Consider the following 57,671-nt stretch of genomic DNA (forward strand, 5'->3'; position numbering starts at 1 on the left):
CGCCGGCCCCGCCGGCTCCGCGCCGGCGCGCCGTGCGCGGGGGGAGCGCTCGGGCGAGGTCGGCCGCGGCCGCGCCCCCCCGGCGCCGCCCCCCCCCCCCACGGGTCTTCAGGGCCGCCAGTACCCGAGGGCGTGGGTGCGGGGCCTGGGGACGCCGAGGTCCTTGCGGACGAACCGGGCGAGTTCACGCGTGGTGACGGTGTCGCAGGCGATCCACACGTACGCCTCGGCCGGGTCGCCGAGCAGGCCGGGCAGGGCCGTGCGGACCTGGGCCGCCAGTCGTCCCCCGGCGTCCTCCCGGGGGACGAACCGGAAGTCGTGGTGGTCACGGCCGCTTCGCGACACCGGCAGTCGTTCGTCGCTGTCGTGCTGGGTCTCCAGCCAGATCGTCGCCGGCACGCCCGGCAGTGCGCGCAGCAGGGAGCCGATCGCGGGGGCCGAGGCGCGGTCGCCGACGAGGAACATCCGGCGGGGCGTCGGCTCGGGGGCCGCGAACGCGGATCCCTGGACGGTCGCCTGGATGGAGTCGCCGGGCGCCGCCGCGCTCGCCCAGCGGCTGGCCGGGCCGTCGTGGAGTGCGAAGTCGATGCCGAACGTCCCCGCGGCGGGGTCCGGGTCGACCAGGGTGTAGGCGCGCTGGTGCGGGCGGCCCGCCTCCGGGAACCACAGCCGCACCCACATGGTGGGGTGCACGCCGGTGGCGTCCAGCATGCCGCCGTCCGCGAAGCGCACCCGGCGGCAGTCCGTGGTGACGTCCTCCGCGGCGGTCACCGTGAACGCGAAGTCCCGGCCCCGCATCACCTTGAGGGCCAGGCCCTCCCAACCTCGTCCCATGGCACTCCTCGATCCCGTGGATGGTGAAAGCGACCGGTGGGTCAGGCAGTCGCAGGCGTGGCCGGCCGGCGGGCCAGGGCGTCGGAGGCCTTCGCCGTCGCGTACAGGGAGACGGCCAGCGCGATGGTGAGGGCGGCGCCGCCGGCGAAGACGGTGCCGGAGGAGACGGCCTTCGGGCTGCCGGCCTCGGTGCGGGCCGAGCCGGAGATGAACGGCATCACGGCGAGCACGGCGACGCCGAGGACGACCTCGCCCCAGACGACCTTGGGGAAGTGCCGGAGCGTCAGGTGCAGCAGCGAGGTGGTGTCGTCGGCGGCACGCGCCCGGACGATCCGGGGCATCAGCCAGAACTGGTTGAAGGCGCCCGCGACGACCAGCCCGGCGACCAGGAGGATCTTGACGAGCAGGGCGATGCCGTAGCCGGTGGTCCACAGCTGCGAGATGCCGCCGACGTGCTTCCAGCTCAGCCACAGGCCGGAGACGGTGACGGCGCCGACGCAGACCATGGCGACGAGGCCGAAGCGCCGCCACATGTCGGCCCACAGCAGCCCGGCGCCGTCGCCGAGGCTCCTGCGGGTGCCGGCCAGGGCGACGAGCAGGGCCAGGCCGCCGAGCCAGACGGTGCCGGACACGATGTGGGCCTGGTCGAAGACCGGGTTCAGCCACCCGTCGAGGTCGGCGGGGGCGGTGGCCGGCACGGCGCCGATCAGGGTGACGGCGAGGGAGAGCGGCAGCGCGGCGAGGGCGATCCGGTCCACGTGGCGGCGGACGGCCGGTGCGAAGAGGGCGATCAGGGCGGCGGCGGTCACGACCAGGACGGTGTTCTGGACGAGGTAGACCGTGCCCTGGGCGATCCAGGCGCCCTTGGCCGCGGGCGCCTGCAGGTAGTCCCATACCCGGCCAGGGGCGAGCGCGTCGCCGAAGGGCATGCCCTTGCCGGCGCGGGCGACGCGGGCGGCGAGCTGGAAGTAGCCCGCGACCAGCAGGACCACTCCGGCCCAGGCGAGGTAGCCGGCGGACCGTCTGCGCAGGATCTCGGCGTCCCCGGTGCTCGTTTCCGGGGCGCGCAGGGCCGGGCGCACGGTGGCCGCATAGGTGACGGTGGCTCCGACGGCCCCGCTGAGGCCGAGGAAGTAGCCGGTCTTGGTGAGGACCCGCCAGAGCTGGGGCATGGCGTATCCGGCCGTGTTCGCGGCCAACGAAGCATAGTGCATAAGGTAAGGCTAACCTAAATCTTATTCGGGGTCATGACATGGGGGCGAAATTGCCGACCGTCACCGTCGTGTGGGCCGTGGGGCCGATCAGGGCTGGTCGTTGGCCCTGACCGGCCCCACGGCTCACACGACGGACCGGTGCGGTGACCGCGGCAGGTGCTCAGGTGCCGACCGCAGCGGATTCGGCGGTGGTGGTGCCGGCTCGCGCGGTCAGGGCGAGGCCGTAGCGGCGCAGCAGGAGGACGGCCGTGGTGGCCAGGCCGATGAGCAGGCCGAGCCACAGGCCGCGGGTCTCGCCACCGAGGGGGTAGGCGAGGAGCCAGGCGGCGGGCAGGCCGACGGCCCAGTAGCCGATGAGGGTGATGCGGAAGCCGCTCCTGGTGTCGTCGAGGCCGCGCAGGAGGCCGACGCCGATGTTCTGGGCGCAGTCGAAGAACTGCAGGACGGCGACGACAGCGAGGAGCCCGGTGGCGATGTGCAGGCCCTGCTGGTCGGCAGCCGTGCCGGGGTCGAAATAGGGCCGCAGGACGAGGCGGGGCACGGTGAGGTAGGCGATGCCGACCAGGGTGGTGACGACGGCACCGCAGGCCAGTGCGGTGTTCTTGATGCGGCGGGCGGCTGCGTATGCGCCGAGGGCGAGTTCGCGGCTGACGTTGATGGAGGCGGCGTGGGAGAGGCCGACGGCGACCTGGAAGACGATGTAGATCAACTGGTTGACGGCGGTGTGGGCGGCGAGCGCGGCGGCGCCGAAGCTGCCGGCGAGGAGGGCGGTGACGGAGAAGAACCCGGCCTCGGATCCGTAGGTGGCGGCGATCGGGGCCCCGAGACCGAGCAGGCGGCGCACCGTGCCGGGGTCTGCGCGCCAGAAGTCCGGGGTCAGCAGGGGCGCGAGCCGGGAGTCGCGGCGGGCGGAGGCGTAGAGGGCGAGGAAGGAGAGCAGGTGGACGCTGCTGGTGGCCACCCCGATGCCGGTGAGGCCGAGCTTGGGCAGGCCCCAGGTGCCGTGGATGAACGCCCAGTTGAGCGCGGCGTTGACGGCGACGGAGGCGATGGTGATCCGCAGCAGCGCCTGCGGGCGGCGCATGCCGACGGTGAACTGGCGGATCGCCTGGAACCAGAGGCAGGGCACCAGGCCGGGGGCGAGCGCGGCGAGCATGCCCTGGGCGCGGTGGGCGACATCCGCGTCCTGGCCGAGCCAGGTCGCGGCCTGGCCGATGAGGACCATGAGGACGGCGCCCGCGATGCCGGCGAGGGTGGCGACGGCCATCGCCGCCCGCACCAGGCCGCGCACCTCGTCGCCGTTCCCGGCCTCGGCGGCTGCGGCCTCGCTCCGTTCGGCGCGGGCGGCGGCGGCCGCGACCTGGTTGCCGACGGAGGTGACGAGTCCGACGCCCATGGTGCGCAACTGGTTGAAGACGACCAGGGCGAGGCCGCCGGCCGCGAGCGCCTCGGTGCCGAGGGCGCCCATCATAATGGTGTCGGTGGTGGTGAGGGCGACCTGGGCGAGCTGGGTGAGGACGAGCGGGACGGCGAGGGCGGCGAGGGCGCGGCCGTCGCGGGCGAGGGTGGTCAGCTGCTGCATTGTCTTCAGTTCCTGCGGAGCTTGGTCAGCTTCTCGTCGATCCCCGCTTCGACCGCCGGGTCGAGGAGGTCGCGGGCGGTCATCCAGTCGTCGTTGAAGACGGTGTCCATGTACTTCTCGCCGCCGTCGTTGACGAAGGCGACCATGACGGCGTCGGGGGCGAGGCGGGTCAGCCGGTCCAGGGCCTCGTGCACGACGCCGCCCGCGGAGCCGCCGATGAGCAGGCCGGTGCGGCGGGCGACGGTCCGGGCGGTGGCGAAGGCCTCGACGTCGCCGACCTTGACGCCTTCGTCGATGAGGTCGTAGTCGACGAGCAGGCCGATGGTGGCGCCTTCGGGGGTTCCGGTGCCGGACTGGTAGTAGTCGTGGGCGGGTGGGCCGAAGGCGACGGAGCCCTTGGGCTCGACGCCGACGACCGCGACGCCGGGCACGTGCCTCTTGAGCTCGCGGGCGGTGCCGCACAGGCCGCCGCCGGTGCCGACGGCACCGATCAGGACGTCGACCCGGTTGTCGAGCGCCTGGGCGATCTCGCGGCCGACCGCGTAGTAACCGACCGCGTTGCTGGGGTTGTTGTGCTGTTCGGTGAAGAAGGTGTTGTCCTTGCCGCGGGCCATGTCCTCGGCGAGTTCCTCGCGAGCGGCGGTGTGGAGTTCCTCGCCGTCGGTGTCGGCGTCGACGTGGACGAGCTCGGTGCCCATGGCCTTCATGCCGCGCAGCTTGTCGGCGGCGGCGTGGTTGTCGACGACGGCGGTGAAGCGGTAGCCGCGTTCGGCGGCGACGACGGCGAGTCCGAGGCCGGTGTTGCCGGAGGTGGACTCGATGATGTGGCCGCCCTCGCGCAGGTCGCCGCGCCGTTCGGCGTCGAGGACCATCTGGCGGGCCATGCGGATCTTCGCGCTGCCGGTGGGGTTGAACATCTCCAGTTTGAGGAGCAGGCGGGCGCCGTTGTCGGCGCGGGCGAGTTCGAACAGCGGGGTGTAGCCGATGAGGTCGGAGATCCGGCTGACCACCGGGGGGCGGGTCAGGGCGTCGGTCATGGCGTGAGGCTCCGTCGGGATGCGGTGTGCGGGGTGGTGGTCAGCGGTCGAGGCGCCAGCGGGGCCGGCTGCCCCCGTCGGGGTGGTCGATGACGACCTTCGGCGGCAGCGGCAGCTCGTGGAAGGGGGACTCGTTGGAGTCCATCTGGTAGCCCGCGGTGTTGGGGTAGACGAGCAGGTCGCCGACCCGGGGCCGGGCGGGGAAGGGGACTTTGCGCCAGGTGAGCAGGTCGGAGTCCAGGCAGCTCGCGCCGCCGACGCACGCCGGGAAGGGCCCGGGCGTCGTCTCCGCCGAGCGCGCGGGGAGCAGCTGCGGTTCGGGCAGGTACTCGCTGTCGAACCACTGCTCGGACAGGCTCAGGCTGGTGCCGTCGACGGTGACGATGCCGTACCCGGTGCGGTCCTTGACGCCCTGGACGCGGAAGACCGAGGCTCCGGCCCGGTCCAGCAGGGCGCGGCCGGGCTCCAGCAGCAGCATGACGCCGGCCTCGCGAAGTCGGGTCGCGAGGCTCGCACCCGTGCCGCCCGGCCGGGCGGCGAGGATCGCGCGCAGGGCGTCGGATCCGGCGACGGGGGAGTGGTAGGGGTAGAAGTCGCCTGCGGCGAAGGACTTCTGGCCGTGGTAGTGCGCGGGGCCCTGCTCGGTGAGGAAGGCGTCCCAGGTGTCGGCGGCGACGTAGTCGACGGGGAATCCGCCGCCGATGCTGATCCGGTCCGCCTGCAGGCCCGACATCCTCGCCTTGAGGCAGAGTTCGACGAGTTCTCCGGCGAGGTCGGCGCGGGCCTGGATCTCGTAGCCGGAGAGGTGGAAGCTGAACCCTTCCATGCGGACGGTGTCGCCGACCTGGGCACACCGGTCCAGCGCCTGCTGCAGCTGTGCGTCGTCGAGGCCGAAGCGGCTGCGGCGCTGCGAGGGCGGGTGGCGGCGCAACAGGACCCGGGCCGGGCGCTCGCCCGTGCGGGCGAGCAGCCGGTCGAGTTCGTCGAGGGCGTCGACGGCGATCAGCGCACCCTGCCGCACGGCCACGCTCAGCAGTTGCTCGGACTTGGCCGGCCCGGTGACGACGAGGTCCTCGCCGCGCACGCCGTGGCCCAGCGCCTCGCGCAGCTCGCCGAGGGAGGCGACGTCGACGCCCGCGCCCGCCGCGGCACAGCGGTCGATGAACGCGTCGGCCTTGTTGGCCTTCTTGGCGTAGTACACGCGGCCTTCGACCCCGGCATCGGTGAGTGCGGCGCGGAAGCCGGCCAGGTTGGTGGCGAAGCGTTCGGGCAGCAGGTAGTGGAAGGGGCCGCCGAGGCCGTGGGCGAGTTCGTGGAGCAGGCCGCTCGCGTGCAGACGCTCGGTCAGCGGGTCGGGGTGGGCGGGCAGGGTCAGCGCCACAGGGCCACCTCGGTGCCGAGGTCCTGGGCGGCGGCGAGCTGGGCGAAGCGGTGGCCGAGCGCGATGTCGGTGACGACGAGTCCGCTGTTGTAGGCGAAGATCCGCTGCCCGGGGGCGGTGCGGGCCTTGGAGACGCCGGAGATGACGACGGGCAGCTCCAGGTCGACGGCGGGCAGATTGCCGTCGGCATCGGCCATGTCGGTGCCGGTGACGCGCATCTGGGCCTCGCTGGTGGCGATCACCCGGTCCGCGCGGTGGAGGGTGGACGGCGCGAGGCCGTGACCGACGAGGATCGACACCGAGCCGGGCTTGAGCCAGTCGGCCTCGACGGCGGCCGGGGTGTGGCCGCCGGCGGTGGCGACGATGACGTCGGCGTCGCGGGCGGCGGCCTTGAGGTCGGTGACCAGTTCCAGCTCGCGGTCGGGGAAGTGGCGGGCGAGTTCGGCGCGGACGGCGGCGATGCCGTCGGGGTGGGTGCCGGACAGCAGCAGGCGCTCCAGCTTCGGCAGGGTGGTGAGCAGGAACGGCAGGGCGAGGCGGCCCTGGGTGCCGGTGCCGATGACCAGTGCGGTCGAGGCGTCGGGGCCGGCGCACTCGCGGGCCAGCAGCGCGGAGACGGCCGGGGTGCGCAGGGAGCCGATGCGCGAGCAGTCCATCATCGCGACGGGCAGGCCGGTGACGTCGTCGTAGACGGTCAGCGTCGTGTAGTAGTGCTGCTCGTCGCGGCCCTTGTCGAGGCCGTGCTTGTACGAGGTCTTGACGGCGACGACGTTGCGCACGCCGTCGCGTCCGAGCATGGCGTAGGACACCGAGTGGCCGTCGGCGGGCTTGACGGTGAGTTTGCGCGGGTTGTCGGACTGGCCGGCGGCCAGGGTGCGGTAGGCCTGTTCGACGGTGTCGACGACGTCGGCGAGGCCGATGTCCAGGCCGGCGAGGTCGCTGGTGGACAGTACGCGCAGGGTGGTGTCGTCCCGGTCCATGGATGTGCCCTTTCGAGGTGGTGGGGCGGCTTCGGTGATGGCGGTTCAGACGAGTCAGACGGGTCAGGCGGCCCAGGCGGTGAGGGCGGCCTGGCCGTAGCCGTGTTCGTCGTGCTCGGCGAGCGGGCGGGTGGGACGGTCCTCGACGCGGACGGAGGCGCGCTTGAGCCAGCGGTCGGTGCCGTCGTAGCGGGCCCGGAAGGGGACGCGGCCGTGGACGACGAGGTCGTTGTCGACGACCAGGACGTCCCCCGGCTCCAGGCTCACCGCGACCGAGACGCGGGCCAGCTCCTCACCGAGGCGCTCGTACGCCTCGCGCCACGCCCGGTCGGTCTTCTCCAGCGGGGTGTAGGCGGGGTCGTAGCGCATGGTCAGGCCGTCGGGACCGTCGAAGAGGGTGGGTACCGGGGCCGGCCGGCCGCCGAACTTCCGGGCCTGCTCGTAGGCGTCGTCGGGCAGGATCGGCGCGACGGGGCGCTTGAGCTGTTCCAGGTCGGCCTGCGCGAGTTCGGCCAGGCGCACACTGGCGGCGGTGGTGGCGATGCCGTCGTGGTTGCGCATGCAGCACAGCAGCAGCAGGTGGGCGCGGCCGGGGTGGAAGGCGTCCTCGGTGTGCGGGGTGAGCAGGACGGAGCTGGACGCGCCGGTCTGCTCGCTCTCGTGGCCCGGCGAGGGGACGATGTTGTGCACGAACCGGCCGTCCTGCTGGCCGTCCCAGGCGATCGGAGTGCCCATCAGGGCGGAGACGAGCAGCAGGGTCACGTCCCACAGCGCGCCGGCGTCCGCGACGGTCGACCAGTGGCCCGGGGTCGGGCCGAGCTCGGCGTCGTCGACGGTCAGGCCGCGCAGGACGAACAGGCCGTCAGCGGTGTCGACCGGGCGCAGCCGGTGGCGCAGCGCCTCGCTGAGCTGCGCGCACATGACGGGCAGGTCGGCCAGCAGGGAGGGGCTGGTCGCGGAGCCGTGGAAGGCCAGCAACTTGGCGGCGGTGGTGGTGAGTTCCGTGGCGGTGGCGGTGTCGAGACGGCGTACCGGGGCAGGGCAGGTGGGCACGGGGGGACCTTCCGGGGGCAGGGGAGGAGAGATGGCGCGGGCACGTGGCATCACCGCGCCGGTGCGGGACGGCGGCGGGAGCTGGGCGTGGGGGTGTGGTCCGGGGCGGCTCGAACGGCCGGACGACAGGAAACGTAACAACGACTCCGAAGTAAGGCAAGCCTTACCCGGTCCGGTGTCTACATGTGCGTAGTCTCGGTTTCGGGCGGCGGTGCAGGCGGCGCACGGGCTCAACTCCCCAGCTCATGGCCCGCCTTGTGGTTGAAGGGCGCACGGTCCGAGGTGTGGTGCGCCGCGCTCGGCGGCTTGCGCCCCGTCTCGAACTTAGGGTAGGTAAACCTAAGCAAATCGAGCGCGACCCGAATCGAGGAACGAACGTGGGCGTCACCAGACGACAGCTGCTGTGGGCCGGTGCCGGTATCGGGGCGGCCGGGGCACTCGCTGCCTGCAGCAGTGGCGCGGGCGGATCCACGAGCGCCGCTCCCTCTGACGGCGCCTCCCAACAGCCCCGCGCCGGCGGCACGTTGAAGGTCGGCGCGCTCGGCAAGGCCTCGGCGGTCACCCGCGACCCGCACGGGACCCAGGCCAACGAGAGCGACTACCTGATCATCAGCCTGATCTACGACACGCTCGCGATACCCGGGGACAGGACCAACACGGCCCCGCGCCTGGCCGCTTCGTGGAAGCCGTCCGAGGACCTGAAGACCTGGCGCTTCACCCTCGCCGACGGCGCCACCTTCCACGACGGCACCCCCGTCACCGCCGACGACGTGGTCTGGTCGCTCAAGCGCCTGCGCAACACCCCGGCCGGCAAGAGTCGCCTGCCCGGTATCCAGCCCGAGGGCATCACGGCCGAGGACGCCAGGACCGTCGTCCTGGTCTCCGACTACCCCAACGCCGACCTGCCGCTGCTGACCCGCCTGACCACCTTCGTCCTCAAGAAGGACACCAAGGACGACGCGATCGCCGGCGCCCCCGGCACCGGCCCGTTCAAGATCGACTGGTACCGCGACGGCAACGCGCGCCTGGTGCGCAACGACGCCTGGTACGGCGGCAAGGTCCTCCTCGACGCCGTCGAGGTGCGGCTGTTCGAGAGCCCCCAGGCCATGGCCAACGCCCTGCTCGCCGGGCAGATCGACGTCGCCTCCAACGTCGGCGCCGTCGCCGCCCGCACCGCCGAGGCCCGCAAGGACGTCCGGATCCTGCGCCGGCCCAACGACATGGCGATGCCGATCGTCATGCGCACCGCCGACGGCCCGTTCGCCGACGTGCGGGTGCGCGAGGCCCTGCGGCTCGCCGTCGACCGCGACGCCATGGTCAAGCAGGTCCTCTCCGGCTACGGCAGCGTCGCCAACGACATCCTCGGCACCGGCGACCCCGCCTTCGCCAAGGACATCCCGCAGCGCACCCGCGACCTCGCCAAGGCCAGGCAGCTGCTCGCCGACGCCGGCTTCGACACCTCCAAGACCTACGACCTGATCACCACCGAGGACATCGCCGGCCTCGCCGAGTCCGCGACCCTGTTCGCCACCCAGGCCCGCGAGGCCGGGGTGAAGATCAACGTCGTGAAGCAGGACTCCAAGGTGTTCTGGGACGCCACCTGGCTCAAGGGCACGCTCTACACCACCTACTGGGGCACCAACGACTCCGTCGTCTTCTTCGCCTCCAAGACGATGCTCTCCGACGCCGGCCAGAACGAGTCCGGCTGGAACGCGCCCGCCTTCGACGAGACCTACCGCAAGGCCATGGGCACCGCCGACGCCGCCGAGCGCGACAAGCTCCTCCACCGGCTCCAGGAGACCGAGTTCGCCGAGTCCGGCTACCTGCTGTGGGGCATGGCCGACGGCATCGACCTCGCCGGAGCGGCCGTGCGCGACCTGCCCAAGCTCCCCGGCTACGGCCGGGTGCAGCTCGAGAAGACCTGGCTGGCGCGTTGACCACCCTTCACCCCGCGGACGCGCGAGCGTCCCGGAGCCACCCGGCCCGCATCCTCCCCGGTGCGGGCCGGGTCGCCCGGCAGGCCCTGCGGCGCCTGGTCCTGCTCGTCGTCCTGCTCGCCGCCGTCTTCGCCGCCGTCGGACTCCTGCCGGGCGACGCCGCGGGCGCGACCTCGGACCGGGGTGTCACCGCCGCCGACCTCGCCGCCCGCCGCGCCGCCCTCGGGCTCGACCGCCCGGTAGCGCAGCGGTTCTTGGACTGGATGACCGGCCTGCCCACCGGCGACCTCGGCACCACCGCACGCGGCCGGCACGTCACCGACGTCCTGGCCGGCCCGTTCCCCAACACCCTCCTGCTCGGCGGCCTCGCGCTGGTCCTCAGCACCGTGGGCGCGCTCGCCCTCGGCGGTTGGTCCGCGCTGCGCCCGGGCGGGCGCACCGACCGGGCCGTCGACGCGCTGTCCACCGCCGCGTTCGCCCTGCCGGAGTTCGTCGTCTCGGTCGGCCTGCTCCTGCTGCTGTCCCAGTGGACCGGCTGGCTGCCCGCCGTCACGCTCACCGGCCCGGACGGCAGCCCCGAGTCCTGGACGATGACCGTCCTGCCGCTGCTCTCCCTGGCGGTCCCCCAGATCGGCTGGAACACCCGCATCGTGCGCGGAGCCCTCGCCGACCAGGCGGCCCTGCCGCACGTCCAGGCCGCGATCGTCGACGGCCTGCCGCGCCGACGCGTCCTCGGCCACCACATGCTCCCCGGCGCCCTGCCCGCGATCGCCGTGGGCATCGCCACCTCCGCCGGCATGCTGCTCGGCGGCACCGTCGTCGTCGAGACCCTCTTCAACTACCCCGGCATCGGCGCCGTCCTGGCCGGAGCCATCACCGACCGCGACACCCCGCTCGTCGCCGGAGTGGTGGCCGCCGCCGGCACCGCCGTCAGCCTGCTCCTGCTGCTCGCCGACCTCGTTCGCACCACCGCCCTCGGAGACGAGCGCCGATGACCTTCCCGACCACGACCACGACCCCGGCCACCGCGCCCATCCGCCGGAAGCGACGCGTCCTCGCGCGTGCCGTGCCCGCACTCGTTCTCGTCGTCCTCGCGCTCGCCGGGCCGCTCCTCGCCCCGCACCCGATCGACACCCCGGTCACCTTCCCCTACGCCGGAGCGGGCGGCGACGCACCGCTCGGCGGCGACGAGCTCGGCCGGGACGTCCTCAGCCGCCTCCTCACCGGCGGTGCACCCCTGATCGCCACCGCCCTGGCCATCGCCCTGGTCGTCACCGCGGCCGCCACCGCCATCGGCATCGCCGCCGCCCTGCGCCCCACCCTGGGCCGGTGGATCGAACGCGCCGCCGACCTGACGATCCTCCTCCCTTCCGTCCTGGCCATCATGCTCGTCGCCCTCGCCTGGCCGGCCGGCGGCCGCCTCGCCGTCGCGGCCGCCGCCACCCTGCTCGGCATCCCCTATGCCGTACGCATCGTCGCCGCCGCGGCCGCCCCGATCGCCACCACCGGCTACGTCGAAGCGGCAGCCGCAGGCGGCGAGAACCTGTGGCACCTGACCGTGCGCGAGGTCCTGCCCAACCTGCGCTCCACCGTCCTCGCCCTGTTCGGCCTGCGCTTCGTCGAAGGCGTCTACATCGTCTCCGTCGCCGCCTTCCTCCAACTCGGACCCCAACCCCCGGAAGCCGACTGGGCGTTGATGATCCGCGAGAACGCGGCCGGCCTCACCCTCAACCCCTGGGCCGTCGGCGCCCCCTGCCTGGCCATCGGCCTGCTCGCCATCAGCGTCAACCTCGCCGCCGAAGCCCTCGCCCCCGCCCGGCCCACCCGGGAGACCCCGCTGTGAGCACCACCGCCGCCCACGCTGCCGCGCTGTCCATCACCCTCGACGGCACTCCGCTGCTCACCGACGCCACCCTCACCCTCACCCCGGGACACGTCACCGCGATCACCGGACCGTCCGGCGCCGGCAAGACCACCCTCCTGCGCGCCCTCGCCGGAGCACTCCCACCAGGCGCCCACGTCGCCGCCGGAACCCTCACGGTCCTCGGCCACGACATCCTCGCCCTCCCGCCCGAGGACCTGCGACACCTCCGCCGCCACAAGCTCGCCTTCGTCGGCCAGGACCCGGGCTCCGCACTCAACCCCCGCATGCGCGTCGCACACCTCGTCACCGAGACCGCCACCGACCGCCGCGGCACCTCCGTGCCGGACCTGCTGCGCACGGTCCACCTGCCGGCCGGCGAAGGCCTCGAACACCGGCGAACCGGGAACCTCTCCGGCGGCCAGCAGCGACGCGTCGCCCTCGCCCGCGCGCTCGCCCGACAGCCCGCCGTCCTCCTCCTCGACGAACCCACCGCCGGCCTCGACGCCGCCCTGCGCGACGACATCGCCGACCTCCTGCGCGCCATCGCCGCCGGCGACGCCATCGCCATCGCCCTCACCAGCCACGACCCGGACTTCGTGGCCCGCTGCGCCGACGACGTCCTCGTCCTGCGGCCCGAACGTCCGGCAACGACCCCGAGGACACCGGCAACGCCGCCGGCGCCCGCACGGGCTCGCGCTTCCGCGGACACGGTGCCTGTCGTGGAGGTGACGGCGCTCGACGCCCACGTCGGCACCGGTCGCAGCCGCCGCCGGGTCCTCACCGGTCTCGACCTCACCCTGCGGACCGGCACGTTGACCGGGATCACCGGCCCGTCGGGGTGCGGCAAGACCACCCTGCTGCGCACCCTCGCAGGCCTCCACCGCCCCGAGGCAGGCCGAATCTCCCTCGGCGGTGAACACCTGGCCGCCACCTACCGGCGCCGCGGCCGGGACCAGCGCCGCCGCATCCAACTCGTCCCCCAGGACCCGCTCGGCGCCCTCAACCCCGTCCACACCGTCGGCGCCACCCTCGTGCGCCCGCTGAAGCTCCACTTCGCCGCGCCCGCCGACAGCCGCGGGGATCGCGTCGCCGCACTGCTCACCGCGGTGGGCCTCGCACCCGACCACGCCGCCCGGTACCCCCACGAACTCTCCGGCGGGCAGCGCCAGCGCGTCTCCATCGCCCGCGCGCTGGCCGCCGAACCCGACGTCCTGCTCTGTGACGAGATCACGTCCGCCCTCGACGCCGACACCGCCGACGGCATCATGGACCTCCTGCGCGACCTGCGCGACGGCCGGGGCCTCGCCGTCGTCCTCGTCAGCCACGACCTGCCGATGGTGGCGGCCCACGCCGACGCCGTCCTCACCCTCGGGGGCTCCGACGGAGCGTTGCTCACGGACCGGCCGGCCCCGAGCCCGGTGCGGAAGTGAACGCGCCCGGCCGCTGATGCCGGGGCTCACGAACCCCGCCGCGGCCGGCCCGGTGTCCTGGGCCGGATCTATCTGGGCCGGATCTAACCGGCCTCGGCGGCGTCCGGTTCGTCGGTGGCACCCGCGCCTTCACGCACCGGGGTCCAGGTCCGGCGGGGCCCCGGGGTCAGCGTCCATCCGCTCTCCCCCTGGGGGTCCGGCCGCCGGCCGGCGCCACGGGCGACAGTGGCGCGCACCCGCCGGAGCAGGGAGTTGAGCTCGACGCGCTGCCCCTTCGTCAGGGACGCCAGCAGGTCCTCCTGCACGGCCGACGCATCGGTGTGGAGCACGTCCAGTGCGGCCCGGCCCGACGCGGTGACCGTCAGCACCTCCTGCCGCCCGCCGACGTGGACGACCATCGACTGCAGCAGGTGTGCCGACAGGAGGTCCTCAAGTGCCTGGTCCACCTCGGGCGCGGGTGCCGTCACGCGGGCGGTGAGGTCATGGCGGCCGTGCGGCCCCAGCCGGGCCAGCGCCGACAGCAGCGCGTGGTGGACCGGGGACAACCCTCGTCGTGCCAGCCCCGCCGTCAGCAGGCGGTCGACGGCCTTGCCGGTCTCCGAGAGGAGGTAGACGGTCTGCTCGAACGGACTCGACGATTCGTTCCGCCCGTCGTACATACCATGTCCCCATCATCGGAAGAGCGCGACGCTCCGGGCGCCGAAGAGGTAAGTCGAGGCTCACCATACCCACGCTTCCGATGGTTGGTCTACATCGATGTCGTCACTGCCGCGATCGGCCGGTGACCATCTCCGCCACGTGCTCCACGTGCTCGTGCAGGTTGTAGGCGAGGCCCATCGCCGGCAGGGCCGAGACCAGCACCACGGTGACGAGCGCGGCGGCGACCGCGCGCGGCCCGCGCCCCTTCGGCCCGGCGGGCTCAGGGCCCAGGAGCGCTTCCACTCGCCGGGGCACCGGTCCCGTGCTCACGGAGAGGAAACCCTCGCCGTGCCGTCCGGGAGCGGCGGAGCCGGCCAGTGCGGCACGGGCGATGGCAGTCGCGGCGGTCCGCCGGTCGTCCACCACACGGGCGGCGGCCTCGTCCGCCCACCGCTCCAGCTGGAACTCCAGGGCGCTGCCCAGCCGCCCCAGGGCCGGATGCACGGCGGCGGCGAGGTCGGCGATGCCCGAGAGCAGATGGTGCCGCCCGCTGAGATGGGCCCGTTCGTGCGCGAGCAGCACCGCGCGCTCCGACGGTCGCAGGGCCCTGAGCATGCCCTCCGTCACGACGACGCGGCCGGCGTGCCCGCGGTGGCGGGGCAGGGCGAAGGCCTCCGCTTCCTCGCCCGGCAGGACGAGGAGGTCTCCGTCTGCCGTCCCCTCGCCGGTCAGCCTCCACGCGCGCGACAGCAGCGCGCGATGCCGACGCGCGGCCAGCGAAACCCGGACCACCTGCGCGGTGAGCAGCACCCCGGCGACGCAGGAGACCGGCACCACCGCAGGCCACTGCGCGACCACGCGGGCGAGCGGAAGTCGCTCCAGCCCCGCGAGGAACGGCACGTGGAAGAGGCTGATCAGCGCCGCGACCGTGCCACCCGCGAGCAGCACCGCCGTTCCGGTGAGTGCGAAGGAGGCCTCGCGGGGAGGGAGCAGCCCGGCCAGGCGGCGTGCCGCGGGTACCGCTGCCCACGGGAGGGCGACGGCGAGGGCGACGATCAGCAGGACAAGTGTCATGCCCCGCCCTCCGGTTCCACCGCGCCCTCCAGGGCCGGGGGCCGTTCGGTCTCCGCTTCGAGGAGGAAGCGACGCAGGGCGTCCCCGTCGTCGGCGGAGAGCGAGGACACGAACCGCTTCAGCACGAGGTCCCGGTGCGGCTCCTTCTCCAGCTCCCGGCGCATCCGGCCGGCCGCCAGACCGGCGGCGTCAGCGACGGGCGCGTAAGCGAAGGACCGCCCCGGCCGGGTGCGGGCCAGGGTTCCCTTCTCGTGCAGGCGGGTCAGGATCGTCGCCACCGTCGTACGGGCGAGGTCCTGCCGCAGGGCGCCCTTGACCTGCTGAGCGGTCAGCGGCTCGTCGGCCGCCCACAGCACCGCCATCACGTCCGCGACGAGCTCCCCGTGCGGGCGCCTGGCCTCCTGGCGGTCCCTCGCCATCTCTCCCCCTCTTCCGATGCGTCCGGTCGGCACATCCCGGGAGCCGACCGGCCCGCCCGAGCCCGGTGTGTGGAGAAGGGGGACGGCTTGCGTAGCTTAGGTGTGCCTCAGCTGACTTTACGGGGAGGGCGACTGCCCACCGCAGGGGGGCCTGGCCCTGTTCGCGGCGGATGCCGGCTTGGCGCTCCAGCGGCAGCTGTTCGGTGGGGGGCGTCGTTCTTCTCGGTGCCTGCTACGCGCCGGGGTTGAGGCTGAGGACCGTGAGGCTCGGGTAGGTGTGCCTGCCGATACCGCGTTGCGCGGGCGGGGGAGTCCGGGCCAGGATCGGGGGATGTTCGAGCTGCTGCCGGAGACCGGTCTCGTGTTGCCCCGCGGGGCGGGTGCGCTGCGGTTCGGCATGTCCGAGCGCGAGGCGCAGTGGGCCGTCGCGACCCTGGCGGATGTGCACGAGTACTGGGTCTGCCAGGCCGGTTGGGCCTTCTCGGCCCGCTACGAGGGCTTGGAGCTCCTCGCCTTCGGGGACGTCGTCGACCGGTCGGGCCGCACCGGGCGGGACGTCGACGGGCTGGCGTCCGTCTACGTCCAGCGGCACGACTCCGCGCCGACGGCGCCCTCCGCCGTGCCGGTGGTCCTCCAGGACGTCGACCTGTTCGGCTACCCGGCGGCCGAGGTGCTGGTCGCCCTGGAGCCGGACCTGCACCCCGCGGTGAGGCTCCGGCCGGCCCCGACCGGCTTCCTGCGGGAGGCGGGGCTCTCGGCGCTGTGAGGAGGCCCTGGGCGTCCATGTGGACGGCCGGCTATGGAGATCGCTTGGGTCACCGTCTTGCCAGCTTCCGTGTCTCCGACGGGCCGCGCCGGGCCCGAGCTCACTCCGCGCGCAGCCCCAGGGACAGCTGCCCTTCGGCGCAGCTATCCCGGAGCGCGTGCCGCTCCTCGGGGGACAGCCGTCCGGACGCGCCCCGGCGGCTGCCGTCGAGCATGCTCCGCGCGGTGGTCAGCCAGTCGGCGACCGGGTCCACGCCGATGAACTCGGCCAGGCGGGACAGCTCCTGGTCGGGGGCGTCCAGCAGGTCCTCGTAGACCAGGGTGGTCCGCATGGACGGGGGCACGGCCGCCAGGTGGGCGACGCCCTCCGTGACCAGGCGGGACCACAGCTCGCCGAACGCGGTGAGCGGGATGGCGCGGTCCCGCACCAGCGCCGGATCGAACCGTTCGCCGAGCAGCGGGGCGAGGTCGGGCGGCAGTGCCCGGACGTGTTCCTCGGTGAGCTCGAAGAACCCGGTGACACCGGAGCGTCGGAGGATCTCGCGCAGGAGCAGGATCGTCCGGTAGCCGGGGTGCCGGCTCATGGACAGGGCACAGTCGGGGCCGGAGCGGACCAGGTGGACGAACCGGGCCTCGGGGAAGAGCGTCCGCAGGCGGGGGATCCACCCCGTCGAGTACCCCGACCGTTCCACCACGGCCGTACGGCCGAAACGGTCGCCCAACTCGCCGAACAACGCCCGGTACTGGTCGGCCGCGGGGCGCGAGGGCCACCGCCGGACCGTTCGTCCGAGGTCGTCGAACAGGTCGTCCGGACGGTCCGACACGTGCGGCAGCACCATCAGCAGGATCGCCGGGATCCCCGGAGCCCCGGCCGAGTACCGCCCGGGCCGCCGCGTGTAGAGGAACTCCGGCAGCGGGATGCCCGAGCGGATCATCTTCTCGAAGACCGGGTTCGGGTCCGCGAGCACCTGCCAGAACTCCGTGCCCGACAGCGGCCGTTCCGGAATCCCCTCGGCGCCGACGGACGCGAGCAACTCGTTGAGGCTGAGCACGTCGGGGTGGACGTTGAGAACACGCGACAGCGCGGTCGACCCGCTGCGCCCTGTCCCAACGATGAAGGTCAACGGGCGCACGCTCTCCCCTTCCGGTGAAGTGGTCCAACCGTAGCGGTACTTGAGACGAAAGGGTGCCATCGGCTCGGGCGGTGGCCTCAGCGGTCCGTTCCGCTTGCCGTCGGGCCGGCCTCCAGCGAGCGCTTCAGCGCGGCGAGCGTCACCGTCATGTTCCGGCGGTTCCACTCCGCGCGGTCACCGGTGCGCAGCACGGTCTCCGTCGTCCAGGCGCTGACCCGGTTGCGGCGGTCCTGCCAGAACTGCTCCACCACCGTCACGCCGCCGTCCGCCTCGCTCCGGGTGAGCCGGAATCCCCAGCGGGCGACCGCGATCGGCCCGAAGTCGACGTCCCAGGCGAAGACGCGCCCCGGCTCGGCCTCGACGACCCGGCAGACGGTGTTCCAGCGGATGCCGCCCTTGCGGTTGTGCCCCTGGAAGCGCGCGCCCGGCACCGGAGCGGCCGGGCTGCCGCGCCACGCGGCACCGGTGCACTCGGGGCTCCACTCGCCCATGCGCGTCACATCGGCGACTGCGGCCCAGACGATGTCCGGCGTGGCGGCGATCTCCGTCCGGACGGAGACGGATTCGGGGCCGGCACTGGTCATGCGGAGTTCCTCCCATGGGTGTTCCGGGCATCGCACCGCGCGCGGGCTCCCCGCGTCAAGGTGCGCCGGGTCACAGCGCCGGCCGCGTGCCGTCGCTGTCGTCGACGGAACGGGCTTGGAGCCGCGTCGCCCGGGGGAGCAGATCCGGCCGGTCTCGCTAGTCGGCGTCCTGCGCCGGGTAGGCGTTCTCGGTGACGTCCAGGACCGCGGACGCGAACTCCGCGGTCAGCCGGTGCCATTCGCCTGCGCCGCGCAGCATCGTGTGACCGCCCCGGGCCATGGGGACGGCCTCGACGACGGCCCCCGCGTCGGCAGCCCGGCGGGCGAACTCCCATGCCAGGGCGGCCGAGGTGACGCGGTCGGACCGGTCGTGCAGGAGGAGCACCCGCCGGCCCTTCAGCTGGTCCACCGGATCTCCTGGCGGGCACCACGGGGCCAGCGCGACGACCCCGACGACCGGAGGACGGCCGGCCGCCGCCACGGCGGCCCTGGCTCCCATGGAGTGGCCGACCAGCAGCAGCGGAGCGTCCGGAGCGAGTGTTTCGAGCGCGTCCATCGCGGCCTGTGCGTCGGCCACGGGATCGGCGCGGGACCCGTTCCAGCCGCGGTGGCGGTAGCGGACGGACGCGACGACGGCACGGGGGAGGGGGCGGCGCAGGGCTCTGGCGAACAGGAGCATGCGCAGGGCCGGGAGGTTCGTGCGGCGAGGCGGCGCGAGGCCGTCCGAGCGGCCGCCCGGCAGCAGGAGCACCCCGGCGTCGGGCATGGCGGGCCGCTGGTGGATCCGCAGGTGCTCGCACGGGCGCGGCATGGGTCCTTCCGTTCGCTTCCGGGTGCGCGGTACACCGGGTATTCGTAGCGCCAGGCGGCGCGGATGGCTCTCGGGAAGCGATGGTGGTCGACGGGCTCGGGCTTGCGGCTACCGCCGGTCGGGCCCCGCGAAGGCACCGGTCTCGCCGGAGATCACCGGCCCGTTCAGGGGTGGGCCGGGCGCCTTCGGCTGGTGAGCGACGCGTCGGGGCCGTGGCTCGGCTGTTCCCCGTGCGTTGACGGGGAACAGCCGGAGCGCTCGTGGATCAGGGGGTTGCGGTGTCCTGGGCGTCCTTGGCGGCGTCCGATTCGGCAGCGGCGGCGGCGCTGTCGGCGGCGTCCACCTCCTGTCGCATCCGGCCGAGCTGGTCGCCGCTCGCCGCCGATCCGCCGGCGCCCGCGGACGGTGCGCCGGGGGCAGGTGCGCCGCCCTTCCCCGTGGTGCTCCCGTTCGCGCCGCACGCCGTCAGGGCGAGCGCGGCGAGCAGGGCGGCCGTCATTGCGGCGGCCCGCCGCGACAGCCGGCCGACCGGTACCGGTGCGGCCACCGACCTGCCGTCGACCGGGGCGGACGCCGTGCCGCGCACGGCCACTGTGCGCACGGCCACTGCGCGCACGGTCACTGCGCGTTCGGGGTGCCGAGGCCCTGCGAGGAGCACCAGCCGGCCACGGCGTTCAGGTCGCTCTGCCGCTGGGTCAGCGTGGGTACCAGGCTCTTGCGGTACGTCAGCCGGTCGTTGAGGTCGTTGTAGACCGCGGTGTGGCCGGCGGCCTTGGCGTTGTTCACCCGCTGTGTCAGGCGGGCGATCGAGCCGGCCTCGGTGACCGGGCCGTTCAGGCGGTCCAGCGCCTTCTCGACCCGCTGCTCGGCCTTCGGCAGCCGCTTGCAGACGCCCTTCGCACCGTCGCCCTCGGGCGTCGGGAGCACCTTCGGCGTCGAGGAGGCCACCGGGGTGGCGCCGGGGGCGTCGGCCTGGGCCGGTCCGGCGAGGGCGATGAGGGTGGTGCCGAGAGCGAGAGCGCCGATCGCTGCGGCCGCCTTACGGTGGGTGTGCATGGCGAAGTCCTCCAGTTGCCACGGGTGGCAGGTCCGGCCGGAGCGTCGGGCGCTCCGGCTGAGCAGGACGGTAGAGGGCCTCTTTGTGGATTCCTTGTGAGCCGGCCGACCGGTTCGGCGCCCCGAGGAGCCTCAGCGGCCCGCAGTGGTGGCGCGGATCCAGTCGCGGCGGGCCGGCAGGGGCAGCGTCGGGGCGTCCTGGCCGACCAGGGGCAGCCGGACCTCGACGCGGCAGCCGGTGCCGCCGGGCGGCTCGGTGACCGTGACGGTGCCCCGGTGCAAGGCCACCTGCTGGGCGACCAGGGTCAGCCCCAGCCCCGAACCGGGGCTGTTGCGTCCTCGGTGGAAGCGGTCGAAGACCGCCGCCCGGTCCTGCGCCGGGATGCCAGGACCGTCGTCGTCCACGGTCAGCACCGCCTGCCCGGCCTCCCGGCGCAGTCCGAGCGCGATCCGGGCCGGCTCCCCGGGCCGGTGTCCGTGCACGGCCGCGTTGGCCAGCAGGTTGTCGCAGACGATCCGCAGTCCGGCCTCCCACCCGTGCACCCGCAGTCCGCCGACGTCCGCTCCGGTGAGGCCGGGGCCGGTCGTGTCGACGGTCACCTCCGGCCGCCGCCGGCGCAGCTCGGCGACGGCGGCCGCGGCCGGTTCGGCCGGGTCGATCACCGCGAACGCCTCCTCCTCGACCAGGTCACCACGGGCCAGCGTGCGCAGGGCGGTGAGCAGGTCGAGCAGCCGCCGGTGGTCGTCGCGGAGGTCGGACAGGATGTCCGCGCGGTCCGCCGCCGGCAGGTCCGGGTGCGCGTCGAGCACGTCCAGATTGGTCTGCAGGCTCATCAGCGGTGTGCGCAGTTCGTGCGAGGCGGCGGCGGAGAACGAGCGGGCGGTTTCCAGGGCCTGGCCGGTCCGGGCGACCTGGTGGTCGTACCGGGCGAGCGCGCTCTCCAGCGCGAGTGCGAGCTCGTCCACCTCGCGGATCCCGCTGCGCCGGTGGGTGAACCCGCCGGCGCCGGCGCGCGGGTCGAGCGCGGCGGCCCGCCGGCCCAGGCGGCTGAGCGGCGCGGTGGCGCGCCGGGCGAGCGCGTAGGCGAGCAGGCCGGAGGTCGGCGCGGCCAGGACGGCGGCCCACAGGATCCGCCCGCGCACCACGTCCACCTGCGGGTTCGTCGCCGATACCGGTGCGGTGACCCAGAGCGTGCCGGGGTCGGCGCCGGTCACCGGACGGGCCAGCACCCGCCAGGCGCGGCCCTGCGCCCGCACGGTGACCAGGACGCCGGGGCTCGTGGGGGCGGGCTGCGGGAGCACCGCGGCCGGGCCCGGCACCGGGCCGCCCTCGGTGATCCGGTCTCCGTTCGCGTCCGCCACCCGGATGCCGACGTCCAGCGCGTCGTCGAGCAGGTTGCGGCGCTGGTTCTGCTCGACCCGGGGCCGGTCCTGCCGGGTGGCGCTCAGCAGTGCCCTGGTGGCGGGCAGCACGGCGGCGGCGCGGTCGCGCAGCCGGGTGTCCTGCTGGGAGCGCAGGTCGTGGGTGACCAGGCCGAGCAGCAGCGCGCCGGTGCCCAGCACGAGCAGCGGGACGAGCAGGGCCGCGCCGGTCGCGATCCGGGTGGCGAGGCTCATCGAGCGCCGGGCGGGGGCAGTGCCGGTCACGGGCTGCTCTCCGGTGCTCACGGGTGTGCCTCCGGCATCCGCAGCACGAAGCCGACGCCCCGCACCGTGTGGATCAGCCGGGGCCGGCCGCCGTCCTCCAGTTTGCGGCGCAGGTAGCTGACGAACGTGTCGACGGCATCGGTGCGGACCTCGAAGTCGTAGCCCCAGACCCGTTCGAGCAACTGGTCGCGGGTCAGCACCAGTCCGGCGTTGCGGGCCAGGTACTCCAGCAGCTCGAACTCGCGGCGGGTCAGCCGCAGCGGCTGTCCGTCCCGGCGGACCTCGCGAGCGGCGGGCTCGATCTCCAACGGCCCGAACCGGAGGACCTCTCCGCCCGGCACGGCGGGCCCGCCGTACGCGCCGGCCTGAGGCCGGCGGCGCAGCAGGGCGTGCAGGCGCAGCACCAGCTCCTCCAGCGCGAACGGCTTGACCAGGTAGTCGTCGGCGCCCGCCTGCAGGCCGGCCACCCGGTCGGCGAGCTCGTCCAGCGCGGAGAGCATCAGCACGGGCGTGTCGACGCCCTGGTCGCGCAGCCGGCGGCAGACCTCGGTGCCGTCCACGTCGGGCATCGAGACGTCGAGGACCAGCACGTCCGGCGGTTCGGTGGCCACCAGGCGCAGCGCCGCCCGTCCGCCGTCCGCGGTCCGCACCGTGAACCCGCCGAGCCGCAGGCCGCGTTCCAGCGACCTGCGGATCGTGTCGTCGTCGTCCACCACCAGCACCGTCCCGGTGCCGTCACCGACCGCCATCGGGTTCTCCTCGCTCCCTTCCGGCCGCCGCCGGGGCGTCCACAGTGCCACGGGCTGATGAGAGCTTTCTCATCGAAGTCCCGCGCCCTGCGGGGCCCACGGCGTCCCCGGTTCTCACGCTCCCGTGGCAGGGGGTGCAGGGATCGCCCCGTGAAGCTGCACCCGGCAACGCCCGGGGCGGTCTCGGCGCCGTCGCAGGGTTCGGTCCGTCGGTCCATCGGAAGCGCGGGCAGGTACTCGACCGGCCGGGAACGTCATCACGCACCGTCTTCGTGCCCGGGTGGCTGCGGGATGGGTCCCGGAGGGCTCAACTTCCCTTTTCACTCGGGCGGGTGAGCCGTTGGACGCCGGTCTGCGGCGCGGCTGCTCCGCCCGGGTGGGAAGCGGTCGGGTGCGCTCGCGTGCCGCCTTGACCCTGGCATTCCAGGACCACTTCACTTCCCGGTGACCGCCCGGGAGTGCCTGGGGCCATGGCCGTCACTTCCATCGTCCATTCCTACTCTGCGCGTCGCCGAGACCGGTTCCCCGACCGGGGTGGGCGGCAGATCAGGCCGAGCCGGCGGCCCTTCCTTCTCCGTCCACACCAACTCGCAGGAGAATCCATGTCCCTGGAAACCCCCGCGGCCGACACGCCGCCCGAGGGCCTGTCGCGCCGCCACCTGATGCGCCAGGCCGCGGCCGTCGGCGCGGCCGGCCTCGCCGCGACCCTGGTCACCGGCGCCGGCTCGGCCACCGCTGCCCCGGACGCCGCCGCCGACGCCGCACCCGCCGGGCAGCCGAGCGGCGCGACGGTGCCCGACCACGACGAGCCGATGATCGTGCACGTGCGCGACCTCCGCTCCGGACACCTCGACGTGTACCGGGGCGAACGCCACCAGCGCATCCAGGACCCGCAGTTGGCCGCGGCACTCGCCCGCGCCCTCGCCTGACCGACCCCTCGCCCGGCCGACCCCTCGGCGCCGGCCGGCCCCGGCAACCGCTCCCAGCAGGGCCGGCCGGCTATCTCCCCCCGCCCGCACACCCACCAGCAGCGAGGTTCCTGTGTCCTCCCACCGCGAAGCCCCCGAGATCTCCAAGGACCCGGTCGCCGACAGCACCGACGTCTACGCCTTCGTCAGCCCCGACAACTGCGACACCGTCACCCTGATCGCCAACTACCTCCCCCTCCAGGGACCGGCCGGCGGGCCCAACTTCTACGAGTTCGGCGACGACGTCCTCTACGCGATCCACATCGACAACGACAACGACGGCCGCCCCGACGTCACCTACGAGTTCCGCTTCGAGGTCGAGGTCCGCAACCCCGACTCCTTCCTCTACAACACCGGGCCGATCACCTCGCTCGACTCGCCGAACTGGAACCGCCGCCAGACCTACTCCGTCACCCGCGTCGAGGCCGGCGAGCGCAGGCGCGTCCTCGGCGAGAACCTCACCTGCCCGCCGTGCAACATCGGTCCGCTCTCCACCCCCGACTACGCCTCGCTCGCGGGGGCGGCCGCCCACCGGCTCGACGGCGGGCGCACGGTCTTCGCCGGCCAGCGCGCCGAGGGCTTCTACGTCGACCTCGGCTCGATCTTCGACCTCGGCACGCTGCGCCCCTTCCAGCAGCTGCACGTCATGCCCGCGTTCACCCAGGCCGCCCCGGGCGTGAACACGACCAAGGCGCTCAACGTCCACAGCATCGCCCTCCAGGTCCCGATCACCGACCTGACGCGGGGCGGACGCAAGCCCGCCGACGTGATGGACCCGCACGCCACCATCGGGGTCTGGACCACCGCGAGCCGCCGTCGGGCCCGCATCATCGACCCCGCCGGGCACGACACCGAGTCCGGCCCCTTCGTCCAGGTCTCCCGGCTGGGCAACCCGCTGTTCAACGAGGTCATCGTCCCCATGGGGAAGAAGGACCTCTGGAACTCCCAGCCGCCGGCCGACGACAAGAACTTCGCCCAGTACGTCGCCGCCCCCGAACTGGCCAGGCTCCTCCCGGTCCTGTACCCGGGCGTCTTCCCCCGCCTCGCCGCCTACACCAAGCCCCGCGCCGACCTGCTCGCCATCCTGCTCACCGGCATCCCCAGTGGGGTCGTCCCCGGCTTCCAGAACTACACCGGTGACACCCAGGCCGACATGCTGCGCCTGAACGTCGCCGTCCCTCCGGCCACCAGCCCCAACATCCTCGGTCTGGTCGGCGGCGACGCGGCCGGCTTCCCCAACGGTCGCCGCGTCTTCGACGACGTCGTCACCGTCGAACTGCGGGCCGTGGCCGGCCTGACCCTGCCGCTGGTCGACCCGTCCTTCACCCCCGACGCGGCCACCAGCGCGATCACCGACGGTCTCACCCCCGCCGACGTCAAGAACCCCTACCTCACCGCCTTCCCCTACCTGGGGCTGCCCTACGACGGCTACAGCAACCCGTCCAGCTGACCCGGCACGTGCCGCGGTGCGGGCGCCCCGGCGCACTGCGGCACGGTCGCGGCCCACACACCCGGACAGGCGAGGGAGAACGAGCCCATGACCCAGCAGCACACCCACGCGCCACTGCCCGCCCCTTCCCGCGAGGGCAGCGTCGTCCTGGAGATCGGCGGCCACCTCGGCGCCCTGATCATCCACACCGGCCCGGCCGAGGACGGCCTGGAGATCGAGGTCAGCCCCACCGGCGACGACACCGCCCGCACCCACGCGGCCGTCCGCCCGCGCCACCTCGCCGGGCACACCACCCACTGCGCCGTCATCTCACCGCTGCCCGAGGGCGACTACACGGTCTGGCGCACCGCGGACACTCCGGACACCACCCTGGCCGTCCGCGGCGGCGAAGTCACCGAGCACCACTGGTCGTAGGCCGTCGGCCGCCACCGGAGGCGGTCGAGAACATGCGACGGCGCGGTCGATGCGCTGCACAGCCGGCGCGGGCCCGCGCCCCGGACGGCGGCGGGCGGCCCGGGAGACCGACGTGGTCGGTTCCCGGGCCGCCCCGCTGGTGTTCCCCGAGGGGGTCAGCCGGCCGGGGTGCCGCCGTCCTCGACGAGGCTGTACATCACCGACCGCTGGTCCTTGCGGCGCTCGATGCGGCCCTTCGCGACGAGCGCGCCGAGGGCGTTGCGCACGACCTGCGGGGTGGGCTCGCGGTCCGGGTGCGCCACCAGGAACTCGTCGCGCAGTTCCTTGGCGGTGCGGGGCTCGCCGTGGCCGGCGAGCAGGTGCGTCAGGACGTCGCCCAGCAGCGGGCGCTGCGACGGGACCTTCGCGACGCGGCGGGACTTGGCGGCCGCCTTGACCGTGGGGGCGGCCGTGGAGCCGGCCCGCGGTGACGGGGTGCGCGGCGCCCTCTTGCGGCGCGGCGCCTTCGCGGCGGGCGCTTCGGCGGGTGCCTCGGTGGGTGTGTCGGCGGACGCGTCGGCGGGGGCCGGCTCGTCCTGGGTGCGGGCCGGCTCCGGGGCGGGCGTCGGCTCCTGGGCCTGCTCCTGGACGGGAGCGGGCCCGGTGTCGTCGCTGTAGCGCTCGGCCACCGACATGATGTCGACGAGGAGCGCCTCCTCCTGCTGGAGCTTGGTGAGTTCGTCGGCGAGCTCCTGCTGCCGGCGGCGGTTCCCCGCGAGATCCGACGCGGCCTGTACGGCGTACCGCGATCGGAGCGAGGCGGCTGATTGGCTGGTCACGACCGGTCACTCCTGCCTGTGGACGTTGTTGCGCATGGTACCCGTGTCGAGGGCCCGCGCACGGCGTCGAAGGTGAAATAACCCTTCAGCCAGGTGACGTTCGCGCACGTGGTAGCGCGCGGGAGAACACACGTGTCAGCCGCCGGGCTCCTTGACGGAACGTCAGATCACGGGAGGGCCCGTCTCCTCCAGGACCCCGTCCGCCAGCCGCAGCCAGCGGTCGACCCCGATCCCGGCGAGGAACCGCTCGTCGTGGCTCACCACGAGGAACGCCCCCTGGTAGGAGTCGAGCGCGCCTTCGAGCTGCCCGACGCTGATGAGGTCGAGGTTGTTGGTCGGTTCGTCGAGCAGCAGCAGGTGCGGCGCGGGCTCGGCGCACAACACGCAGGCCAGGGTGGCGCGCAGACGCTCGCCGCCGGAGAGCGCGCGCACCGGCAGGTGGGCCCGGGCGCCCCGGAAGAGGAAGCGGGCGAGGAGGTTCATCCGCTCGGCCTCCGGCCGCTCCGGGGCGGCCGCGGCGAAGTTCTGCGCGACGGTGAGGTCCGGGTCGAGGAGGTCCAGGCGCTGGGAGAGGTAGGCGACGCGGCCGTCGGCGCGCTTCACCCGGCCCTCGTCCGGGGCGAGGTCCCCGGCGAGCAGGCGCAGCAGGGTGGTCTTCCCGGCTCCGTTGGGGCCGAGGAGGGCGATCCGCTCCGGGCCCCGGACGCTCAGGCCGACGCCGCCGCCGGTGAACAAGGGCGTGCCGTCGCGCAGCACTTGCAGGTGTGCGCCGATGAAGAGGTCGCGCCCGGCGGGCACCCGGGTGCCGGTGAGGTCCAGGGTGAGGCGCTGGTCGTCGCGCATGGCGCGTTCCGCCTGGTCCAGACGGGACTTGGCCTCGTCGACGCGGGCCGCGTGCACCTGTCCGGAGCGGCCCGCGGACTCCTGGGCGCCGCGCTTCATGTTCCCGGCGAAGATGCGGGGCAGGCCGGCGCTCTTGAGGGTGCGGGCCGCGTTGCCGGCGCGGCGCTCGGCGCGTTCGCGGGCCTGCTGCAGTTCGCGCTTCTCGCGCTTGAGCTCCTGCTCGGCGCTGCGGACGTTCTTCTCCGCGACCTCGCGCTCGGCCTGCACGGCCTCCTCGTAGGCGGTGAAATCGCCGCCGTACAGCCGGAGTTCATGTGAGTCCAGTTCGGCGATGCGGTCCATCCGGTCGAGCAGGGCGCGGTCGTGGCTGACCAGCAGCAGGCAGCCGGAGAAGTCGTCCAGCGCGTCGTGGAGGTGCTGCCGGGCGCCGAGGTCGAGGTTGTTCGTCGGTTCGTCGAGCAGCAACACGTCCGGGCGGCGCAGCAGTTGGGCGGCGAGGCCGAGTCGCACGACCTGGCCGCCGCTGAGCGTGCCCAGCGGCCGGTCCAGGTGGAGGCCCGCGAGGCCGAGGCGGTCGAGCTGGGCGAGACTGCGCTCCTCGATGTCCCAGTCGTCGCCGATGGCCGTGAAGTGCTCCTCGGCGACGTCGCCGGACTCCACCGCGTCGATGGCGCGGATCACCGCGGCGACGCCGAGCACCTCGGCGACCGTGAGGCCCGCCGTCAGCGGCAGGTCCTGGGGGAGGTACGCGACCGTGTCGGCCGTCGCCACCGTGCCCCCGGCGGGCCGCAGTTGCCCGGCGACCAGCTTGAGCAGCGTGGACTTGCCCGAGCCGTTGGGGGCGACGAGGCCGGTGCGGCCGGTGCCGACGGCGAAGGAGAGGTCGCGGAAGACGGGGGTGTCGTCCGGCCAGGAGAAGGACAGGTGGGAGCAGACGATCGAGGCAGAGGACATGAAGGCGACCTGGGAGTGAGCGGGCGGAGGCACGTCCGGCCCGAAAAGACAGGGGGACAGGGGCGCTGGGCGCGACGCATCGGGCCGAAGCGCTGGGTGCCACGCACCCGCTACGGCCTTCTGGTCCGGGATTCACCCGGAGATGTCGTCGTCGCCTGCCATGTCTGCTCCACGCGTCGGTCACGAGGGTTCGTCGTTCGTCACCGTACCAGTTCGGGGTGGCGGCGGCCTCCGGATTTCGGACGGTGCGGTGCGGTCCGGGCGTCTTGACGGAGCGTCGGATACCCGCCAGCATAATAACCGTTCAGAACGGTTACTTTTCGGCCCGATGGGGCCACGGCTCACACCCAAGGACGGGAACACCCATGAACCGACGACTCCTGGCAGCCCTCGCGGCGGCCGTGCCCCTCGCCGCCGCGCTCTACGCGCCGAGCGCCATCGCGGACACCCGCACCCCGTACAGCTGCGTCGCCCCCGCCGTGCAGGCCCCGCCAGGGACCCGGGTGGAGGGCGTCACCGCCGTCGCCCATGCCGCCGGCACCGTCGACGTGCCCGCGGTGTTCCCGCTGTCCGACGCGCACATCCCCGACGTCCCGGCGTTCTGCGACGTCACCGTCACGCTCACCCACCCCGGCCAGGGCGACCACGCCAAGGTGCGGGTCTGGCTGCCCCAGCAGAACTGGAACGGCCGCTTGCAGACCGTCGGCGGACTCGCCTACGCCGCCGGCGACTACGGCGCCAACCTCGCGGCCGTCGTCAAGAGCGGCTACGCCGCCGCCACGACCGACGCCGGCGTCGGCTCGTACGTCGACACCAAGTGGGCGCTCGACGGCTCGGGGCAGGTCGACAAGGCGCTGCTGGAGAACTTCGCGTCCCGGTCCGAGCACGAGGCGGCGGTCGTCGCCAAGGCCGTCATCGCCGGCCACTACGGGCGCGCCGCCTCCTACGCGTACTTCAACGGCTGTTCCACCGGCGGCCGTCAGGGCTACGCGGAGGCCCAGAGGTATCCCGAGGACTACAACGGGATCCTCGCCAACGCGCCCGCCATCGACTGGACGCGGTTCGAAGTCGCCACGCTGTGGCCGCAGGTGGTGATGAACGAGGCGAAGACCTACCCGACGGCGTGCGAGTTCAAGGCGTTCACGGACGCCGCCGTCCGGGCCTGCGACGGGCTCGACGGGGCGGTGGACGGGCTCGTCGGCAAACCCGACGAGTGCGGGTTCAACCCGCGGCGGCTCATCGGCACCACCGTGGAGTGCGAGGGCAGGCAGGTGACCATCAGCGAGGCGGACGCCGAGGTGGTGCGGCGGATCTGGGACGGGCCGCGCACGCCGTCGGGCCGCAAACTCTGGCCGGGCGTCCCGGTCGGCGCCGACCTGAGCGGCCTCGCGGGCAGCACGGTCGACGCCGCGGGCAACCGCGTCGGCGCGCCGTTCCCGGTGCCGGCGGCGTGGGTGGGGACGTGGCTGAAGAAGGACTCGTCCTTCCAGGTCGCGTCCCTCGCCTCCGGCGACCTGGCGCGGCTGTTCCGGCAGTCGGTGGCCGAGTACGGCGATGTCATCGGGACGGCCGACCCGGACCTCTCCGCCTTCCGCGACGCCGGCGGCAAGCTGCTCACCTGGCACGGGCTCGCGGACGAGTTCATCCCGGCCGACGGCACGGTGCGCTACCGCGAGCAGGTCGAGCGGGAGATGGGCGGCCCGGAGGAGGTCGACGACTTCTACCGCCTCTTCCTCGCCCCCGGCACGGCCCACTGCGGCCTCACCGGGCGCACCGACGACCTCGGCGCCCTGACCGCCTGGGTCGAGCAGGGCAAGGCCCCGCAGACGCTCCCGGCGACCCTCGGGACGGCCTCCGGCCGGCAGGTGAAGCGCGACCTCTGCCCCTACCCGCAGGTCTCCCGCTACGACGGCCACGGCGACCCGGCCGCCCCGACCAGCTTCCGCTGCACCCCGGCGACCCGCGACTGACCCCGGCGCCGCGCGACGCACCCCGGCCCGCACCCACCGATGGGTGCGGGCCGGGGTGCGTGGTGCCCGGTCGTCAGAACCGGTCGACGTCGACGACGGCCTGGGCGAAGCGGGTGGGGGCTTCCTGGGGGAGGTTGTGGCCCACGTCCGTCAGGGTGCGGTGCTCGTAGGGCCCGGTGAACATGTCCCGGTACGTGGAGCCGTCGGCGGGGGTGGCGGTGAACGGGTCCAGGACCGGGTCCATGGTGATGGTCGGTACGGCGATGGCGGGCCTGCGGGCCAGCAGGTGTTCGTCGTGGTCGTAGCGGTGCTCGCCCTCGACGATGCTCAGCCGCCAGCGGTAGTTGTGGATGACGATCGCCGCGTAGTCGGGGTTGTCGAAGGCGGCCGCGGTGCGGTCGAAGGTGGCGTCGTCGAAGCGCCACGTCGGGGAGACCGTCTGCCAGACGAACCGGGTCAGGTCGCGCCGGTGGGTGCGGTCCTGCATGGCGGCCTTGCCGCGCTCGGTCGCGAAGTAGAACTGGTACCACCAGGTGCGCTCGGCGCCCGGCGCGAGCGGCTTCGTCTGGGCCTCGCGGTTGGTGATGAGGTAGCCGCTCACCGGCACCAGGGCCTTGACCCGCTCGGGCCACAGGGCCGCCATGACGGCGCCGGTGCGCGAGCCCCAGTCGAAGCCGGCGACGACCGCGCGGTCGATCCGGAGGGCGTCCATGAAGGCGATGGTGTCGCGGGCGATGGCCGCCTGCTGGCCGTTGCGGGGGGTGCGGGACGACAGGAAGCGCGTCGTGCCGTGGCCGCGGAGGTAGGGGACGAGCACGCGGTAGCCGAGGTCGGCGAGGAGCGGTGCCGCGTCGACGTAGCTGTGGATGTCGTACGGCCAGCCGTGCAGCAACAGGACCACCGGCCCGTCGGCGGGCCCGAGTTCGGCGTAGCCGACGTCGAGCACGCCGGCGGTGACCTGCTTCAGGACGGGGAAGGAGGTGTGCGTGCCGGGGACGACGTCCGGCACGACGGGGGCCGGGCCGGAGGCGGGCGCCGCACCGGCGATGCCCTGCAGGCCGGTGAGCGAGGCGGCGGCCGCCCCGGCGCCGAGGCCGACGGCCTTGGTGAAACTGCGCCTGTCGATCATGTGGTTCCTCTCGGGGAGATGCGGACGCGTCCCCTGGTGGGGAGGCGGCTGTCCGGAGCGCGGGTCACTCTTCCGCTCCGCTTTCGTGCGTCACATCGGTCACTTGACGGTCGGTGTCGAGGGGCCGTCGTACGTCGTGACCGGTCTGGCCAGTGATGAAGGTGCGGCCGGGGCAACGGCCGGGGCCGGGGCACGGGCATTGCGCATCCAGCGGTCACTGGTCAGTATGGTGACGTGATGCATGCCTTCCCCTGTGGGACCCTGCCCCTCGACTTCGTCGGCACCTACCGCGCGCGGCGCAACGAGGTGCCGGTGGAGAAGCTGGCCACGCCCGGTCAACTCGACGCCTGGTTCGTCGAGTCGGGGATGTTCGACACCGTGCCCGGCGCCGATGCCACGGACCTCGACATCGCCGTGGACCTGCGCGAGGCGGTCTACGCGCTCGTCGCCTCCCGGCTCGACGGGCAGCCGATGCCGACCCGGGCGATCGCCGAGGTGAACCGGCACGCGGCGGGACTGCCGGTGACGCTGCGCCTGCACCCCTCGGGCGCCACCAGGACCGGGTCCGTGGCACAGGGGCTGGCCGCGCTCGCCCGCGAGGCCGTCGAGATCCTCGGCGGCGACGACGCGGCGCTGCTGCGCGAGTGCGCCCGGCCCGAGTGCACCCAGGTCTACCTCGACCGCTCGCGCGGCTACCGGCGCGAGTGGTGCGCCATGCGGACGTGCGGGAACCGGGTCAAGGCCGCGACCTACCGGGCGCGTCAGCACGGCGGCGCCGGGAGCTGACGGCCGCTCTGTAGCGGGACCCCCGCGGGGCGTGTGGTCACCGCTCGGGGACATGCGTCCGCCCGGGCCCGTCGGGGGAGTCGGGCCCGGGCGGGGTCTGTGGTGGCGTCAGCCGGCGACGGCGGTCGCGGTGACGGTGACCGGTATGTTGCCGCGCGTCGCCTTGGAGTAGGGGCACAGCCGGTGGGCCGCGGCGGCCAGTTCGTCGGCCGTCTCCTGGTCCACGCCGCCGAGTTCGAGGTCGAGGACCGCGCCGAGGCCGAACTCGCCGTCGTCGCCGTGGGTGAGGGTCGCCTCGACCCTGATGGCGGTGCTCGTCAGCCGGACCTTGCGCTCGCCGGCCGCGCGGCGGACGGCGCCCAGGAAGCACGCGCCCCAGCCGGCCGCGAACAGCTGCTCCGGGTTGGTCGCGCCGCCGGCGCCGCCGAACTCCTTCGGGATGGCGAGCGCCGTGGTGAGGCTGCCGTCGTCGGCGACGACCTGCCCGCCGTTGCGGCCCTCGCCGGTCACGGTGACCACACCGGTGTAGCTGACTGCCATGGCCGTGTCTCCTCTCGCTCTTCTCTTGCTCTTCGGTCCGGCGGACCGCCCTTGCGGTAACCGGTCTGACTGGTGACGACTATTCGCGCCGGCCGGGATGGCTGTCAAGGAGCCTGTCCGCTGATCTGGCTGGAATGCAGAACATTTCGGTGTTGTGCGGCTGGAATTCGGCGTATCCCGGTGCCGCCTGCTGCTTCAGGAGTAACTGTCTTGACAGGTTATTTGATGACGCATCAGACTCGTCCGGAGACCACGACACGCTCAAGGGACGAGGAAGCGGAACATGCTGACGTACGACCGGCTCTACATCGCGGGTGCCTGGACCGAGCCGAGCCGGGCCGGGCTGCTGGACATCCGCTCCCCGCACGACGGGAGGCTGCTCGGCCGGGCCGCGCAGGCCGGGCCGGCGGACGTGGACCGGGCGGTGGCCGCGGCCCGGGCCTCGTTCGACGAGGGCGTCTGGCGGGAGACCCCGCCGCCGGCGCGCGTGGCGGTGCTGCGGCGCTTCAACGCGCTGCGGGAGGAGAACGCCGACCGGATCGCCGAGCTGATCGCAGCCGAGAACGGTTCGGCGGGCTGGTTCACCCGGGCCGGACAGCCGGGGCTGACCCGGCAGGCCAACGCCTACCTGAAGGCGGCGGAGGAGTTCGGCTGGGAGGAGACGCTGGTCCCGTCCGACCCGGCCTCGCCGGTGCGCAGCGTCGTGCGGCGCGAGGCGGTCGGGGTCGTGGCCGCGGTCATTCCGTGGAACTCGCCGTTCTCCTCGGCGACGTCGAAGCTCATCCCGGCCCTGCTGGCGGGCAATTCGGTGGTCCTGAAGGTCTGTCCGGAGAACTCGCTCAGCATGGGGTTCCTCGCCGAGCTGCTCGACCGGGCGGGCCTGCCCGGGGGTGTGGTGAGCGTCCTGCCCGCCGACCGCGAGACGAGCGAGCACCTGGTCTCCCACCCCGGGGTCGACAAGATCGCCTTCACCGGCTCGACCCGGGCCGGCCGGCGCATCGCCGCGATCGCGGGCGAGCAGCTGAAGCGGGTGAGCCTCGAACTGGGCGGCAAGTCGGCGGCGGTGATCCTGCCCGACGCGGACATCGCGACGGCGGTTCACGGGCTGAAGTTCTCCTCCCTGCTCAACAACGGCGAGTCCTGCATCGCGCAGACCCGGATCCTCGCCCCGCGAGAGCGCTACGACGAGGTCGTGGCGGGGCTCAAGGACGTGATCGAGTCCCTGAAGGTGGGCGACCCGGGTGACCCGGACACGTTCGTCGGGCCGATGATCCGGCGCGACCAGCAGGAGCAGGTCCGGCGCTACATCGCCCTCGGCGTCGAGGAGGGCGCCCGGCTCGTCACCGGCGGCCCGCAGGTCCCCGAGGGGCTGGAGCGCGGGAACTACGTCACCCCGACGCTCTTCGCGGACGTCGACAACTCCATGCGCATCGCGCAGGAGGAGATCTTCGGGCCGGTGCTGGTCGTCATCCCCTACGACGACGAGGACGACGCCGTCCGCATCGCCAACGACTCCGAGTACGGCCTGTCCGGCGGTGTCTGGTCCGCCAGCGAGGAGCACGCGCTCGCCGTGGCCCGCCGCATCCGCACCGGGACGGTCACCGTCAACGGCGCGTCCGTCGGCTTCGACGGCCCGTTCGGCGGGTTCAAGGCCAGTGGCATCGGCCGCGAGTACGGGGCCGTCGGGCTCGGCACCTACACCGAGTACAAGACGATCACCGTCTGACCGACGGATTGCCGGGGCGGGGCCGGGGGTCAGGGCAGTCCGGATGTCTTCGCAAGCGCCCGGGCGTGGCGGTCAGATGACCGAGGGCGTGTGCCGGCGGACGGGATGTAGGCGCCGGGGACGTCGTTCGGGGCGTGGATCTCGGACTCGCCCGGGTACGGGGCCGTCCAGTTGTGCGTCTGGTACCAGGTCAGGTGGTTCATCTGTGCCGGGTTCGCGCGGTCCGGCGCGGCGTTCGGGCCGGTGAGGCGCTGCTTCGACTTCCAGGCGTCCCACTGCGCCGCGACGCCCTGCTCCGCCGCCGGCGGCGCGACCGTGGTCGGGGCCGGGGCGGCCGCGCGGTCCTGGACCGCGCCGGGCACGTCGACGCCGCAGGACGGGGGCGTCTTCAGACCGTCGGTCAGCGACGTCCGGTTGGGCACCGCGGTGAACGGCGTGAAGTCCGGCTTGTCGGTGAAGGCCGTGGTCATCGGGCTGGCCGCGCTGTCCTTCTGGTTCATCGGGTGGATCCCGAGGATCTGCTCGATGGTGCGGACCATGGTGATCTGCGAGTAGTAGCGGCTGTCGACGGTGCCGTGCTGCGCCCAGGGGCTGATGACCTGGATCGGGGCGCGGTGGCCGTCGACGTGGTCGAGGCCGGCCTGGGAGTCGTCCTCGACCACGAAGATCGCGGAGTCCTTCCAGTACTCGCTGTGCGAGATCTCGTCGACGATCTTCCCCACCGCGAGGTCGTTGTCGGCGACCTGCGCGGCCGGACCCGCCGGGCCGCCGGTGTGGTCGCTGGACAGCCACAGCATGTTGAGGCCGGCCGGGCCGTTCTGCTCGAAGTCCTGCTTCCAGATCTGGTACCGGTACTGGTCCGGCACGTCGAGGTCGAACTTCGGGAAGCCGGGCACCGACACGTCGTTGAGCGAGGGGATCGGCGACGAGGAGTTGAGCGGGTAGGCGGTGTCCTGCCCGGTCGCGTCCATCGTCTTCGCGTCGCAGTACAGGTTCTGCCAGCTCGCGCCGTCGGGCTTGGTCAGGAACTGGTGGAACTCGCCGAAGTCGCGCACGTCCGTCCCGGCGGCCTGCGCGCCGGTCCACAGGAAGCCCGAGCGCTGGTGGCCGAGGGCGTCGTCCTCGGTGTCGTAGCTGCGCTGGTACTCGCCGGCCGAGGACTCGGTGTACTCCGGGTTGTCCGCCTGCATCAGCCAGTTGTGGCCCTCGGCGGAGTTGGTGCCGATGTCGTAGGTGTTGTCGTAGAGCCCGAACTGCTGGGCCAGCGCGTGCTGGTTCGGGGTGACGTTGGCGCCGAACTGCGCGAGCTTCGGGTCGCCGTTGCCCTTGGCGATGTCGCCGAAGAGCTGGTCGTAGGTGCGGTTCTCCTTGACGATCATGAAGACGTGCTTGATCGGCGACGGGTCGCCGATCCGCGCGGGCACCGGTACCGGCTTGGCCTTCTTGTGGTCGGCCGTCCGGACCGCGCCGTCGGTCCAGCCGTTCTGCTGGAAGACCTTGGCGGTCTGGTCCCGGATCTCGCGGTCGCCCGGCAGCGTGAACTGCGTGATGCTCGACGTCGTGTCGTGGGTGTTGTGCGCGCCGGTGGCGTTGGGGCGGCGGGCGTCGATGCCGCGGGTGTTGGAGACGACGACCTTCGAGCCGACCGTGGTGATCTCGGCCGGGAAGTAGTCGGTGGGCAGCAGGCCGACGTAGCTCACCGGCTCCTGCGCACCGGTGAACCGGTAGACGGCCACCGCGTCGGCGCGGCCCAGGGTGACCAGCAGGCGGCCGTCGTCGGTGAGCGTCACCGCGGTGGGCTCGTAGCCGACCGAGGCCTCCGGCCACGGCTTGGTGGAGACGGTCTGCACGACCCGGTCGTGCGCGGTGTCGACGACCGACACCGTGTCCGAGCCGGTGTCGGCGACGAACAGCACGCCGTTCTTGGCGTACAGCGCCGTCGGGTGCAGGCCGACGTCGATGGAGCCGACGGCGGCGGAGGCGTCCCCGAGGTCGATCACGCTGACGGTGCCGGAGGTCGTGGCGCCGGTGTCCTGGTCGGCCGGCACCTGCGTGCCGTAGGAGTTGAGCGTGTCGTCGTCCTCGGTGGCCGGGCGGCCGCCCTCGTTGCCGACGTACAGCTTGTGGCCGACCTGGGCGATGCCGCGCGGCGCGTTGCCCACCGTCCAGCTCTGCTTGACGGTGCCGCTCGCCGCGTCGATCGCGACCACCCGGTTCTGGCCGTTGACGGCCGCGTAGACCGTCGAGCCGTCGGCGGAGAACACCGCGCCGGAGGCGAGCGCGTGCTTGGCGCCGTCGGCCGGGATCGCGACCTTCACCGGGTTGGCCAGGGTGCCGTCGGCGTTCACGGTGAAGCGGGTGTAGCCGTCGAGCTGGCCCAGCCACAGCTGCTTGCCGTCCGGCGAGTAGGCCGGGGCCTCCTGGCCGACCGAGCCGTCGCTCAGGTGCAGGTCGTCCGCCTTCGCGGTGCCGACGCGCTGCTGCACCTGCCCGGTCTTGAGGTCGACGATGACCAGCGACGCGCCGCCGTCGGCGAGCGCCGCGGCCAGGTGGGCGCCGTCCGGGCTGACCCGGGAGCCCATGATCTTGCCGTCGTTGACGACCGACCGGGTGCCGTAGGGGGCGATGTACTGGTCGCTGGAGATCACCTGGCCGTTGGCCGTGACCTGGCCGACCTGGTCGGTGCCGAACTGGTGGGTGGTCGCGAAAGCCGTGCCCGTGGCCACGGCCACCGCCGTGATGCACGCCGTGGCGAGCGTGGCACGGCGGCCCATGCGCCGGCCGAGAAGGGCGGGGTGTTCTCTCGGGACGCGACGACGACGCGTTACCTGCATGGCGTCATTCCTTCGGTGAGTGGGACTGGTTGGGGGCGAGGTGCGTGTGCGGTGCGTTCAGTGGGGTGAGGAGGAGAGCAGCGGGAGCTGCCCGTCGAACTGCCACAGCGGGTTCGGCGCGTCCCCGTCCGGGGTCTGCACCAGGAAGTAGCCGTTGACCTCCTTCGGCCCGTCGCCGTCGGCCATCAGCCGGCCGTCCGAGGCGACGTCGAGCTGGTAGACCGCCGTGCCCGGCGCGGCCACGCCCGGCAGGTGCCAGGTGACGACGCAGCGCCAGTCGTTGCCGGGGCCCTCCGGGTCGACGTGGCCGTCCCCGCGGTCGCAGGCCGCCGTGACCCGCAGCTGCTCCTCGGTGACGGCGGGGCGGTGCAGCTGTTCGGTCTGCAGCCGGTACAGGTGCGCGAACACGGTCGACACCGACTGCTGCACCTTCGCCTGGGTGATCCCCGAGCCCGTCGACGGCGCGGCCACGGCCACCGCGCCGAACGTCAGCGCGAGCAGCCCGGCCAGCGGCAGGACGCCGGAGGTGAGCGCGCGGCGCTCCGCGCCGTCCTCGCTGCCGTTGGTGAAGTCGCGCCGCACGAACAGCCGGTAGGCCGCGGCGGTCGCCACCACGGCCCACACCAGGCTGACCGCGACCGAGATCAGCAGCTCGTCGAGCTGCGCCGGGTCGGCGAACAGCCCGTTCCACGAGACGAAGGCGTAGCCGGGCAGCGCGAGGCGCAGCGCCACCGGCAGCGGCAGCATCTGCGCGAGCTGCATCGCGACCGCGGTCAGCGCGGGGACGAGCAGGCCCATCGGCGAGCGGCCGAGGAGGACGGATCCGAGCAGCCCGATCGCGGCCAGCGCCAGGGTCGGTGCCAGTGCGCAGGTCCACGCGAGCAGGACGCCGCCGGCCGCGTCGGACGGCGGCAGCTGGTGCCCGTCGACGCCGACCAGCGGCCGGTTCCCGACCGCCGCCAGCCCGCCGGCCGTCGCGGACGCCATCAGCCCGGCCACCAGCAGCACGATCACGGTGCCGCTCGCCAGCGCCTTGGCCGCGAAGATCCGCCGCGGGGAGCGGATCGCGACCAGCAGGTGGCGCCAGGTGCCGAGGCGGTCCTCGGCGGCGAAGACGTCGCCCGCGACCACGGAGGTGAGGAGGGGCAGGGCCCAGGAGCCGGCGAAGCCCAGCACCACAAGGGGCCCGGCCCAGCCGGTGGCGTGCATCCAGCGGCCGAACAGCGTGTCGGACGGCAGCGTGCCCTGCTGGGCCACGGCGGCGACGAACAGGCCGGGCAGCGTCCAGCAGGCCAGCACCAGCAGGCGGATCCGCCACTGGGAGACGAGCTTGACGACCTCGAAGCGGTACACCCGGGCGACCGGTACCGGCCGCGTTCCGGGGGCCGCCTTCGGGGATGCGAGTGCGGTGCTCATCGGGCGCCCTCCTGCTGGTCGGTCAGGGCGAGGAACGCGGCCTCCAGCGGCGGGACCACGGGAGCGACTTCCCGCACCCCGATGCCCGCGTGCACCAGGGCACCCACGAACTGCTCGACGGCCGGCGCCGAAGCGCGCACGACGAGCGTCCCGGCCGCGCGCCGGGGCCCGGTCCCGGTGACGGCCCTGATGCCCGGGGTCTCGGCGGCCACGGCCCGGGCGGCCGACGGATCGGACGTGAGCAGGCGGTAGTCGAGCTCGGGGCTGTCGGCCGCGAGCTTCTCCAGCGGGCCGGAGAAGCGGACCCGGCCCGTCGCGAGGATCGTGACCTCGTCGCAGAGCGCCTCCAGGTCGTCCATGCGGTGGCTGGAGAGCACGACGGTCACGCCGTCGTCCGCGAGGCGGCGCAGCGCCCGGTGCACGTGCTGCTTGCCCGCCGGGTCGAGGCCGTTGGACGGCTCGTCGAGCACCAGCAGGCGCGGGTCCGTGAGCAGCGCGGCGGCCAGTCCGAGGCGCTGGCGCATGCCGAGGGAGAACCCGCGCACGCGGTCGTCCGCGACGTCGCTCAGCCCGACCTCGGCCAGGGCCCCGTCGATGCGGCCGGTGCGGGCGTCCTGGCCGGTCAGGGCCGCGAGGGCGGCCAGGTTCCGGCGGGCGGTGAGGGACGGGTAGAGGCCGGGGCCGTCGACGAACCCGGCGACGCCGGGCGGTGCGGCGAGGGCCCGTCCGACGGGTCTGCCCAGCACCTCCAACTCGCCCCCGTCGGCGACGGCCAGGCCCAGCAGCAGCCCGAGCAGCGTCGTCTTCCCGGCCCCGTTCGGCCCGGCCAGCCCGTGGATCCGCCCGGCCGCCAGGTCGAGCCCGACCCCGTCGAGCGCCACGACGTCACCGAAGTGCTTCGTCAATCCGCGTGCCCGTACGGCATGTTGTCTGTCGTTCATGGCCCCTTCTCGCAGTCCCCCACGGAAGGTAGGGGGTGCGCGGGGCGGCGTCAGGAGCGCGCGGTTGAACTCGGATGGAACAGCAGTCGGTATGTCCGTATGCGGACGCCTCCGCGGCCGGAACAGGGCGTCTGTCCCGGCCGCGGAGGGCTGTGCCGGAGGGTTGTGCCGGAGGGCTTGGACCGTCAGATTCCGAACGGAGCCGCGTACCGGACCGTGCCGGACGGCAGCGGGTGGTGCTCCGGGTCCAGGCCCAGCGCCATCAGCGCCTCGTCCGGCACCTCGATGCTCAGCCCGATCCCGTGGGCGGAGGCCCGGCCGAAGCCGAAGCGCGGGTAGTAGTCCGGGTGCCCGAGGACGACGACGAAGCGCTCGCCCAGGCGGCGTGCCTCGTCGAGCGCGGCGCGGATCGCGGCGGAGCCGGCGCCGGTGCGCTGGTACTCCGGGAGGACGGCGCAGGGGGCCAGGCACAGGGCGGGGGTGTCGCCGATGTGGCAGCGCGTGAGCAGCGCGTGGCCGACCCGGCGGCCGTCGGGGGTGACGGCCAGCACGGACAGCTCGTCGATCCAGGCCCCGTCCGTCCGCAGGGCGTCGACGAGGTCGGCCTCCGACGGCGACCCGAACGCGGCGAGGACGATCTCCCGGACGGCCGGGACGTCGTCGGCGGTCTCGGTGCGGGTGGTCCAGCGCGGGGTGGAGGTGGTGGAGATGGTCATGATGAACGAAGATCCGTTCCGGTGTGGTGTGTTCGTCCGGGGACGGCGACGCGTCCCCGGCCCCGCGAGCTCACGCTCCCGGCGGGGAAGGGGGATTCGAGGGCGGGGTCAGGCCGACGCCCGGGACGTGAGGGTGACCCGGGCGCTGCGCACGGCGACGGCCTTGAGCGCGGTCATCAACCCCACCTCCCCACTTCCTCGATCCGGTCGAACACGAACCGCTCCACCGTAACACCGACCCGGTCGGGAGGTCACGTCGTTTGTCGGCCGCGGATCCGCACCGGGCGGCTATCCCCAGTAGCCCGTGTGGACGGCGGCGGCCTCGTCGTAGAGGTGGGGGCCCGAGACGGTGACGGTGTTGCCGCCGGCGGCGAAGACGTCGCGGCAGGGGAGGGCGAGGACGGGCTCGTCCGGGTCCACGCCGGCGATGGCGTTCAGCTCGGGGGCGGCGAGGGCGTAGACGACCCGGCGGATGCCGCTCCAGTAGATCGCCCCGGCGCACATGGCGCACGGTTCGGTGCTGGAGTACAGCGTGGCGCCGGTGAGCTGGGTCGGGGCGAGGTGGCGGGAGGCCTGGCGGACGAGGTTGGTCTCGGCGTGGGCGGTGACGTCGTGGTCCGTGAGCACGGTGTTCTCGGCGGTGAGCAGGACGCCGCCGGCGCCGTCGGTCAGCAGGGCGCCGAACGGGTGGTTGCCGTGGGCCCGGGCGGAGGCCGCGAGCTCGATGGCCGTGAGCAGGTGGGCGCGGGTCTGGTCGGCCATGACGGTTCTCCTCGGGGCGGCGCGGGCGACGAGGACAAACGTATAGCGCGCGGGCCCGTCGGGGGTTGATCGAAACCGCCGGGGCCGCCGGTCGACCCGGAGCGGAAGGGGCCGGTCCGCGAGGGTAGCAGCGCGGGGCGGGTGTCCGCGGACGGGCGGCCGGGTGTCCAACCGCGGGCGTCTGCGGTTGGACACCGGGGGGCGCGGTGATCGATTGACAGACCGTTCGCGGCTCCAGGTAAATGGCGCAGCAGTGGCCCGCCGTTCGCGGGCGGACCTCCGTTTCCGGCACCCCGATCCAGGAGTTGATGCTGTGTCAGTGCGAGAGCGTGAGCATGAGAACGACGCCCGGCCGGACCTGTCCGGCGTGGTCGCCGCCGCGCTGGCCCCGTTGGTGCCGGTGCGGGCGGTGACCGTGCGGGCCGACGGGGCCGGGGCGCGGCGGCTGCTCGTCGAGGTGCTGCCCGAACCCGGGCCGGCGGGTGACGAGGACGACGAGGCCGTCGTGGTCGAGTCCTGGCAGGCCGTGTTCGAGGACGCGTACGGGCTGGTCGCGGACGACGACGGTCCGGAGGCGGGCCGGCTGGCGGGGTGGACCGACAGCTTCACCGGCCGGCCGATCGGCGCCGCGCACATGGCCGAGTGGGTGGACACCACGGTGGAGCGGCTCGCCCGGCTCGGACCCCGCGCCGTCCTGGAGATCGGCGCCGGCACCGGACTGCTCGCGCGGCCGCTGGTCGAGCGGCTCGGCGTCCGCGAGTACACCGCGACGGACTTCTCCGCCGAGGCGGTGCGCCTGCTGCGCCGGCTGGGCGACGACCTGCGCCGGGGCCGCCCGGAGGCCGTGATCGCGGTGGCGGAGGCCGCGGCCGACGTGCCCGCCCCGCCGGCCGCGGCGCCGGGCGGGTACGACACCGCCGTCGTCAACTCGGTCGTCCAGTACTTCCCTTCGGTGGCGTACCTGGAGTCGGTGATCGCCGCGACGCTGCCGCGGATGGCGCCCGGCGGGCACGTGTTCCTCGGCGACCTGCGGGACTCCCGCCTGCTGGAGCACTTCGCGGTGCTCAAGCACGAGCTGCGGCGGGAGCCGGGACCGCGCAGCGGCCTGCGCCTGGACCACGTGGCGGTCGAACTCGCCGGTGACGTCGAGCTGAGCGTCGACCCCGGCTACCTGGCGGACCTGCCGCGGCGCTTCCCGGCGATCACGGCGGTCGAGCTCGCCCCGCGCCTGGGCGCGGCGCTCACCGAGATGACGCTGTTCCGCTACGACGCCGTCCTGCACGTGGGCTGCCCGGCCCCGGCGGAGGCCGGCCCGTGGCGGCCCGCCGCCCGGATCGGGCTCGACGAGCTCGACTGGCTGCTGGCGGGCGACGCCGCGGCGTTCGGCGTCAGCGGGATCGCCAACGCCCGCCTGGGCGAGGCCCGCCGGCTGCACGCGGCACGCCGGGCGGAGCCGGTCGACGGGCCGGGCGCGCCCGGCCTCGACCCGGAGGCCGTCCACCGGCTGGCCGAACGGCACGGGCGGCCCGTCCGGCTGCGCTGGAGCCTGGACGGCCGGCCGGGGGACTACGACGCGTGGTTCCCGGGCCTGGACGCGGACGAGCAGGCGCACTACCGGGTCGCGGTGCCCGCCGCGGCGCCGGGCGCGGGGTGCCGTCAGCAACTGGTGCCGCCCGCCGTCTCGGAGGACTGGCGGCGGGCGGTGTGCGAGGCGCTCGCCCGGCACGCCCCGGACGCCGGTGAGCCGCCGGAGGTCGAGTTCGTCCTGGCGCTCGGCTGACCGTCGGCCACGGCCCTGGTGGACGCCCGGCCCCTCGGGCCATGATGCGCTGCGACGGCTTCGGCGGTGCCCGGCCGTCCGTCCGCGCGCGCTGTGCCGCGTGCCCTTCCCCCTAGTGCCCTTCTCCCTTGTGATGCCCCTGCGCCCGCCTGCCAGGGAGCCCCGAAGCCCCACGATCCCGCTGAGGTGACACCATGCCGACCAACCCCGACCAGCCCTTCGCCAGTGAGCCCCGAGTGCCTCGGACGGCGCGCGAGGAGGTGCTGTGCGGGCTGTTCGAGCAGGTGCTGGAGCGGCCGCGGGTCGGGGTGGAGGACGACTTCTTCGACCTCGGCGGGCACTCGCTGCTGGCCACCTGGCTGCTCGGGCGGATCCGGGCGGTCTTCGGGGTGGAGATCGGCATCCGGGACTTCTTCGACGCCTCGACCGTCGCCGGCGTCGCCGAACTGCTCGACAGCGGCGCGGCGGAGAAGCGGGCGCCGCTGCAGGCGATGGCGCGCCCCGAGCTGCTCCCGCTCTCGTACGCCCAGCAACGCCTGTGGTTCCTCCGGGAGTTGGAGGAGGGCGCGGCCGTCTACAACGAGGTCGTCGCGGTGCGGCTGCGGGGTGCGCTGGACGAGGGCGCTTTGCGGGCGGCGCTGGAGGACGTGGCGGGGCGGCATGAGAGCCTCCGGACGGTCTTCCCCGCGGTGGACGGCGTGCCGTGGCAGCAGGTCGTGCCGGTGACGGGCGAGCCGCTGGTGCCGCTGGAGGTGCGGGAGTGTGCCGAGCGGGAGCTGACCGGGCTGGTCGACGCGACCGTGGCCCGGGCCTTCGACCTGGCACGCGAACTGCCCCTGCGGGCCTCGCTGTTCCGGACGGCGCCGCAGGAGCACGTGTTCCTGCTCGTGGTGCACCACATCGCGTGCGACGGCTGGTCGATGGGGCCGCTGCTGCGTGACCTGGCCGCCGCGTACGACGCGCGTGGCGCGACGGGCGAGGCGCCGGTCTGGTCGTCGCGACTCCCGGTGCAGTACGGGGACTACGCGCTGTGGCAGCGGGAGGTGCTGGGCGAGGAGGACGATCCCGGCTCACTGATGGATCGTCAGCTCGACTTCTGGCGCGAGCGGCTGGAGGGCCTGCCGGAGGAGCTGGCGCTGCCGTCGGACCGTCCGAGGCCCGCCGTCGCGACCTTCGCGGGCGACACCGTGGACCTCGCGATACCCGCCGACGTGCACGCCGGGCTGGTGGCGCTGGCGCGGGAATGCGGCGCGACGCTGTTCATGGTGCTGCGGGCGGGGTGGGCGCTGCTGCTGTCGCGGCTGGGCGCCGGGGCGGACATTCCGATCGGCACGGTGGTGGCGGGCCGTTCGGACGAGGCGTTGGACGATCTGATCGGCTTCTTCGTCAACACGCTGGTGCTGCGGACGGACCTGTCGGGCGATCCGAGCGTGCGCGAGCTGCTGCGCCGGGTGCGCGAGGCGGACCTGGACGCCTTCGGGCGCCAGGAGGTGCCGTTCGAGCGACTGGTCGAGGTGGTGAACCCGGTCAGGTCGGCGGCCCGGCACCCGCTCTTCCAGACCATGGTGGTGCTGCAGAACAACTCCTGGACGACCTTGCGGCTGCCGGGCCTGGAGACCGAGGAGTTCCGGGTGGACCACCGGATCTCAAAGTTCGACCTGTCCCTGGACGCCTGGGAGCACTTCGCCGAGGACGGGCAGCCGGCCGGCCTCGGCGGTCAGTTGGAGTACGCGAGCGACCTGTTCGACCGGCCGACGGCCGAGGGGCTGGTGGAGCGGTTCGTCCGGGTGCTGGCGGGGATGGTGGCCGATCCGGACGTCCGGGTGGGGGCGCTGGAGGTGCTGGAGCCGTCGGAGCGGCACCGGCTGCTGGAGGAGTGGGCCGGTGTCGTCGAGCCGGCGGCCGACCCCGAGCCGGTGCACCGGCTGTTCGAGCGGCAGGCACGGACGAGCCCGGACGAACGTGCTCTGGTCTGTGAAGACCGGGAGTTGGGCTTCGGTGAGCTGAACGCGCGGGCGAACCGGGTGGCGCGTGAGCTGGTGGCGCGGGGTGTGGGGCCGGAGGTGCGGGTCGCGGTGCTGTTGCCGCGGTCGGTGGAGTCGGTGGTGGCGCTGCTGGCGGTGTTGAAGGCGGGTGGTACGTATCTGCCGATCGACGCGGAGTATCCGCGTGAGCGGGTGGAGTTCATGCTGGCGGACGCGGCTCCGGAGGTGCTGGTCACCGATCGGGAGCTGGGCGCTGGCTATCCGCAGGTCGCTCAACTGCTGCTCGACGACGAGGCGGTGGCGCGGCACGCCGATGAGGATCTCGCGGTGGCCCTGGCTCCGCGGCACGCGGCGTACGTCATCTACACGTCGGGTTCGACGGGCCGGCCGAAGGGCGTCGTGATCGACCACGGCAGCCTCGCCAACCTCTGCCACCACTACGAGGTCACCACCTACGCCGAACTGCTGGCCGCTACCGGCCGGGAGCGGGCGAGCGTCGCCACGACGGCCCCGCTCGCGTTCGACTCGTGCTGGGTGGCGCTGCTGGCCATGTTCGTCGGCCACGAGCTGCACCTGCTGGACGACGAGACCCGACGCGACGCCGCGCGGCTGGTGGAGTACCTGGAGCGGGCCCGGGTCGAGTTCCTCGACACCACTCCGGGCTACGCGGCGGAACTGGTCGAACAGGGGCTCCTGGACGGGGAGTCCGGCTTCGCGCGCATGCTGAACGTCGGCGGCGAGGCGGTGTCGGAGTCGCTCTGGCGGCGCGTGCTGGCGACGCCGGGGTGGACCGGACAGAACACCTATGGCCCGACGGAGAACACCGTGGACGCGCTGATGGCGTGGTTCGCCGTCGCGCCGTCGCCGGTGCTGGGCCGGGCGACGACGAACACGCGGGCCTACGTGCTGGACGCCGCGCTGCGTCCGGTGCCGGCCGGGGTGATCGGGGAGCTGTACGTGTCCGGGGCGCAGGTGGCGCGCGGCTACCTCGGGCGTCCCGGGCTGACGGCGTCGCGCTTCCTCCCGGATCCCTTCGCGGGGCCGGGCGAGCGGATGTACCGCACGGGAGACCTCGTGCGGTGGACGGCGGACGGCCAACTCGTGTTCCTGGGCCGGGCGGACGACCAGGTGAAGGTGCGCGGCTTCCGGATCGAGCTGGGCGAGGTGTCGGCGGCGCTGGAGCGCTGTGCGGACGTCTCGGCCGCCGTCACCGTGGTCCGGGAGGACCGCCCGGGGGACCGCCGGCTCGTGGCGTACGTCGTCCCCGCCGCCGGAGCCGTGCCGGATCCCGCCGCCGTGCGCAGGGAGGTGGCGTCGGCGCTGCCGGAGTATGCGGTGCCGTCGGCGGTGGTGGTGCTGGAGGCGCTGCCGCTGACGGGGAACGGCAAGGTGGACCGCCGGGCGCTGCCCGCGCCGGAGGCCGAGGTGCATGTCACGCGGGCGCCCCGGGACGCGCGGGAGGAGGTGCTGTGCGGGCTGTTCGAGCAGGTGCTCGGGCGGCCGCGGGTCGGTGTGGAGGACGACTTCTTCGAGCTGGGCGGGCACTCCCTGCTGGCGACGCGCCTGGTCAGCCGGGTCCGTTCGGCGCTCGGCGTGGAGCTGGGCATCCGCGACCTGTTCCAGGCGCCGACCGTGGCCGGGCTGACCGCCCTGCTCGACCAGCGCGGCGCGGTGGCCCCGCGGCCGCCGCTGCGGCCCGTCGAGCGGCCCGAGCGGCTCCCGCTCTCGTACGCCCAGCAGCGCCTCTGGTTCCTGCGCGAGTGGGAACGGGCGAGCGGCGCCTCGACGTACACGGTGCCGACCGCACTGCGGCTGCGGGGCGCGCTGGACGAGGGTGCGCTGCGGGCGGCGCTGGAGGACGTGGTGGGCCGGCACGAGAGCCTGCGGACGGTGTTCCCGGTCGTCGACGGCGTGCCGTGGCAGCAGGTCGTGCCGGTGACGGGCGAACCGCTCGTCCCGTGGGAGGTGTCGGCGTGCGGGCGGGATGAGCTCGACGAGCGGCTGGCGGCGGCGTCCGGCCACGGCTTCGACCTCGCGAATGAACTCCCGCTCCGGGCATGGCTGTTCAGGATCGCCCCGGAGGAGCACGTGCTGCTCCTCGTGGTGCACCACATCGCGTGCGACGGCTGGTCGATGGGACCGCTGCTGCGCGACCTCGCCGCCGCCCACGCCACCCGCAGCACGACCGGCGACGCTCCGGGGTGGTCCGAACTCCCGGTGCAGTACGGCGACTACGCGCTGTGGCAGCGCGGTGTGCTGGGCGCGGAGGACGATTCCGAGTCCTTGGCGAACCGTCAGCTCGACTTCTGGCGCTCGCGGCTGTCCGGCCTGCCGGAGGAGCTCACGCTGCCCACCGACCGGCCGCGGCCCCTCGAACCGGGCTTCGCCGGCGGCGTGGTCGACGTGGCGGTGCCGGCGGAGGTGCACGCCGGGCTGGTGGCGCTGGCGCGGGAGTCCGGGGCGACGCTGTTCATGGTGCTGCGGGCGGGGTGGGCGCTGCTGCTGTCCCGCCTCGGGGCCGGCACCGACATCCCCGTGGGCACGGTGGTGGCGGGCCGTTCGGACGAGGCGTTGGACGACCTGGTCGGGTTCTTCGTCAACACGCTGGTGCTGCGGACGGATCTGTCGGGCGATCCGAGCGTGCGCGAGCTGCTGCGCCGGGTGCGCGAGGCGGACCTGGATGCGCTGGGCAGTCAGGACGTGCCGTTCGAGCGACTGGTCGAGGTCCTGAACCCGGCCAGGTCGGCGGCCCGGCACCCGCTCTTCCAGACCATGTTGATCCTCCAGAACAACGCGTGGTCGGAGCCGGGCCTGTCGGGCCTGCGGGTCGACGAGATCCCGGTGGACCACCGGATCGCGAAGTTCGACCTGTCCGTCGACTTCTGGGAGCAGGCGGGCTCGACGGGTGAACCGGTCGGACTCGGCGGCCAGTTGGAGTACGCGAGCGACCTGTTCGACCGGTCGACCGCCGAGGACCTGGCCCGCCGGTTCGTCCGGGTGCTCGCGGCGATGGCGGCGGAGCCGGACGCCCGGGTGGGCGCGCTGGAGGTGCTGGAGCCGTCGGAGCGGCACCGGTTGCTGGAGGAGTGGGCCGGTGTCGTCGAGCCGGCCGTGGACCGTGAACCGGTGCACCGGCTCTTCGAGGAGCAGGCCCGGAGCCGCCCGGACGAGCGGGCACTGGTGTTCGGCGGCCGGGCCTGGACCTTCGGTGAGCTGAACGCGCGGGCGAACCGGGTGGCGCGTGAGCTGGTGGCGCGGGGTGTGGGGCCGGAGGTGCGGGTCGCGGTGCTGTTGCCGCGGTCGGTGGAGTCGGTGGTGGCGCTGCTGGCGGTGTTGAAGGCGGGTGGTACGTATCTGCCGATCGACGCGGAGTATCCGCGTGAGCGGGTGGAGTTCATGCTGGCGGACGCGGCTCCGGAGGTGCTGGTCGCCGATCGGGAGCTGGGCGCCGGCTATCCGCAGGTCGCTCAACTGCTGCTCGACGATGAGGCGGTGGCGCGGCACGGCGATGAGGACCTCGCGGTGGCCTTGGCTCCGCGGCACGCGGCGTACGTCATCTACACGTCGGGTTCGACGGGCCGGCCCAAGGGCGTCGTGATCGACCACGGCAGCCTCGCCAACCTCTGCCACCACTACGAGCGCGTGACCTTCGCCGGTCACCGGGCCCGCTCGGGCGCCACCCGGATCCGCATGATCTCGACCGCGCCGCTGGCCTTCGACTCCAGCTGGACCCCGGTGCTCGGGCTGTTCCTCGGCCACGAACTGCACCTGACGGACGACGACGACCGCCGCGACGCCGCCCGACTGGCCGAGTACATCGGGCGGGAAGGCATCGAACTGCTGGAGACGACGCCGGGCTACGCCGCCGAACTGGTCGAGCAGGGCCTGCTGGAGGCGGACCCGCGCTCGCCCCGGACCCTCGTGGTCGGCGGCGAGGCGCTGCCGGAGTCGCTGTGGCGCCGGATGCTGGACGCGCCGGGGTGGACCGGGCAGAACACCTACGGCCCGACGGAGAACACCGTGGACGCGCTGGCGGCGTGGTTCGGCGACACCGACGGGCCGCTGCTCGGGCGGGCGACGACGAACACGCGGGCCTACGTGCTGGACGCGGGGCTGCGTCCGGTGCCGGTGGGCGTGGCAGGCGAGTTGTACCTCGCCGGGGCGCAGGTGGCGCGCGGCTACCTGGGCCGCCCCGGGCTGTCGGCGTCGCGGTTCCTGCCGGACCCGTTCGGTGGTCCGGGGGAGCGGATGTACCGGACTGGTGATGTGGTGCGGTGGCTGCCGGACGGCCAACTCGCCTTCCTGGGACGGGCGGACGACCAGGTGAAGGTGCGCGGGTTCCGGATCGAGCTCGGTGAGGTGTCGGCGGCGCTGGAGCGCTGTGCGGACGTCGTCGCCGCGGTCGCGGTGGTCCGGGAGGACCGCCCGGGAGACCGGCGGCTCGTCGGGTACGCGGTGGCGCGCGAGGGCGCGGCCGTCACGGGTGCCGCCGTGCGCGGCGAGGTCGCGTCGGTGCTGCCGGAGTACGCGGTGCCGTCGGCCGTCGTGCTGCTGGAGGCGCTGCCGCTGACCGGCAACGGCAAGGTGGACCGCCGTGCGTTGCCCGCGCCGGAGGCCGAGGTGCATGTCACGCGGGCGCCCCGGGACGCGCGGGAGGAAGTGCTGTGCGGGCTGTTCGAGCAGGTGCTGGGCCGTGCGCAGGTCGGTGTGGAGGACGACTTCTTCGCGCTCGGCGGGCACTCGCTGCTGGCCATGCGCCTCGTCGCCCGGGTCCGCTCGGTGCTCGGCGTGGAGCTGGGTATCCGCGACCTGTTCCAGGCGCCGACCGTGGCCGGGCTGACCGCTCTGCTCGACCAGCGCGGCGAGGTCGACCCGAGGCCGCCGCTGCGGCCCGTCGAGCGCCCCGAGCGGCTCCCGCTGTCGCACGCCCAGCAGCGCCTCTGGTTCCTCGGGACCGTGGACAGCGAGGCCCGGACGGCGACGTACGCGATGCCGCTGACCGTCCGGCTGCGGGGCGCGCTGGACGAGGGCGCTTTGCGGGCGGCGCTGGAGGACGTGGTGGGCCGGCACGAGAGCCTGCGGACGGTGTTCCCGGTCGTCGACGGCGTGCCGTGGCAGCACGTGGTGCCGGTGACGGGCGAGCCGCTCGTGCCCTGGGAGAGCGTGGCGTGTGCGGCGGAGGCCGTCACCGGCCTGATCGACGGGGCCGTGCACGGCGTCTTCGACCTCGCGAGCGAACTCCCGCTCCGGGCCTGGCTGTTCCGGATCGCTCCCGATGAGCACGTGTTCCTGCTGGTGATGCACCACATCGCGTGCGACGGCTGGTCGATGGAACCGCTGCTGCGCGACCTCACCGCCGCGTACGCGGCCCGCAGCGGGACGGGCGAGCCTCCGGCGTGGTCCGAACTCGGCGTCCAGTACGGCGACTACGCGCTCTGGCAGCGCGGCGTGCTGGGTGAGGAGGATGACTCCGATTCACTGATGAACCGTCAACTCGACTTCTGGCGCGAGCGGCTGGCCGGCATGCCGGAGGAGCTGGCGCTGCCGTCGGACCGTCCGAGGCCCGCCGTCGCGACCTTCGCGGGCGACACCGTGGACCTCGCGATACCCGCCGACGTGCACGCCGGGCTGGTGGCGCTGGCTCGTGAGAGTGGTGCGACGCTGTTCATGGTGCTGCGGGCGGGGTGGGCGCTGCTGCTGTCGCGGCTGGGCGCCGGCACCGACATCCCCGTGGGCACGGTGGTGGCGGGCCGGTCGGACGAGGCGTTGGACGAGCTGATCGGGTTCTTCGTCAACACGCTGGTGCTGCGGACGGATCTGTCGGGCGATCCGAGTGTGCGCGAGTTGCTGCGCCGGGTCCGCGAGGCGGACCTGGACGCGCTGGGCAGTCAGGACGTGCCGTTCGAGCGCCTGGTCGAGGTCCTGAACCCGGCCAGGTCGGCGGCCCGGCACCCGCTCTTCCAGACGCTGCTGATCCTCCAGAACACCACCTGGTCCGAGCTGGACCTGCCCGGACTGGAGACCGAGGACGTTCCGGTCGAGCACCGGATCGCCAAGTTCGACCTGTCGGTGGACTGCTGGGAGCTGACGTCGGCGGCCGGCGGGCCGGGCGGGATCGGCGGCGAGCTGGAGTTCGCGACGGACCTGTTCGACCGCTCGACGGCGGAGACGCTCGCCCGGCGGTTCGTCCGGCTGTTGTCCGGGATGGTGGCGGACCCGGACACCCGGGTGGGCGCGCTGGGGCTCCTGGAGGACTCGGAGCGAGACCAGTTGGAGGAGTGGGCCGGTGCCGTGACGCCCGAGCCCGACGCCGAGCCGGTGCACCGGCTCTTCGAGCAGCAGGCGAGGACGCGCCCGGCCGAACGCGCTCTGGTGTTCGGCGACCACGAGCTGAGCTTCGGTGAGCTGAACGCGCGGGCGAACCGGCTGGCTCGCGAGCTGGTGGTGCGGGGTGTGGGGCCGGAGTCGGTGGTGGCGGTGGCGCTGCCTCGCTCCGCAGACGCCGTGGTGTCCGTGCTGGCGGTGCTGAAGGCCGGTGGGACGTACCTGCCGGTGGATCCGGGGTATCCGCGGCAGCGGGTGGAGTTCATGCTGGCGGACGCCCGTCCGTCGCTGGTGCTGACGACGTCGGCGCTGGGGATCGACGGGCCGTGCCTGCTGCTCGACGATCCGACGGTGATGGACGCCGTGGCGGCGCATGGGAGCGAGGACCTGCCCTGCCGGGTCCACCCGCAGAACGCCGCCTACCTGATCTACACGTCCGGCTCCACCGGTACCCCCAAGGCCGTCCAGGTCCCGCACGCCGGCCTCGCCAACCTCGCCCGGCACCTCGACCGCTCGGTCCTGGCCGACCACCTCGCCGCGACGGGCCGCTCCCGGGCCCGCGTCGCGAGCACGTCGTCGTCCTCCTTCGACGCGAGCTGGCAGTCGCTGAGCGCGCTGTTCCTCGGACACGAGCTGTACGTGCTGGACGAGGAGACCCGCCGGGACGGCCCCGCCGCCGTGGCGGACCTACGCCGCGCGGGCGTCGACCTGCTGGACACCACGCCCGCCTACGCGGCGGAACTGGTCGAGGAGGGACTGCTCGACCCGGATCCGGCCGAGGGCCTGCCCGTCGTGCGGACCCTGCTCCTGGGCGGCGAGGCGCTCCCGGCACCGCTGTGGGAGCGGCTGCGCGCGACGCCCGGCCTGGTCGCGCACAACGCGTACGGACCGGCCGAGTGCGCCGTCGACACGGTGATGACGCCGCTGTCGGCGGCCGGTTCGCCGGTCCTGGGCCGGGCGACGACGAACACGCGGGCCTATGTGCTGGATGCGGGGCTGCGTGCGGTGCCGGTGGGGGTGGCGGGCGAGTTGTACCTCGCCGGGGCGCAGGTGGCGCGCGGCTACCTGGGCCGCCCCGGGCTGACGGCGTCGCGCTTCCTCCCGGATCCTTTCGCCGGTCCGGGGGAGCGGATGTACCGCACGGGCGATGTGGTGCGGTGGCTGCCGGACGGCCAACTCGCCTTCGTGGGGCGGTCGGACGATCAGGTGAAGGTGCGCGGCTACCGGATCGAGCTGGGGGAGGTGTCGGCGGCGCTGGAACGCTGTGCGGACGTCGTCGCCGCGGTCGCGGTGGTCCGGGAGGACCGCCCTGGGGACCGGAGGCTCGTCGGCTACGTCGTCCCGGCCGCGGGGGCCTCACCCGATGCCGCCGCCGTGCGCGGCGAGGTCGCGTCGGTGCTGCCGGAGTACGCGGTGCCGTCGGCCGTCGTGGTGCTGGAGGCGCTGCCGCTGACGGGCAACGGCAAGGTGGACCGCCGTGCCCTGCCCGCGCCCGCGGTCGTCGCGCAGGTCGCGCACGCCCCGCGCGACGCCCGCGAGGAACTCCTCGCCGGGCTCTTCGCGGAGATCCTGGGCGTGCCCAGGGTCGGTGTGGACGAGGACTTCTTCGCGCTGGGCGGGCACTCCCTGCAGGCCATCCGCCTGCTCGTCCGGGCCAGGGCGGCGCTCGGCGTGGAGCTGGGCATCCGCGACCTGTTCCAGGCACCGACGGCCGCCCGGCTCGCCGCGCTGCTGCAGTCGCGGACCGCAGCGCCGCACGAGCCGCTGGTCGCGGTGGAGCGCGGCGAGCGGACGCCGCTCTCGTACGCCCAGCAGCGCCTCTGGTTCCTGCGCGAGTGGGAGGGCACCGGGAGCGCCTCGACGTACACGGTGCCGACCGCGCTGCGACTGAAGGGGGCACTGGACGAGGGGGCGCTGCGGGCGGCGCTGGAGGACGTGGTGGGCCGGCACGAGAGCCTGCGGACGGTCTTCCCGGTGGCGGACGGCTCGCCCTGGCAGCACGTGGTGCCGGTGACGGGCGAACCGCTCGTCCCCTGGGAAGCGGCCGACTGCGCCCCGGAGGACCTGCCCGGGCGGATCGCCGCCGCGGCCGGGCACGAGTTCGACCTGGCGCGCGAACTTCCGCTGCGCGCCTCGCTGTTCCGCGTCGCACCGGACGAGCACGTGTTCCTGCTGGTGGTGCACCACATCGCGTGCGACGGCTGGTCGATGGGCCCGCTGCTGCGCGACCTGACCGCCGCGTACACGACCCGCCGTGCGAGTGGCGGGGCTCCGGCCTGGTCCGAACTCCCCGTCCAGTACGGCGACTACGCGCTCTGGCAGCACCGGGTGCTCGGCGAGCCGGATGTGATGGATCGTCAGCTCGGCTTCTGGAAGGACCGTTTGTGCGACCTGCCGGAGGAGCTGGCGCTGCCGTCGGACCGTCCGAGGCCCGCCGTCGCGACCTTCGCGGGCGACACGGTGGACGTCGAGGTGCCCGCCGACGTGCACGCGGGACTGGTGGCGCTGGCGCGCGAGTCCGGGGCGACGCTGTTCATGGTGCTGCGGGCGGGCTGGGCGCTGCTGCTGTCCCGCCTCGGGGCCGGGGCGGACATCCCCGTCGGCACGGTGGTGGCGGGCCGGTCGGACGAGGCGCTCGACGACCTGGTCGGGTTCTTCGCCAACACCCTGGTGCTGCGCACCGACGTCTCCGGCGACCCGAGCGTCCGGGAGCTGGTGCGCCGGGTGCGGGAGGCGGACCTGGAGGCGCTGGGCAGCCAGGACGTGCCGTTCGAGCGGCTGGTCGAGGTGCTCAACCCGGTCCGGTCGGCGGCCCGGCACCCGCTCTTCCAGACCGCGCTCGTGCTGCAGAACAACGCGTGGTCCGAGGCCGGGCTGCCGGGTCTTGAGGTCGAGGAGGTCCCGGTCGACCTGCCGAACGCCAAGTTCGACCTCGCGGCCGGCCTCTGGGAGCGCCGGACCGGCGACGGCGGGCCGGGCGGGATCGGCGGCGAGCTGGAGTTCGCGACGGACCTGTTCGACCGCTCGACGGCGGAGACGCTCGCGCGGCGGTTCGTCCGGCTGTTGTCCGGGATGGTGGCGGACCCGGAAGCCCGGGTCGGCGCGCTGGAGCTCCTGGAGCCCGCCGAGCGGGCCGCCCTCCTGGCCCACGGGACGGGAGCCGTGCGCGCTGCGGACTCCGGCCTGCTCGCCCACCAGGTGTTCGAGGCGAGGGCGGCGGAGCAGCCGTTCGCGCCGGCGGTGGTCGACGGGGACCGCGAGGTGAGCTTCGGTGAGCTGAACGCGCGGGCGAACCGGTTGGCGCGGGAGCTGGTGGTGCGGGGTGTCGGGCCGGAGTCGGTGGTGGCAGTGGCGCTGCCTCGCTCCACAGACGCTGTGGTGTCCGTGCTGGCAGTGCTGAAGGCCGGTGGGACGTACCTGCCGGTGGATCCGGGATATCCGCGGCAGCGGGTGGAGTTCATGCTGGCCGACGCCTGTCCGTCACTGGTGCTGACGACGTCGGCGCTGGGGATCGACGGGCCGTGCCTGCTGCTGGACGACTCGACGGTGACGGCCGTCGTGGCGGCGCATCCGAGCGAGGACCTGCCTAGCCGGGTCCACCCGCAGAACGCCGCCTACCTGATCTACACGTCCGGCTCCACCGGCATTCCCAAGGCCGTCCAGGTCCCGCACGCCGGCCTCGCCAACCTGGTGGCCGCGTCCGCGGCGAAGCTGCGCCTCGGCCCGGGCCGCTCGCTGCTCCAGCTGGCCTCGCCGGGCTTCGACGCGGCCGTCTACGAGTGGGCCAACGCGCTGCTGGCCGGAGCGGCGCTGGTGCTGCCGCCCGCCGACGCGCGGTCCGGCGAGCCGCTCGCGAGGGTGCTGGCGGAGCGCGGTGTCACCCACGCCGTCATCACGCCCGCCGTCCTCGCGACGCTGCCCGCGCGGTCGGCGGCGGACCTGGGCGGACTGGCCGTCCTGGTCGTCGCGGGCGAGGCCCTGCCCGGCGAGCTCGTGGCGCGGTGGGCACCCGGCCGGGAGCTGATCAACGCCTACGGGCCGACCGAGACCACCGTCTGCGCGACCGCCAGCGAGCCGCTGCGGCCGGACGGCGGGGCGCCCATCGGCCGCCCGCTCGACGGCACCCGGGTCTACGTGCTGGACGCCGGGCTGCGGCCGGTGCCGGCGGGCGTGGCCGGCGAACTGTACGTCGCCGGGGCGCAGGTGGCGCGCGGCTACCTCGGGCGTCCCGGGCTGACGGCGTCGCGCTTCCTCCCGGATCCCTTCGCGGGGCCGGGCGAGCGGATGTACCGCACGGGAGACCTCGTGCGGTGGACGGTGGACGGCCGACTCGTCTTCGTGGGCCGGGCGGACGACCAGGTGAAGGTCCGTGGAGTCCGGATCGAGCCGGGCGAGGTGGCGGCGGCGCTGGAGCGCCGCGCGGACGTGACCGGCGCCGTCGCCGTGGTCCGGGAGGACCGCCCGGGAGACCGGAGGCTGGTCGGCTACGCGGTGGTGCGCGAGGGCGCGGCCGTCACGGGCGCCGAACTGCGCCGCCACCTGGGCACCGTCCTGCCGGAGTACGCCGTCCCGTCGGCCGTCGTGGTGCTGGAGGCGCTGCCGCTGACCGGCAACGGCAAGGTGGACCGCGGCGCCCTGCCCGCCCCCGAGGCCGAGGTGCGCGTCACCCGCGCGCCCCGGGGCCCCCGCGAGGAGGCGCTCTGCCGGCTGTTCGCCGAGGCGCTCGGCCTGCCCGAGGTCGGGGTGGAGGACGACTTCTTCCACCTCGGCGGCCACTCCCTGCTGGCCACCCGCCTCGTCACCCGGATCCGCGCCGAGCTCGGCGAACCCGCCGAGCTGACCGACCTGTTCCGCGCCCCGAGCCCGGCCGGACTGGCCGCCCTGCTGGACGGCGGCCCGGCCGCGGACCCCGGGGTGCTGGTGCGGCTCGGCGGCGAGGGCGACCGGCCGCCGCTGTTCTGCGTCCACCCGGTGACCGGCCTCGGCCGCTGCTACACCGGCCTCGCCGACGGGCTGCCGGACCACCCGGTTTACGGCCTCCAGGCCCGCGGCCTCGACCGCCGCGCCGAGCGGCCCGCGGACCTGGCGGCGATGGTCGGGGACTACGTGGACCGGATCCGCGAGGTGCAGCCGGCCGGCCCCTACCACCTGCTCGGCTGGTCGACCGGCGGGAACATCGCGCACGCCATGGCCTGCGCGCTGCGCGCCGCCGGTGAACAGGTGCGCCTGCTGGCCGTGTTGGACGCCTACCCGGTCGAGAGCGGACACTGGGGCGCGGAACCCGAGGACGTCGACGCGGAGCTCGTCGCCGACCTGCTCGGCCGCGAGGGCGGCGGGTTCGCCCCCGGCGCCGCCGCGCTCGACCACCTCGCCGCCACCGCGACGGCCGTCGTCCGGGCGGTGGCGGACGCCCCGACCGGACGGTTCGACGGCCGCGTGCTGCACGTCACCGCGACCCTCGGCCGGTCCGGGGACGCGCCCGGCGCCGAGGCCTGGGAGCCGTACGCGGCCGGCGGGATCGACCGGCACGAGGTCGCGGCCGAGCACTTCGACCTGACCCGCCCCGAGCCGCTGGCCGCGATCGCCCGGTTCGTCGCCGAGGCCCTGGACGGGTGCTGAGCCCGTCCCCGTCCCCCCCGTGATCACCCGACCGAAACCACAGAAGGGAAACACCGTGTTCGACAGCGACACCGCCCGCTTCCACGTCGTCCTCAACCACGAGGAGCAGTACTCCGTCTGGCCCGAGGACCAGGAGATCCCGGCCGGCTGGACCGCCGAGGGCACCACCGGCACCCTCGACGAGTGCACCGCGCACATCGACCGGGTCTGGACCGACCTGCGCCCGCTCAGTCTGCGCCGGCTGATGGCGGAGCAGGCCGGGCGGGCGTGACGCGCCCGCCCCGGGACGACCGGCCGCCCCGGCCGGCGGCGCCCCGGCTCCCGACCGCCCTCGCCGGGCTGGCCGACCTCCGGGTCGACACCCCGGTGACCGCCGTCCTCAGCTGGGAGCGCTCCACGGCCGGCTCGGGGCTCGCCCGGCTCTACGAGGGCGCCAAGCTCGCCCAGTGGAACGCCGCCACCGACATCGACTGGTCGCTGGACGTCCCCTTCGGCGAGCCGCTGCCCGCCGGCTCGGCGTACGCGCTGGACTCGCTGCGCGCCTCGCCGATCGGCCGGCGCGGGCCCCGCGCCTGGGACGACTTCCGCTGGCAGACCCAGGCCTGGACGGTCTGCCAGTTCCTGCACGGCGAGCAGGCGGCGATGCTCGCGGGCGCCCGGCTGGCCGAGGTGCTGCCGGACATCGAGGCGAAGCTGTGCGCCGTCAGCCAGGCCGGGGACGAGGCCCGGCACGCGGAGGCGTTCGGGCGCTACGTCGGGGAGCACGTCCCCGAGCCGTACCCGGTCTCGGAGGGGCTGCGGCGGCTGTTCGCGGACGCGCTCGGGGCCACCGAGTGGGACCTCCTCGCGCTGGCCGTCCAGTGCCTGGTCGAGCCGCTGGCACTGGCCGGCTTCCGGCTGGCGGAGGCCACCTTCCACGATCCGCTGATCAAGCAGATCACCGCCCTGGTGGCCCGGGACGAGGCCCGCCACGTCTCCTTCGGGGTGCTGCTGCTGCGCGACGTCGTCCCCGGGCTGTCGGCGGCCGAACTGGCGTGGAGGGAGGACTTCCTGCTGGCGTCCGTCGAACTCATGCGCCGCCGCTTCCTGCTGGGTGACCTGTGGGAGCGATTCGAGGTCCCGGCCGCCGAGGGCACGGCCTTCGCGCTGGCCGACCCCGGCCTGGCCGGCTACCGGCAGATGCTGTTCTCCCGGGTGGTGCCCATGCTCGCCCGGATCGGGCTGCTCACCCCGCGCGTGATGCGCGGCCTGGAGTCGATGGACCTGCTGAGCCGCCTGAGCGCGGACACCGTCGCCCGGGTCCGGCGGGAACGGGCGGCGCTCGGTGCGCCGACCGGCCGTGTGCACACCTGATCACTTGTCGTGAACGATCCGCCCTGAGTACGGTCGCTGACCGTGTCCGGTCCACCACGGCCGTCGCACCGCGGCGGCCCCGAACAAGAGGTCCCACATGGCCCAGTCCCCAGACACCGACCCTGCCGAGAAGCCCCAGGGGCTCTGGCGCAAC

Annotated in this window: 42 protein-coding genes (1 of these 42 only partly in view); 16 read left to right on the plus strand and 26 right to left on the minus strand. The window is 74.0% G+C overall.

The annotated features are described in order from the left end of the window. Window positions 1–108: 108 nt before the first annotated feature. The 7 genes from ACFVU9_RS00860 to ACFVU9_RS00890 form a co-directional block, all read right to left on the minus strand. Window positions 109–834, minus strand: a complete 726-nt coding sequence (locus ACFVU9_RS00860) for a siderophore-interacting protein (RefSeq protein ID WP_387588636.1) — start codon at window positions 832–834, stop codon at window positions 109–111. Window positions 835–875: 41 nt separating this feature from the next. After that, a complete protein-coding gene (locus ACFVU9_RS00865; protein ID WP_387588638.1) occupies window positions 876–2,033 on the minus strand; it encodes a CopD family protein in 1,158 nt (385 codons plus the stop codon). 175 nt (window positions 2,034–2,208) lie between these two features. After that, on the minus strand, window positions 2,209–3,630 hold the full coding sequence (locus ACFVU9_RS00870) for an MATE family efflux transporter (protein WP_387588640.1): 1,422 nt from the start codon (window positions 3,628–3,630) through the stop codon (window positions 2,209–2,211). Between the two features lie 5 nt (window positions 3,631–3,635). Beyond that, the gene (locus ACFVU9_RS00875) at window positions 3,636–4,667 is read right to left on the minus strand and encodes a cysteine synthase family protein (protein ID WP_387588642.1); all 1,032 of its coding nucleotides are present in this window, start codon (window positions 4,665–4,667) and stop codon (window positions 3,636–3,638) included. Window positions 4,668–4,707: 40 nt separating this feature from the next. Then, window positions 4,708–6,048: a Y4yA family PLP-dependent enzyme gene (locus ACFVU9_RS00880; protein ID WP_387588644.1), complete on the minus strand. Its 1,341-nt coding sequence runs from the start codon at window positions 6,046–6,048 to the stop codon at window positions 4,708–4,710. After that, window positions 6,039–7,028 (minus strand): ornithine cyclodeaminase family protein, encoded by a 990-nt coding sequence (locus tag ACFVU9_RS00885; RefSeq protein WP_387588646.1) that lies wholly within the window; start codon window positions 7,026–7,028, stop codon window positions 6,039–6,041. The genes ACFVU9_RS00880 and ACFVU9_RS00885 overlap by 10 nt, the downstream gene beginning before the upstream one ends. 63 nt (window positions 7,029–7,091) lie before the next feature. After that, complete coding sequence (locus tag ACFVU9_RS00890) at window positions 7,092–8,081, minus strand: TauD/TfdA family dioxygenase (RefSeq protein WP_387588648.1); 990 nt, start codon at window positions 8,079–8,081, stop codon at window positions 7,092–7,094. Window positions 8,082–8,458: 377 nt separating this feature from the next. Between ACFVU9_RS00890 and ACFVU9_RS00895 the strand changes: the two genes are divergently transcribed. From ACFVU9_RS00895 to ACFVU9_RS00910, 4 genes are read left to right on the plus strand one after another with little or no spacing between them, the layout of a single operon-like run. Then, the gene (locus ACFVU9_RS00895) at window positions 8,459–10,018 is read left to right on the plus strand and encodes an ABC transporter substrate-binding protein (RefSeq protein ID WP_387588650.1); all 1,560 of its coding nucleotides are present in this window, start codon (window positions 8,459–8,461) and stop codon (window positions 10,016–10,018) included. Then, on the plus strand, window positions 10,015–11,013 hold the full coding sequence (locus tag ACFVU9_RS00900) for an ABC transporter permease (RefSeq protein WP_387588652.1): 999 nt from the start codon (window positions 10,015–10,017) through the stop codon (window positions 11,011–11,013). The genes ACFVU9_RS00895 and ACFVU9_RS00900 overlap by 4 nt, the downstream gene beginning before the upstream one ends. Next, entirely contained in the window at window positions 11,010–11,861 is an 852-nt protein-coding gene (locus ACFVU9_RS00905; protein ID WP_387588654.1) for an ABC transporter permease subunit, read from the plus strand. The genes ACFVU9_RS00900 and ACFVU9_RS00905 overlap by 4 nt, the downstream gene beginning before the upstream one ends. Beyond that, a complete protein-coding gene (locus tag ACFVU9_RS00910; RefSeq protein ID WP_387588656.1) occupies window positions 11,858–13,312 on the plus strand; it encodes an ABC transporter ATP-binding protein in 1,455 nt (484 codons plus the stop codon). The genes ACFVU9_RS00905 and ACFVU9_RS00910 overlap by 4 nt, the downstream gene beginning before the upstream one ends. 83 nt (window positions 13,313–13,395) lie before the next feature. On the opposite strand, the gene ACFVU9_RS00915 is transcribed toward ACFVU9_RS00910, so the two are convergent. From ACFVU9_RS00915 to ACFVU9_RS00925, 3 genes are all read right to left on the minus strand, one after another. Next, a complete protein-coding gene (locus tag ACFVU9_RS00915) occupies window positions 13,396–13,971 on the minus strand; it encodes a MarR family winged helix-turn-helix transcriptional regulator (RefSeq protein ID WP_387588658.1) in 576 nt (191 codons plus the stop codon). 103 nt (window positions 13,972–14,074) lie between these two features. Then, window positions 14,075–15,025 carry a M48 family metalloprotease gene (locus ACFVU9_RS00920; protein ID WP_387588660.1) on the minus strand — a complete coding sequence of 317 codons (951 nt, stop codon included), beginning with the start codon at window positions 15,023–15,025 and terminating at the stop codon, window positions 14,075–14,077. Next, the gene (locus ACFVU9_RS00925) at window positions 15,022–15,444 is read right to left on the minus strand and encodes a BlaI/MecI/CopY family transcriptional regulator (protein WP_380448557.1); all 423 of its coding nucleotides are present in this window, start codon (window positions 15,442–15,444) and stop codon (window positions 15,022–15,024) included. The genes ACFVU9_RS00920 and ACFVU9_RS00925 overlap by 4 nt, the downstream gene beginning before the upstream one ends. Window positions 15,445–15,775: 331 nt before the next feature. Between ACFVU9_RS00925 and ACFVU9_RS00930 the strand changes: the two genes are divergently transcribed. Then, window positions 15,776–16,210, plus strand: coding sequence for a hypothetical protein (locus ACFVU9_RS00930; protein ID WP_380503418.1), 435 nt, complete (start codon window positions 15,776–15,778; stop codon window positions 16,208–16,210). Between the two features lie 100 nt (window positions 16,211–16,310). Here ACFVU9_RS00930 and ACFVU9_RS00935 read toward each other — a convergent pair whose 3' ends face one another. The 7 genes from ACFVU9_RS00935 to ACFVU9_RS00965 form a co-directional block, all read right to left on the minus strand. Continuing rightward, a complete protein-coding gene (locus tag ACFVU9_RS00935) occupies window positions 16,311–17,342 on the minus strand; it encodes a sulfotransferase (RefSeq protein ID WP_387588662.1) in 1,032 nt (343 codons plus the stop codon). A gap of 77 nt (window positions 17,343–17,419) precedes the next feature. Beyond that, window positions 17,420–17,926, minus strand: coding sequence for an SRPBCC family protein (locus ACFVU9_RS00940; protein WP_380503424.1), 507 nt, complete (start codon window positions 17,924–17,926; stop codon window positions 17,420–17,422). 157 nt (window positions 17,927–18,083) lie between these two features. After that, window positions 18,084–18,737: a serine aminopeptidase domain-containing protein gene (locus ACFVU9_RS00945; RefSeq protein WP_380503427.1), complete on the minus strand. Its 654-nt coding sequence runs from the start codon at window positions 18,735–18,737 to the stop codon at window positions 18,084–18,086. 265 nt (window positions 18,738–19,002) lie between these two features. Further along, the gene (locus ACFVU9_RS00950; protein WP_387588665.1) at window positions 19,003–19,344 is read right to left on the minus strand and encodes a hypothetical protein; all 342 of its coding nucleotides are present in this window, start codon (window positions 19,342–19,344) and stop codon (window positions 19,003–19,005) included. An 11-nt stretch (window positions 19,345–19,355) separates the two neighbouring features. Continuing rightward, a complete protein-coding gene (locus ACFVU9_RS00955; RefSeq protein WP_387588667.1) occupies window positions 19,356–19,793 on the minus strand; it encodes a hypothetical protein in 438 nt (145 codons plus the stop codon). 132 nt (window positions 19,794–19,925) lie between these two features. Continuing rightward, on the minus strand, window positions 19,926–21,440 hold the full coding sequence (locus ACFVU9_RS00960) for a sensor histidine kinase (RefSeq protein WP_387588669.1): 1,515 nt from the start codon (window positions 21,438–21,440) through the stop codon (window positions 19,926–19,928). 17 nt (window positions 21,441–21,457) lie between these two features. Next, window positions 21,458–22,189: a response regulator transcription factor gene (locus tag ACFVU9_RS00965; RefSeq protein WP_380493896.1), complete on the minus strand. Its 732-nt coding sequence runs from the start codon at window positions 22,187–22,189 to the stop codon at window positions 21,458–21,460. Between the two features lie 602 nt (window positions 22,190–22,791). On the opposite strand from ACFVU9_RS00965, the gene ACFVU9_RS00970 reads away from it, so the two are divergent. From ACFVU9_RS00970 to ACFVU9_RS00980, 3 genes are all read left to right on the plus strand, one after another. Continuing rightward, complete coding sequence (locus ACFVU9_RS00970) at window positions 22,792–23,118, plus strand: hypothetical protein (RefSeq protein WP_387588671.1); 327 nt, start codon at window positions 22,792–22,794, stop codon at window positions 23,116–23,118. Between the two features lie 112 nt (window positions 23,119–23,230). Then, on the plus strand, window positions 23,231–24,607 hold the full coding sequence (locus ACFVU9_RS00975; protein ID WP_380503440.1) for a DUF4331 domain-containing protein: 1,377 nt from the start codon (window positions 23,231–23,233) through the stop codon (window positions 24,605–24,607). 87 nt (window positions 24,608–24,694) lie between these two features. Further along, a complete protein-coding gene (locus tag ACFVU9_RS00980; protein WP_380448267.1) occupies window positions 24,695–25,021 on the plus strand; it encodes a hypothetical protein in 327 nt (108 codons plus the stop codon). A 155-nt stretch (window positions 25,022–25,176) separates the two neighbouring features. Here ACFVU9_RS00980 and ACFVU9_RS00985 read toward each other — a convergent pair whose 3' ends face one another. Then, the gene (locus ACFVU9_RS00985) at window positions 25,177–25,839 is read right to left on the minus strand and encodes a hypothetical protein (protein ID WP_380448265.1); all 663 of its coding nucleotides are present in this window, start codon (window positions 25,837–25,839) and stop codon (window positions 25,177–25,179) included. A gap of 162 nt (window positions 25,840–26,001) precedes the next feature. After that, complete coding sequence (locus tag ACFVU9_RS00990; protein ID WP_387588674.1) at window positions 26,002–27,636, minus strand: ABC-F family ATP-binding cassette domain-containing protein; 1,635 nt, start codon at window positions 27,634–27,636, stop codon at window positions 26,002–26,004. Between the two features lie 365 nt (window positions 27,637–28,001). On the opposite strand from ACFVU9_RS00990, the gene ACFVU9_RS00995 reads away from it, so the two are divergent. Further along, on the plus strand, window positions 28,002–29,606 hold the full coding sequence (locus tag ACFVU9_RS00995; protein ID WP_387588676.1) for a tannase/feruloyl esterase family alpha/beta hydrolase: 1,605 nt from the start codon (window positions 28,002–28,004) through the stop codon (window positions 29,604–29,606). A 73-nt stretch (window positions 29,607–29,679) separates the two neighbouring features. Here the strand turns inward: ACFVU9_RS00995 and ACFVU9_RS01000 are convergent, their stop codons facing one another. Continuing rightward, window positions 29,680–30,735, minus strand: coding sequence for an alpha/beta fold hydrolase (locus ACFVU9_RS01000; RefSeq protein ID WP_387588678.1), 1,056 nt, complete (start codon window positions 30,733–30,735; stop codon window positions 29,680–29,682). 237 nt (window positions 30,736–30,972) lie between these two features. Here ACFVU9_RS01000 and ACFVU9_RS01005 point away from each other — a divergent pair, with 237 nt between their 5' ends. Beyond that, entirely contained in the window at window positions 30,973–31,521 is a 549-nt protein-coding gene (locus tag ACFVU9_RS01005; RefSeq protein ID WP_380448257.1) for a CGNR zinc finger domain-containing protein, read from the plus strand. A 108-nt stretch (window positions 31,522–31,629) separates the two neighbouring features. Here ACFVU9_RS01005 and ACFVU9_RS01010 read toward each other — a convergent pair whose 3' ends face one another. Then, on the minus strand, window positions 31,630–32,061 hold the full coding sequence (locus ACFVU9_RS01010) for an Ohr family peroxiredoxin (protein WP_380503459.1): 432 nt from the start codon (window positions 32,059–32,061) through the stop codon (window positions 31,630–31,632). Window positions 32,062–32,344: 283 nt separating this feature from the next. On the opposite strand from ACFVU9_RS01010, the gene ACFVU9_RS01015 reads away from it, so the two are divergent. Beyond that, on the plus strand, window positions 32,345–33,787 hold the full coding sequence (locus tag ACFVU9_RS01015; RefSeq protein WP_387588681.1) for an aldehyde dehydrogenase: 1,443 nt from the start codon (window positions 32,345–32,347) through the stop codon (window positions 33,785–33,787). A gap of 29 nt (window positions 33,788–33,816) precedes the next feature. Here ACFVU9_RS01015 and ACFVU9_RS01020 read toward each other — a convergent pair whose 3' ends face one another. From ACFVU9_RS01020 to ACFVU9_RS01040, 5 genes are all read right to left on the minus strand, one after another. Beyond that, window positions 33,817–36,621 carry a bifunctional YncE family protein/alkaline phosphatase family protein gene (locus ACFVU9_RS01020; RefSeq protein WP_387588683.1) on the minus strand — a complete coding sequence of 935 codons (2,805 nt, stop codon included), beginning with the start codon at window positions 36,619–36,621 and terminating at the stop codon, window positions 33,817–33,819. A 57-nt stretch (window positions 36,622–36,678) separates the two neighbouring features. Next, a complete protein-coding gene (locus ACFVU9_RS01025) occupies window positions 36,679–38,037 on the minus strand; it encodes an ABC transporter permease (protein WP_387588685.1) in 1,359 nt (452 codons plus the stop codon). After that, a complete protein-coding gene (locus ACFVU9_RS01030) occupies window positions 38,034–38,978 on the minus strand; it encodes an ABC transporter ATP-binding protein (RefSeq protein ID WP_387588687.1) in 945 nt (314 codons plus the stop codon). The genes ACFVU9_RS01025 and ACFVU9_RS01030 overlap by 4 nt, the downstream gene beginning before the upstream one ends. A gap of 185 nt (window positions 38,979–39,163) precedes the next feature. Further along, window positions 39,164–39,694 (minus strand): GNAT family N-acetyltransferase, encoded by a 531-nt coding sequence (locus ACFVU9_RS01035; protein WP_380441090.1) that lies wholly within the window; start codon window positions 39,692–39,694, stop codon window positions 39,164–39,166. Window positions 39,695–39,982: 288 nt separating this feature from the next. Next, window positions 39,983–40,456 (minus strand): nucleoside deaminase, encoded by a 474-nt coding sequence (locus ACFVU9_RS01040; RefSeq protein WP_380441088.1) that lies wholly within the window; start codon window positions 40,454–40,456, stop codon window positions 39,983–39,985. A gap of 319 nt (window positions 40,457–40,775) precedes the next feature. On the opposite strand from ACFVU9_RS01040, the gene ACFVU9_RS01045 reads away from it, so the two are divergent. The 5 genes from ACFVU9_RS01045 to ACFVU9_RS01065 form a co-directional block, all read left to right on the plus strand. Continuing rightward, window positions 40,776–42,236, plus strand: coding sequence for a methyltransferase (locus ACFVU9_RS01045; protein WP_387588689.1), 1,461 nt, complete (start codon window positions 40,776–40,778; stop codon window positions 42,234–42,236). A gap of 194 nt (window positions 42,237–42,430) precedes the next feature. Beyond that, entirely contained in the window at window positions 42,431–56,164 is a 13,734-nt protein-coding gene (locus ACFVU9_RS01050; protein WP_387588691.1) for an amino acid adenylation domain-containing protein, read from the plus strand. 55 nt (window positions 56,165–56,219) lie between these two features. Next, window positions 56,220–56,435: an MbtH family protein gene (locus ACFVU9_RS01055; protein ID WP_380441082.1), complete on the plus strand. Its 216-nt coding sequence runs from the start codon at window positions 56,220–56,222 to the stop codon at window positions 56,433–56,435. Then, on the plus strand, window positions 56,432–57,517 hold the full coding sequence (locus tag ACFVU9_RS01060) for a ferritin-like domain-containing protein (protein WP_387588693.1): 1,086 nt from the start codon (window positions 56,432–56,434) through the stop codon (window positions 57,515–57,517). The genes ACFVU9_RS01055 and ACFVU9_RS01060 overlap by 4 nt, the downstream gene beginning before the upstream one ends. A 97-nt stretch (window positions 57,518–57,614) precedes the next feature. Continuing rightward, a protein-coding gene (locus tag ACFVU9_RS01065) for an MFS transporter (RefSeq protein ID WP_380493865.1) crosses the window boundary here: on the plus strand, window positions 57,615–57,671 show its start. 1,224 nt of this gene lie beyond the right edge of the window; 57 of the gene's 1,281 nt are visible here — the first part of the coding sequence; the start codon lies at window positions 57,615–57,617; the stop codon falls past the right edge of the window.

This window comes from Kitasatospora sp. NPDC057936 (assembly GCF_042887525.1).
GTDB lineage: Bacteria > Actinomycetota > Actinomycetes > Streptomycetales > Streptomycetaceae > Kitasatospora.

What these genes read in the sequence shown, in the direction of transcription:
- ACFVU9_RS00860 (WP_387588636.1), bottom strand. Translation starts at nt 834, where the DNA reads ATGGGACGAGGTTGGGAGGGCCTGGCCCTCAAGGTGATGCGGGGCCGG.
- ACFVU9_RS00870 (WP_387588640.1), bottom strand. Translation starts at nt 3,630, where the DNA reads ATGCAGCAGCTGACCACCCTCGCCCGCGACGGCCGCGCCCTCGCCGCC.
- ACFVU9_RS00875 (WP_387588642.1), bottom strand. Translation starts at nt 4,667, where the DNA reads ATGACCGACGCCCTGACCCGCCCCCCGGTGGTCAGCCGGATCTCCGAC.
- ACFVU9_RS00885 (WP_387588646.1), bottom strand. Translation starts at nt 7,028, where the DNA reads ATGGACCGGGACGACACCACCCTGCGCGTACTGTCCACCAGCGACCTC.
- ACFVU9_RS00905 (WP_387588654.1), top strand. Translation starts at nt 11,010, where the DNA reads ATGACCTTCCCGACCACGACCACGACCCCGGCCACCGCGCCCATCCGC.
- ACFVU9_RS00915 (WP_387588658.1), bottom strand. Translation starts at nt 13,971, where the DNA reads ATGTACGACGGGCGGAACGAATCGTCGAGTCCGTTCGAGCAGACCGTC.
- ACFVU9_RS00920 (WP_387588660.1), bottom strand. Translation starts at nt 15,025, where the DNA reads ATGACACTTGTCCTGCTGATCGTCGCCCTCGCCGTCGCCCTCCCGTGG.
- ACFVU9_RS00925 (WP_380448557.1), bottom strand. Translation starts at nt 15,444, where the DNA reads ATGGCGAGGGACCGCCAGGAGGCCAGGCGCCCGCACGGGGAGCTCGTC.
- ACFVU9_RS00930 (WP_380503418.1), top strand. Translation starts at nt 15,776, where the DNA reads ATGTTCGAGCTGCTGCCGGAGACCGGTCTCGTGTTGCCCCGCGGGGCG.
- ACFVU9_RS00940 (WP_380503424.1), bottom strand. Translation starts at nt 17,926, where the DNA reads ATGACCAGTGCCGGCCCCGAATCCGTCTCCGTCCGGACGGAGATCGCC.
- ACFVU9_RS00945 (WP_380503427.1), bottom strand. Translation starts at nt 18,737, where the DNA reads ATGCCGCGCCCGTGCGAGCACCTGCGGATCCACCAGCGGCCCGCCATG.
- ACFVU9_RS00955 (WP_387588667.1), bottom strand. Translation starts at nt 19,793, where the DNA reads ATGCACACCCACCGTAAGGCGGCCGCAGCGATCGGCGCTCTCGCTCTC.
- ACFVU9_RS00965 (WP_380493896.1), bottom strand. Translation starts at nt 22,189, where the DNA reads ATGGCGGTCGGTGACGGCACCGGGACGGTGCTGGTGGTGGACGACGAC.
- ACFVU9_RS00970 (WP_387588671.1), top strand. Translation starts at nt 22,792, where the DNA reads ATGTCCCTGGAAACCCCCGCGGCCGACACGCCGCCCGAGGGCCTGTCG.
- ACFVU9_RS00980 (WP_380448267.1), top strand. Translation starts at nt 24,695, where the DNA reads ATGACCCAGCAGCACACCCACGCGCCACTGCCCGCCCCTTCCCGCGAG.
- ACFVU9_RS00990 (WP_387588674.1), bottom strand. Translation starts at nt 27,636, where the DNA reads ATGTCCTCTGCCTCGATCGTCTGCTCCCACCTGTCCTTCTCCTGGCCG.
- ACFVU9_RS00995 (WP_387588676.1), top strand. Translation starts at nt 28,002, where the DNA reads ATGAACCGACGACTCCTGGCAGCCCTCGCGGCGGCCGTGCCCCTCGCC.
- ACFVU9_RS01000 (WP_387588678.1), bottom strand. Translation starts at nt 30,735, where the DNA reads ATGATCGACAGGCGCAGTTTCACCAAGGCCGTCGGCCTCGGCGCCGGG.
- ACFVU9_RS01005 (WP_380448257.1), top strand. Translation starts at nt 30,973, where the DNA reads ATGCATGCCTTCCCCTGTGGGACCCTGCCCCTCGACTTCGTCGGCACC.
- ACFVU9_RS01010 (WP_380503459.1), bottom strand. Translation starts at nt 32,061, where the DNA reads ATGGCAGTCAGCTACACCGGTGTGGTCACCGTGACCGGCGAGGGCCGC.
- ACFVU9_RS01015 (WP_387588681.1), top strand. Translation starts at nt 32,345, where the DNA reads ATGCTGACGTACGACCGGCTCTACATCGCGGGTGCCTGGACCGAGCCG.
- ACFVU9_RS01020 (WP_387588683.1), bottom strand. Translation starts at nt 36,621, where the DNA reads ATGCAGGTAACGCGTCGTCGTCGCGTCCCGAGAGAACACCCCGCCCTT.
- ACFVU9_RS01025 (WP_387588685.1), bottom strand. Translation starts at nt 38,037, where the DNA reads ATGAGCACCGCACTCGCATCCCCGAAGGCGGCCCCCGGAACGCGGCCG.
- ACFVU9_RS01030 (WP_387588687.1), bottom strand. Translation starts at nt 38,978, where the DNA reads ATGAACGACAGACAACATGCCGTACGGGCACGCGGATTGACGAAGCAC.
- ACFVU9_RS01035 (WP_380441090.1), bottom strand. Translation starts at nt 39,694, where the DNA reads ATGACCATCTCCACCACCTCCACCCCGCGCTGGACCACCCGCACCGAG.
- ACFVU9_RS01040 (WP_380441088.1), bottom strand. Translation starts at nt 40,456, where the DNA reads ATGGCCGACCAGACCCGCGCCCACCTGCTCACGGCCATCGAGCTCGCG.
- ACFVU9_RS01050 (WP_387588691.1), top strand. Translation starts at nt 42,431, where the DNA reads ATGCCGACCAACCCCGACCAGCCCTTCGCCAGTGAGCCCCGAGTGCCT.